The sequence below is a fragment of the Lentimonas sp. CC4 genome (assembly GCF_902728235.1).
GTDB lineage: Bacteria > Verrucomicrobiota > Verrucomicrobiia > Opitutales > Coraliomargaritaceae > Lentimonas.
Genome location: NZ_CACVBO010000001.1, coordinates 2,064,687 through 2,122,357 on the forward strand (window position 1 = coordinate 2,064,687; position 57,671 = coordinate 2,122,357).

The following is a 57,671-nucleotide window of genomic DNA, read 5'->3' on the forward strand; positions in this document are numbered from 1 at the left end:
AATCTTAACCTCCATTTCGACCCAGTCGTCGTTTAGGTTTTTAAATTTAATATTGTCGACTTGTGCTGGTGCATCTTGGCCGAACAGGCTGCCTGAGAGGCAGAGGGATAATGTCAGTAGAATGAGTCGTTTCATTTGAGTCTATGAGTTTGGGTGAGGTTGATTGATACGTGTTAGACGATGTGAACAGATGTGCGTGTAGACAATTCTTTTCACTAATGTTCACGCAATTACTTACTGCGTTTAATGTGACCCATCAATGCTCTTTTTGGGCATTGGACTGAGTGCTCATATATTTGATAACTAGGGTCGCAAAAATCGACAGACTTCTTTTACTAGTGTAAAAACCCTATTAGATACACATGCATCGTATATTAGCGCGTCAAATTAGAGAGCACCTTGAAGGAGTCTCTGATCTTAATGATTCTAAGATCAGAGGCTTCCTTGATGCGGTTCATGCGAGTTATGTAAAGTATGATGGTGCCATTGAATCTGTTCGAGAGGAGTTGGATGTCGTCACTCTGGAGCTCTCGGGGGCGAATGGCAGAATTCTGCAGGAGTCGCGTCGGGAGTTACAGCGAGTTAGGGACCGTTATGAGAAGACCCTAGAGCGCCAGAGTGGCATGACTTTAGTCTTTATCCGTGATGAAGATTCGTTTCGCTATACATTAGCACGTGGCACTTTACTTAAAGCACTGGGGTATCGCCCCAAAGATATAGAGCAGAAGCGACTCTGTGATTGTTTTGAGGACGATCATGTGCTCCAGCGCAAACGGCATCATTATTATACCCGAGCGTGGGGGGGGCAGGCTTGTAGTTTTGAAGTGTCGAGCCAAGGGAGTCCATATACCTACTCCGAGATGCTTCAGCCGATTATTAATGAGGGAGTGGTGGTCGAGGTGATTTCGACGTGCACCGATATTACGCAGCAGCGTGTGGCCAAGAATGCGATCATCCGGGCGAAGGAAGTCGCTGAACATGCGAATCAGGCAAAGAGTGATTTTTTGGCGAATATGAGCCATGAGATTCGCACGCCGATGAATGCGATCATGGGGATGACATCGCTCATGTTTGATACGCAACTCGACCCCGAGCAGCGCGATTATCTGAATACCATCGCAACGAGCAACGAGGGCTTACTCAATGTGATTAATGACATTCTTGATTTCTCAAAAATCGAGGCGAATCAAATTGATCTAGAAACTGTGCCGTTTGATTTATCGGAGTTGGTCCAGGGGACTTTGGAACTCTTCATTGCAGGGGCAGTGGAGAAGGAGTTGGAGTTGATTTTTGAAATTGCTCCTGAGGTGCCATTGGACGTGATTGGAGATCCGACTCGCGTGAGGCAGGTGTTGGTGAATTTAATGAGTAATGCCGTTAAGTTTACCGATGCTGGAGAGATCTTTATTCGGGTCGAGCGCTTGGAGTGCGCCCCCGGTGTGCCTTATTTAGATGGGTATTCCGACTTAGTTGGTTTGCAGTTTCAAGTTTCAGATACGGGCGTGGGTATTCCTGATGATCGAAAGGAGAAATTGTTTAAGGCATTTTCGCAGGCAGATAATTCGACCACGCGTCGATTTGGTGGCACCGGCCTCGGCTTAGTGATTTCAAGGAAATTGGCGCAATTGCTCGGTGGAGATGTGCAGTTTGAAAGTGTGGAGTGCATGGGCACCTCGTTTTACTTCAACATCCAAGTGGCTGCGGTGGCTCCTAAAAAGGATCGTCAGATTGATGGCTCTTCCATTAGTGGTAAGCACATTCTAGTGGTGGATGGATGTGAGGCGCATGCACAGTTGTTGGAGAAGTATTTGATACAGCATAATGCTGAAGTCACTCTGGTTGAGGACTGTCATGACGCGTTGGAGGTAATTGATACGTCCTTCGAGTCGATCGATCTCGTCCTTGTCGATAGTTTTGCCCCGGATCTGGATGGGTTGACTCTGGTGCAAGCCGTGCGTCGACACCACTACCGTAAAGTGCGTGATCTAAGTATGGTGTTGCTCTCGTTATTGCCTGATAGTGGCGTGCGCACGAAGGCGATGTCGTTGGGATGTTTACGCTATATTGCTAAGCCAGCAAGTGCTCCCGATGTGATGCGTGTGATCGCTGATATATTTAGCCCACAGCTTGATGATATTCCGATGCAGGTCGAGGCGAAGCAGGCGTCGAAGGCGCGTAGTCATATATCGTTGACTGACGAAGAGGCCGCGAAGCGTGCGAAGTTGCGTATTCTAGTTGCAGAAGATAATAAGGTAAATAGCCAGGTCGTGCGTATCTTGCTCACAAAGCTTGGCTTTAAGGGGATTGATTTCGTGGTGGATGGCATGGAGGCACTTGCCTTCCTGCATGCGAAGGATGTTGATGTGGTGCTGATGGATATCCATATGCCGCGGATGGATGGGTTGGAGGCAACGCGCTGCGTTCGTCGAGAATTACCGGAAGATCGACAGCCTTACATCTTGGCTTTGACTGCAGCGGCGCTTAAGTCCGACCGAGAGTCCTCGGTGGCTTCTGGCATGGATGGTTTCCTGACTAAGCCAATTCGCCCAAAGGAGCTGGAGGCGCGCTTGTTAGCTCGGCTCGATCAGCGTTTGAAAGCACTGGATGCAGAGGCGTAAGGTTCGACTATATTGCAATCGCACCAGTCGCCCAGAAGAGTGCGACTTGAACGCAGCCGATGACGAAGCCCAGCACAGCGCCTAAGCGTTCAATCGTGCGGAACTCGCGCTTGGCGACGGCGTTGACGATTGCCTCTAAACGTTCGAGGTCGAAGGCGGCGATGTTGTCTTCGATCATTTGTTTGAGGTCGACCGAGGCTTCAAATTCGGTGGCGACTTTTTCCATCAATGGGCCTGCTTCGTTTTTGATTTCTTCACAGGCGATGACTTCGAATTTCGCGAGTATACTGTCGTTCACAAAGCCCCCGAGTAGGGGAATCGCACGTAGCTGCGGGCCGATGCGTTCCCACACCAGGGTGTGGGCGGTTTTTTCTAGATACGGCTCTAGGTTGATCTTTTTGATCTCAGTAAGGATCATGTGTTGCTGGAGAATCTCGCGTTCGATGATTTCAGCGGACTCCTGCGCTAGCTGGAGCTGGCGGCGTGGGATGAGGCCCTGCCACTTCCAGAAGAAGATGCGGATGGGCACACGCGGGTGGAAGAGCATCTTGATGGCCACCCAATTGGTAAACCAACCGATGGCGGCCGTGATGAATGGAGTGAGGATTAATAGTATGTATGGAGGCATCGCTACGAAAGTATGTCGGTCGTTATTGTTTGGCTGTAGGCTCAGGTAAATTCATGAGCTCATAGAGTGCGTCCAAGCCAGCGGGGCCAGTATGTAGCACTGCGTTGAAGTCTTTGGAATCATTTGATTGATCAGCGAGTAAGATAAATTCGAAGGCCTCTGGGTTCTGTGCTAAGTAGTAGCGAAGTATATCGTCTGCGGCTAAGATCCAGCGTCCTTTCATTTTGACTAGCGAGAAGTCGATGCTGCTTTTGCCATTGATGGTGCGATACACGACTTCCGTGCAGCATTGGTAGCTGTCGTTTTGGAAGTCGAATTTGAAGTCGTAAGCGGTGCCCACGTATTGGAAGACTGCGATGAGTTGCTCCAAGCGCTCGGCTTCTGTGAGTTTGGGGCGGATCACGACGAGACGGTTGATGTGTGTTTCGAGTAGCTTGTCCAGAGAGTGCATGACTACGCCTTCTGCGACGGCTTCGATGATATCGACTTGGTAGTCACCTGTCATAGTGTCGACTTGCACGTGTCCGATGAGTGCTTGTGCTTGTGCTTCGGAAATAGCGGCCTGTTTGATCGCTTGATCCGTAAGGCCTACGGCGCGCCGTTGCTCGGGCGTGCCGATGTAAGTGATGCCATGCTTGAAGTTGCCAGGTAGGAAGACGTCGCTCATATAGCCAGCGGTATAGGTCAGTATGATGTCGCCGGGTTGTAGCAGCTGTTTGATTTCGGCGGCTTGTTTGTTTGAGAATTCGAGTAAATGCGTCTCTGGGTCTTTGATGCGTGCGACATTTTTAAATACGAAGCCGCGTGTTTTATACATGTCTTTGGTTATTTCTTGCTCGGCGGCCTCGACGATCTTTTCGATTTCGCTGTGGTGTAGGCGGTCTTCGAGATCGCTTAGGGTGTGCTGTGAGGAATGGAGTAAATATTCGGTATAGATTCGAGTGTTAGCGCATCGCTCGTCCATTTGATCGGCCAAGTGTGCAAATTGGGGATCATTGTTGATGAGTTGACTGATTGGCCTAGTTGGGTCGTTGAGCTCTGTCGAGTAAAGGCGCCAGCCTGCGTCGAGCAACTGGAGGTTATCTAGTGAGGTGACATCTGAATAGATACGGTCGTATGTGCCTGCGGGAATCGCGAAGCGAGGATGCGCGGTGTTGAGGACTTCAATGAGTGGCTTATTACCATCGAATAGGGCGCAGAAATAACTGCTGTAATAATCGCTGGTGAGGCCGGCGGCCATGGCGAGTAGGTTCCCTTTCGTCTGAGTGGTTGTATTGATTCCGCGTTGGCTACGATAGATGCGTGTGATGTTACTGAGGGTGTCACGTGCATTGATGAAGCGGAATAGTATCAATTCGATTGTCTTGTTCGAGCTGTCATCCAGGTAGGGGTGGTCTTGGAATGTAAGCGTGCGCTGCAGTGTGGTGATTTCACTATGGAGTGATTCGAGTTCTTGTTGCGCGAGCTCGAATTGTTTTAGGTCTTGAGCGACTTGCGACTGATCGTAGGTGGTTCCGTTGGTTGCCTGTGGTGCATTGGTCTCGAGCAGCGTCTCCCAGCTTTGCTCGTTTTGGGGAGTGGTGCTACAGCCTGTGGTGATCAGCATCGCTATGGCCATTAAATTCAGTAAGCGAAGAGGAGAGGCAGAGTTGAACATGATTGAACCGGTGAGTTAGGGACGTTCTTAAAAGCAAGAGCCCGATCTAGGCAAATTATGCCAAGATCGGGCTCGAAAACAAGTGCTGAGATGTGCGCTCAGCTAGATTGGTTATGTTATTTCCAACGATATACCATCTTGGTGTAGTAGGTGGTGTTCCAATTCTCGTCTGTCGCTGATTGGCTTTCGTATTCGTTCATGATGCCCATGTTGACCTTCCATTTCTCGCCGTTGCCGATTGGGATTTCGAGGCTACTGTCGTGGATGAAGTTATAATCACCAGTGTCTTCGAGCTGGGTGGCATAGGCTGCCATGTTCTTCATGCTCAGGAAGTCGTTGAACTTGTAAGCATGATGGAGGCTGGTGTTGGCTGTGACTGCTGAGTCGTCATCTTTATCCGAAGTGTAAGACGTGTAGAGATAACCAGGACCAATGTGCCACTTGAGTGATTGGTGGTCGTTGTCGATCAAACGAATCGCCAGACCAGCGCTGCTTCTTGAGCGAAAGTTGATGTCTTCCATCGTGTCGCGGCGAATCAGTGATGCGACATACCAACCCCAAACAGTGCCTGCTTTATAGCGATCATATGAGGACCCTAGGATCATTTCGTCATCGGTGCGCTCGTCGTTTGTCTCACCGTATAGGTAGCTGGCGAAGATCTTTAATTCATCATCGGGCCCCTTGAGTCCTAGGTTTAGGTTGGCTCCGTAATCACTTTCGTCGGTGTTGCCACGTTTGCCGGAGATGTTGAATGCACTTTCAATGCTCCATTTGCGGCGCAGGGCTTCTTCTTCGGCGCGCTCGCGGACGAGTGCTGGATCCTCGGCTTCAAGTGCCCATGAGTCGGAGATACTGGCTAGGTTCGCGGTGACGCTGTCTGACTGTGTTTGAATCTTGATGGAACCAGGTGTGTTCTGGATGTCAGCAATTGGGCCAGCGAGTGTGGTGCCATCTGCTAGGCGCACGTTGACTGGTGTGTCGGTCTCGAACGAGGCGACTTGCGCTTGTTGGATTTCCAAGTCACCTGCATAGGCGGTGGTGAGGTGGATGACGCCAGCTTCGATTTTTGTGATTTGCCCTGTCAGTTGTGCGCCATCGGTGGTGATGACGACGTCCGCGTGACTTGCGAAGCTAGCTGCAGTCAGGCTCAGTGCGAGCGATGTGAGTGTCTTTAAGTTCATACTTCTTTGGTTTTTTTGTAAGTGAGTTGCTTGCATAAAAAAGCGAACCCTCTGTTTGCAGAGGGTTCGCTGTAGCAAGTTTTAATCCTTATTCGGATTTGATCAAAATTTCCTTAGCGCCGAGGCCTTGCTTGATCATTGGCAACACGTGCTCTGTGTAAGGCACGATGACTTCCAGTAGGTAAGGACCGTCGTGGGCGATCATGTCTTGGATCGCTCCGCGTAGATCTTCGCGTTTGACGACACGCTTGCCGGCAACGCCGAAGCCCTTTGCGATCGTGACGAAGTCAGGATAGATCGCTTCGAGGTTGTCTGGGCCACCGATGTTGTCCTTGTCGCAAAGGATTGTTTGGCCGCGGACACTTTCGTAGAGCAAGTCTTCCCACTGAACCACCATACCGAGGTGCTGGTTATTTAGGATGATTGTCTTGGCGTTGATCTTTTCGATCGCTGCAGTGGCTAGCTCCTGCACGTTCATGAGGAAGCAACCGTCGCCGTCGATGTTGACAACCAATTTCTCTGGATAGGCAACTTTAGCGCCAATTGCCGCGGGTAGGCCGAAGCCCATGGTGCCAAGGCCGAGTGAACTAATATAAGTGCGTGGCTCACGGAACTTGAAAAATTGGGCGGCCCACATTTGGTGCTGTCCCACGCCAGTTGCGATGATGGCATCGCCCTTGGTTTCTTCGTAGAGCGTTTCGATCGCTTCCTGCTGAGTGATGTGGCCGCTTTTGTCGTAGCTAAACGGATATTTTTCTTTCCACTCGTTGATGGTTTTCATCCAAGCGCTGATTTCAGGCTTCTTGAGTTTACCAGCTTTGCTCAGTTCGACTAGGCGAGTGAGTGCATACTTCACGTCAGAGTGAATGGCATGCTGCACGCGCTTGTTCTTGTTGTGCTCAGAGACGTCGATGTCGATGTGGACGATCTCGGAGTCGGGCGCAAACTTGGAGACGAGGCCAGTGATACGGTCGTCGAATCGTGCACCTGCGCAAATAAGGAGGTCGCTGTCGCACACTGCCCAATTGCCAGCAACGGTGCCGTGCATGCCGAACCAGTAGAGTGATTGTGGGTGCTCTGCGTCGAATGCGCCAAGCCCCATGAGCGTCGAAGCGACAGGGATGCCTGTCAGTTCGGCGAATTCACGTAGTTCAAGGTGTGCCTCGGCAGATACGATGCCACCACCGATGTAGAGCACTGGGCGTTCTGCTTGACCGATCAGATCGAGGACGTTGATGAGTTCTTCATCGGTCGCCTGTGGCTTGATCATGTCGACTTGATAGCCTGGCAGATCGACCTTAGCCGGGAAAACTGGTTTGAAGATGGCTTGCTGCACATCCTTCGGGATGTCGATCACGACGGGCCCCGGGCGGCCTGTGGTGGCGATGTGGAAGGCTTCTTTAACGACGCGTGGCAGGTCCTCTTTCTTGAGGACGAGAAAACTGTGCTTTACGATTGGCAGAGTCATGCCGAAGAAGTCTGTCTCTTGGAATGCGGTCTTGCCGATGAATTGTTGGTAAACCTGTCCAGTGATCGCGATCAGAGGGATGCTATCCATGTAGGCATCGGCGATGCAGGTGACGAGATTCGTCGCACCCGGGCCACTGGTTGCCATGCAGACAGAGGCTTCGCCTTTGGCGCGAGCATAGCCGTGTGCCATGAATCCGCCGCCTTGCTCCATGCGAGGTAGGATGGTGCGGATCTTTTCACTCTTTGTCAGAGCTTGGTGTAGCTCCATCGATGCACCGCCAGGATAGGCAAACACCACATCCACACCCTCGCGCTCAAGAGAGGCGACCAAGACATCAGCACCCTTCATTTCGGGGCCAATTTCGTCCTGTTCAGGAGAGTCGATTGCTGTATCGGTTTTCATTATACTGTGGTGGTTGGTGTTGTGTTTTTGAGATGAGGGCAGAGTCGCCCCTTGGAAAAGTGAAGGAGAAAGACAGTAAAAAGCGCTCAAATCAAGCACGGAAGAGCCTTGCCGGGTGCGTTGTTTCATTTCAATTTGCCCGTCATGCCAAAAGTTTTGTTTTTAGGAGATATTGTAGGGCGTCCAGGGCGCACCTTTGTTGCTGAGCGTGTTGCGTCATTAAAAGCGGAACTAGGTGCTGATATCGTGATCGCGAATGCGGAAAACTCTGCGGGTGGTGCGGGGATTACCAAGAAAATCGCGAATCAACTCATCGCCGCGGGGATCGATGCGATTACGTTGGGCGATCACGTCTGGGATCAGAAGAACTTTGAAAATGAGATCGATGACCTCGAGCAGGTTTGCCGTCCAGCGAATTTACCGGAGCAAAACCCAGGGCGCACGCACCTGATCATTGAGAAAGATGGCTTTCGGCTCGGAATTTTGACCGTGCTAGGGCGCAATTATTTAACGCTCAAGTCGAGTTGCCCGTTTAAAATGGTGGCTGCCAAGCTCGACGAGCTGAAGGACGCTTGTGATGCGGTGTTTGTGGAGGCGCACATGGAGGCGACTTCGGAGAAGATAGCACTTGGCTGGTATTTAGATGGCAAAGCGGCAGCGGTCGTGGGCACGCATACGCACGCGCCGACAGCTGATGGGCGTGTGTTGCCGGGCGGCACTGCCTATTTAAGTGATGCCGGTATGTGCGGGCCGTATCATTCGGTGTTAGGGCGCGATGTCGGCTCGGTGGTTGCGAGCTTTCTCGACGGTATGAAGCGTCGCTTCCCGGTCGCAGAGGACGATATTCGCATCTGCGGTTGCTTGATCGATATCGATGCAGCGACTGGGTTGTCGAACAGCTTTGAGCGAATTGAAGTGGTGAAAGATTAGTGCCTAGCGGCACAAACGTTGAACGCTCAACGCCGAACGTCCAATTTTGAAAAAAGGCGAGGAGGTTGGTTGGAGCATGAAATTAATACTGCAGATTCTGAACTTAGTTTGCTGCGTTTTTCTTCCGTTTGTATTTGTTGGCTCGGCTTTTTTCGTAATCCCTGAATTTCTGACGATTTATCAGGATATGTATAAGAGCGGGTTGGTTTTGCCCAAGCTCACGCAACTGGTAATGGGAGCGCCTCGGTTTGTTTGGTTGGTGATTGCTGGCGCATTTGCAGCGTTAAACCTATTCAGTGTTTTGCGGTTGAAGTGTGATTGGCTGCTTTTGCTCTCTGTAGCGGTGATGTTTCTACTCTCTGGGACTATCGTGGTTGCGTCATTTCTGCCGGTTTCTGGGGGGATGATTAAGCAGTTGCCTCCGAGCGATTCTGTTCCTGTGGGCAAGTAGGATTCGTTGCGAGCCTGCTCGATAGTGATTATTGACTCATAATCCTGTTGGGCTACAGTTTATGCATGTTGCCTGATATTAAAACTTTAACGACTGAGGAGAAGTTGCTCACCATGAGGAATTTGTGGGAGGATATGCGCCAAGGGTTTGAGGAGTCGTCTGAGTCCGATGAAGTCTGTGATTTGTTGGATGCGCGAGTTGCTCGGGTGGAATTAGGCGAAGCGAAACTTTTGGATTGGGACGATGTGAAAGGAAGCATTGGGCATCGATGAAGGCTATCCGTATTTCGTCGGATGCGATAGTCGACCTCAATGAGGGGTATTATTTTTTACGAAAAGCAGGCGCCTGGTGTCGGGGATTACTTTTATTCCTGCCTCCGAGCAGATATCGAAGAGCTTAAGGTCACGGGTGGAGCGCACCGTATTGTCTATCGCCGGTTTTATAGGAGCCTGTCCCGAGTTTTTCCATATGGTATTTTCTATGCCTTGGATGGGGGTCTAGTGGTCATATATGCCGTAGTCGATTTGAGGCGGGATCCTGAGTTTATTCGTCGCCACATCGAAGGGGCGACGGAGTAGCCTGAGTTTGTGTCTCAGTTATTGATAATAACCGAGTCGGTCTCAAAGCCGAGCTCGCGCGCATGCGCTAAATACTGCTCGAGTGTTGAGGCTGGGATTTGAGGTTCACGAGCTAACAGCCAGAGCGTTTTGCGGTTGGGTGAGCCGACGAGGGCGACCGAGTAGTCGTCTGCGAGCTTGAGCACCCAATAGTTGCCATATTCGGGAGGGGATCCAAACAGCTTGGCGAAGAAGTTATCGATCGTGACCTTGAGCTTGGCATTATTCGAGTCTTCCACGGGCACGGCATTGCCAGTCACTGAGCGGGTGGAGCCGTCTGTGGCGATCGCGGTGTTAATTAGATCCACGCTGCCGGTGTCGTTCAGTGTATATTCGGCGGTCGCCGTCTCATCGGCTTTTTGAAAAAAGACGGGTAGGCGTGCAATTTCATGCCAGAGCCCGCTGTAGCGTTGTAGGTCGACTGACTCTACGGTTGCAGGCGGGTTCTCTGGGAGTGAGCTGCATGCGCTCAGGCACGCGATTGCGAATGTGCAAATCAGTAATGGTGCGCTTCGCATATAATTAAAGGCGTGATTACGCGTCGATGACCAGATCGGCCTCACCTCTAGGCGTGCAGCAGCAGAGGAGGGCGTAGCCTTCGTCGGGTTCGCCGCTATGTCCCATCGCATATTCGACTTCGCCGGAGACGATCTTCTGTTGGCACGCGGTGCAGTTGCCCATGCGGCAACCGTAGTCGAGGTCGAGGTCGTTGGCCTCAGCGAGTTCGAGGATGTTTTCTTCGTCGTTCCAGTCGAGTGTGAGTGCGGATTTTTGAAAAATAATTTTAGGCATGCGGGAAAGGCAAATGTGGAAATGTGCGAACGCAAACCGTTAATGCAGGTTAATGTGGATTCGGGATTGGAGTAAGGCTTGAAGTCGACGTATTGCTGGCTACTAACTTTCAGCTTCTCGATTATATACATGTCATGTCCAAAATCCGCCAAATTGATTATTCTACGCCACGCACCTTGCATTCTTATAGTGGGAAACGTGTGGTGCGCATGACGGGAGATGACTCTCGTTATAAGTTTACAGGCGAAATGATCGATGGCGTGGAGGACGAATTCGCGAAAATCGGAGAAATTCGTAAAGACTGGCAGAAGAGCGCCTTTCCGCTGCCATGGACGGATTCGCCGGATGAAGTGCACCCTGATTAAGTCGCATTATCGCGATTCCTTTGAATAAGGCAGTCTCCGCGCTTGACAGGTGCGGTTGGAACTCATTTCTTCCTCGCTTTTCACAACTTCCGGCCTCTGGCCCTGAAATCTCCCGAAACCAATAACAATTATGGCACTCAAAATCCGCCTCCAACGTCACGGCGCAAGCCACCGTCCTTTTTATCGTCTAGTCGTAACCGAAGCTCTTGCTCGTCGCGATGGACGTTTTGTCGAAGTTCTCGGCACTTATGAGCCACAAGCTAAGCGTGCAACTGATGAGTTGAACGTAAAACTTGAGCGCGTTGATTATTGGAAGTCTGTTGGTGCAAAGCCAACTGACACTGCTGCTAGCTTGATCCGTAAGGCGCGCCGCGAAGCTCCTGCAGAAGCACCTGCTGCTGAAGCAACCGAAGCGTAAGCTGGTCTTTTCCCTTATTAATAGGGACATCGACCGATTGCACCATGCACATCGAGTTTGATATTTTAACCCTCTTCCCAGAAATGGTGGAGGGTTTTTTATCGTCCAGTATGTTGGGGCGCGGGCAGCGTAATGGTTTGATTCGTGCCGATGCGCACCAATTGCGCGATTGGGCGACTGATAAACATCACAAGACCGACGAGCTGCCCTATGGTGGCGGAGCCGGAATGGTGATGAAGCCCGAGCCGATCTATGCGGCGGTGGAGTCGATGCGCCGTCCCGAAACGAAAGTGATTTATATGGCACCCGACGGGGAGCCACTTACCAGCCAGTTGGCGCGTGAATTGGTGCAAGAGAAGCACCTTATTATACTAAGTGGTCACTATGAAGGCGTCGATCAGCGCGTTCGCGACGATTTAATTGATCGAGAAGTGAGCATTGGGGATTATGTCCTGACAAATGGCACCTTGGCGGCCGCAGTGGTGATCGACTGTGTGAGCCGATTTGTGCCTGAATTTTTAGGTGATGAAAAATCCTTGACGGAGGAATCCTTTATGACCAACTTCCTCGCCTTTCCTCAATACACACGTCCTGCGGAGTTTCGCGGTATGGGTGTGCCAGACGTCTTATTGTCTGGAGATCATGGTGCTATTGCAAAATGGCGACATGAACAGCAGATAGAAAAGACCCAGCAACTAAGACCAGACATTTTAAAAAACGGAGAATTCCAGCAATGAGCCAAGCAATCCTAGAAGACATCACTAAAGATCAACTCACGAGCGACCGCGCAGACTTTAAAGTCGGTGATGGCGTTCGCGTTCACCTTAAGGTTAAAGAAGGTGATAAGACACGTATCCAGATTTTCGCTGGTATCGTAATCGCTCGCAAGGGTGGTAGCCTCCAGGAGACTTTCACAGTGCGTCGTATCGCATCGGGTGTGGGTGTTGAGAAGGTTTTCCCAGTTCACAGCCCATCCATCGAGAAGATCGAGATCGACCGTGAGTCCATCACCATGCGTGCACGTATGTATTACATGCGCGACCGTATCGGTAAGGCTGCGAACCAAGTTAAGGAAAAGCGCCTGGTCGAAGCTAAGCGCAAATAAGCGTTTCGCAGATATTTTTTTAAAAGGTCGTCCCAATTCGGGGCGGCCTTTTTTTGTGTGTTGCGTAGAGAACTCGTGCGAACGAGGTCCGTGTTTCGATAGCTGCGCCATTACGCGTGTCGACGTGACTGGCGTCACATCGCTACCGCCCTTCGCGCTGTGTAGAGAACTCGTGCGAGCGAGGTCTGCGTTTCGATCGCTGCGGCCATGGCACGCGTCGACGTGACTAGCGTCACATCGCTACAGCCCTTCACACTGCGTAGAGAACTCGTGCGAACGAGGTCTGTGTTTCGATCGCTGCGCCATTGCACGCGTCGACGTGACTGGCGTCACATCGCTACAGCCCTTCACGCTGTGTCGAGAACTCGTGCGAACGGTCTGCTTATGCCTCTGCACGATAGCATGCCTCATGTGAAATTTGCGCTGAGGAACCTTGCTTGCGAACGGTTTACTCATAGCTTACTCAAATTCCTTCCCTTTTTGTATATGAAAACCTTATTTCGAATCGTTGCTGTCCTGTTTGTTCTCCTCTTGGTCGCCCTTGTTGGTGGGTATTTTACGCTGACAAATGCGGGCTTCCAGAAAAGCTTGGTTGAAGGAAAGTTGCCTGCAGGCAGTTCGATCGAGGCCATCCACGTGACGACGAGCAAGGTGACGCTCTCTGGCCTCGTGCTGATGCTGGAAGATGGCACGCGCGTGCAGGTTGGTGCCGTGGATACCGCATTTGAGCCACTGGCTGCGGTGTTTGATCAGACGATCAAGATGGGCGTGCTGACCGTCGAGGGCTTGCGTGTGGATTTGCCCACCGTGACTGCGCCGACACCTTCTGGTGGTGTCGCGACATCGACCGGTTCGCATGAACCGAAGGTAGATTCCGCACCAGCGCCACCTGCGCCTGCAGCCGAGGAAGCTGCGATGAATCCGATGGACGCGTTAGCAGCGATGGGTGATTTTGAATGGTTGCTCGATATCGATGGGATCGCCTTGGAGGGCGTGATTCATGATGGAAAGGGATCGAAGTATATTGTGCGTGTCGATGCGCCAGCAATTCGACCTGGGGAAGCTTCACAGATCGATGCGTCGCTGCAATTGTTGGCAGATCAGCCGCTGGCGTCGGGATTAAAGGTGTTCGATTCGACTGCAGCACTTAGTTTTAAGCAGAAAATCGGCGGAGGGTTCGAGTCGCTGCGCTTCGAGTCGAATACGTCAGGCAAAGATGCGAGCGGTAGTCAGTTGGTCTCAGTGAAACAAGAACTGGATCTAGAGGTGGATGATGCAGCGGGCGTCGCGACTGCTTCAGTGACTTTTGATGCCGACCTGCCGAAGCCGCAGGTGTTGATGCCCGAGTTGGCAACGCTGGGCGCACTGAAAGTGACTGGCCATACGGTGGCATCGACTAATGGTGAGACGATGACGGTGAGTGCCGCTGATCTCATCGCTTCGGCTGCGGGCGCAGAGCTGGTCTCTTTGGATTTGAAGCATCCTATGACTTTTGGTGGCAAATCACAGGAGTTTTCCGGTGACTTGCTGGGTGTGACAATTACCGCGCTACAATTGGAGTGGCTGAACCCATGGCTGGATGGCTTGCAGATTCAGTCGCAGGCGCCAGTATCGCTTTCCCTCTCAGTTGCGGGGGCGGCCGATGGCGCGTTTTCTGTGACCTTTGCGGAGCCGATTACCTTGGGGCCGCTGACGGTGACGGATTCTGGTGCGCCCTTGGTGCAGAATCTGGTGGTGATCGTAGCACCGAAGTTTGAGTTGAGTGCCGATCAAATGCTTACATATTCGTTGAACTCGTTGAGTGTGGCGGATCAATACGGTTCGTTTATTCAAGGCAGCTCCAGCGGGGTGATTCAGTTGGATGCACCGCGTGACGCGGCGAATCCATTTGCGGGCGTGCAATCGCAGACTGCGTTGCAAATTGGCCTGCAGGAACTCTTTCAACTGCCAGTGCTGGCCAGCAGTGCTTCGATCGTGAGCGGTCGTATGGGGCTTGATTTGGACGTTGATGCGTCCTCTGATGAGCCGTTGTATCTGAAGGCGAACATTAGCCAGCTACGTGCACGCAGTATGCCCGCAATGACACGGGATTATGCGATTTCGTTGGCGTTGGTGCCGACATCGAACGTTGGAGAGTGGCGCGTCGGTGCGAATCTGATGGCAGGCTCTGTGAGTCGGCCATCAACAGACCTCCAGCTCAAGTCTGTGGTGAACCCGAGTCGCGAGCCGATCACTTTTGATGCCGAAGTCTCGAGTGAGCGCGTGACGCAGGAAGATCTTACAATTTTGGCCGCGGCCTTTACGCCGAGAGAGCAAACCGTGGCGCTTGACCCGCCAAGCCGTCCGGGGGATGTGCGAACAGTGCAACAGAAGCCACAAGCGCCTCGTGGTGTTACAGTCGTGGACACGGCGCCTGTGCCTCCGGCGTGGGCGATGTTGGATGGGCGTGCGTCCGTCAGCATCAATGAGTTCCGCTTAGAGGCAGGTCAGATTATTGAAGCGATTGTATTAAAGGCGGTGGTTTCTGAGCCGAAGCTGTCGGTCGATCCGATCTCGGCGAAGATTGGTGATGGCGAATTGAAAGGGAGTAGCAGCGTGCTGTATGCGTCCTCGCAGTTGAAGCCATACACGCTCACCTCAGATATTCGTTTTGAAGCGGTTGATCCTGCATTTTTTGTGGAGAAGCATCATAAGGCTCCGCCGGTTCAGGGGGAATTTGACGGTGCGTTTGAGTTGAGTGGTGTTGGAGAATCGCTGGACGCTGCAGTGGAAGGGTCCGTGGCAAAGCTGAAGATTACTGGAAAGAAGGGCGTCTTGACCGCTTTTGAGATGGATGACCGGCAGCAGCTCGGCCTAGGGCTTGCGGGTCTATTGGGGCAGAGCTTTGATCGTCCAGGCATCGCGGCACTTTCGAATACGATTCCGTATTTTAAGGATATTCCTTTTGATCACTTCGTATTCGAGCTCACGCGTGGGGCAGACAAACAGGTATTGATTCCACAGCTGCGTTTGACTGGAGAGAGTGTCCTGATTGATGCGACTGGTTCGGTCGGGCCGAGTGAACTCGGCGAGGTGATGGATCAGCCGTTGGATTTAACTTTAGTGCTCGGAGCGAAAGGGCGTCTGACAGAATATTTGGAGACCTTGGATTTATTGCAGCCCACCACGGCTGAAGACGGTTTTCGACGTTGGAACGAACCGGTTCACATCACCGGTAGTTTGGCTGACCCCGACACGGGTGAGTTGATGGATATTTTAAATGAAGCGGGGAAGGGCGCATTCTCAAATTCTAGTAAAGATCGGGAGAAAGCGAAGGCAAAGGCTGCAGCTGAGAGTGATCCTACAAATTCACTGCCAGCAGAGCTCGCACCTAAGACCGACGGAACGACTGAAGAGCCGCAGAAGAAATCGGAAAAAGAGCAGCGCCGTGATGATTTAGAGAATCTGGGGAAGGATCTATTGAAGTCCTTCTTCTGAGGCCGCTTACCGGTATCGGCGGTCTTTAGTCCAATCGTGCTTGCAGGGCCGCAACTTGCTTCTGTAACTCGCGCAGTTGTAGTTGTATATCTGGCAAGCGCTGGACGCCGACCCATTGGCGCTTGGCTTGCGTGTGTTTTACTGCGGGAAAGCCGAGCACGGTTTCTTTGTCGGCAATGTCACGCATCACCCCGGACTTGCTGCCGATGGTGACTTGATTGCCGATATTTAAATGACCTGCCACGCCGGACTGTGAGGCGATGACGCAGTAGTCGCCAAAAGTGGTGCTGCCGGCGAAGCCTGTTTGCCCGAGGATTAGACAGTTGTCACCAAAGGTGACATTGTGTGCGATGTGCACCAAGTTGTCGATTTTTGTGCCCGATCCGATGGTCGTGGAGCCGAGCGCGGCACGGTCGATCGAGGTGTTAGAGCCGATTTCGACATCGTTGCCGATCACCACGTTGCCGATCTGCGGCATCTTGACGTGGCGGCCTTGATCAAAGACATAGCCGTAACCGTCTGCGCCGATCACGGTGCTGGCGTGGATGGTGGTGCGGTCGCCAATCACGGTGTGTGAGTAAAGGACGACGTTCGGGTGCAAGCGCACATTGCTGCCGAGTTGGCAGTCGTGGGCGATGTGGTTGCCGCCGAGTAGGACTGTTCCGGCACCGATGCTGACATTCTCGCCGATGACACAGCCCGGGCCGATGTGGGCGCTTGGATCAATTGTGGCGCTGTCGGCGACTGTCGCGCTCGCATCGATGCCTGCGCTAAATGTCTCGGGTGGATAGAGCAGTTGCAGCGCATACGCCGCGGCAATACGTGGGTTGGCCACTCGGATCAGGACTTTCGAGGTCGAGGAGCAATCGCCTGCGACCAGCACGGCCGAAGCATTACTGGCATCAGCTGCGGCGAAATAGCTGTCTTTTTCCGCGAAAGTCAGGTCACCAGCGACGGCGCGATCGGCTGTAGCGAAGCCCGTGAGCTCAAGAGAACCGTCGCCGATAACTTCACCGTTTAAATATTTTGCGAGTGCTGCGGCTGTAATTGTCATACTTAACCTTCTAGTTGAGAAATGGTCAGTGCTTACCAGAACGGGTGCGCCAGCCTGATGCACCTACATGCAGAGTTGTAGGGTCTGTCAATGTTTCTAGGCATTACAGGCCTTCGAGCCCGTAGGGCATTCTGGTGTAAACGCTGCGCGGATCATTGAGACCGCGTAGTTGACTGGTCAGTTCGTCGGCTTGTGCGGCGATTTTACTGAGTGGGCTGGATACTTTCGCGACGGGAGGGGCGCCTGCTTCTTCGAGCATCATTGCTAGGGTCTCTCCAAAGTTCGAAGGTGCGGGCACTTGCTCGATCATGTAGGATTCTAAGTTGCTCTTGGCAGCGGCGTCGTTGATGGCGGCATTTAATCCGCCCATGCTATCGACCAGTGCGAGATTCTGCGCGCTGACGCCACTCCAGACCCGGCCTTGTGCGAGTTCACGCACTTTGGCGATTTCGAGCTCACGGCCTTCAGCGACTTTATCAATAAAGGCATCGTATATCTCGTCGGTGAATTGTTGGATCAGCGCCATTTCGTCCTCAGTGCGCGGGCGACTTGCCGTATAAATATCGGCGAATGGGGATGTTTTGACGCCGTCGAAGCTGACGGCGAAGTTGGCTGCAGCCTCTTCGATGTTAAACACCATGCCAAAGACCCCGATTGATCCTGTGATCGTATAGGGCTGTGCGTAGATGCTGTCGGCATAGGCGGAAATCCAGTAACCACCGCTGGCGGCATAGCTGCCCATCGATACGATCAGCGGTTTTTGCTCCGCAAGTAAGCGGGTTTCACGTTGAATGATTTCGGAGGCCACAGCGCTGCCGCCAGGGCTATTGACGCGCAGCACGACTGCTTTGACATCCTTGTCTTTACGTAGGCGGCGCAACTCCTCGGCGAGCCAATCTCCGCCTATGAAGCCAGGGAATTTGCCTCCGTCGATGATCTGGCCTTCCGCATAAACGATTGCGATGCGCTCACCGTCTTTCGCTGTTGTATCCGACTCCAAGGTTCTTGCCGCTGAGTAGTCGATCAATCCGATCTGTTGGAAAGTTTCGTCCGAGGCTGCGTAGTGATAGGTGCTGCCGAGGTGGTCGATCAACTCATCTAAATAGCCGACACGATCCACTAAGTTGGCTGCCTGCGCATCGCTTGCGGTGAAAAAGGCGTCGTTGGAGCTGAGCTTTACGATGTCTTGCTTGGTAATGGCTCGCGAGGTGCTGATCTCGGTGAGTAGGGTGCCCCATAGGTCGTTGAGTAGCACGGTCTTTTGCTCGCGGTCGGCATCGCTCATTTTGGTGCGGGTAAACATTTCAACCGCGGATTTGTAAGCGCCAACGCGAGTGGTTTGCACGCCGATGCCATATTTTTCGAGGGCGCTTCCCAGAAAGGCTCCGTTGGCGGCTAAGCCGTTGAGCGAGATCATGCCGAAGGGGTTGACCCAGACCTCATCCGCCACGGAGGCTAAATAGTAGTCCTTTTGAGAGGGGGCGACGACATAGGCATACACTGGTTTGCCAGAAGTTTTAAAAAACTCGATCGCTTGGCGTATTTCAGAGATCGCAGCGAGGCCGGAACCATAGCCGTTCTGTAGTAGGTTGCCGTGTATTAGTAGAGCGGATACGTCGTCATCTGTCTGTGCATATTCGATGGCGTCGATGACTTTTAGTAGATAGGTGACTGGTTGAGGCTGGCCACTCATGGCCTCTTGCACCACAGCTCCGATGTCAGCGATTGGAGGCGCATCCATAATCGTTGTGTTCAGGTCTAGCACTAGCACACTGCCGGACTCGACTTGGACTAATGGTTGTTCGCTGAGCGAAGCAAGTGCGCCAATCAATACGATGAACGCGACGATACTACCGACTGCTAAAATGATGAATGCTGTTAACGAGCCCAGTAGGCTTTGAAAAAATCCCTTCATTATGTATGTATGACGACGCGCGCGGGGCTTAGGCAACATTTGTCTTTGGGAGTTGCGCCGTTGGGGAACAGGCAGGAATGCCTGTATCACTTCGGACATTGCCTCGTTCGTTTGTGCTATTGCTGTTCTGTGTGTATGCTAGAGCTTCTCTAGCCTTTTAACCCACATATCACTATGAAAACAAATCTATCACTGATCGCCCTAATCACGCTCGCTACGATGCTGACCGCATGTGGCAAAAAAGAGCCTGAAGCGCCAGCTCCTATGCCGGCCAAAGAAACTGCCGCGACTGATGCAGTCGTCGCCGAAGCGATGGAAGAAGTCGATGCCATTGTCGAAGCTGCTCAAATTGAAGTGGCCGAAGCGATTGTAGAAGTGACCGAAGAGGTCGAAGAAATGACAGAGGAAGCGGTCGCGATGGCTGAAACTGAGGTGGCCGAAATTCAAGCTGAAGCTGCTGAAGAAATCAGCGAAGTGGTTGAAGAAATGACCGCTGAATTGGGTGAAGGCAACGAAGAGGTCGAAGCGCTGAAAGCAGAAGCGACTAAAGCATTGGGTGATTCGCTCATGCCAAAGGTTCAATTTCCGTAGGTAAACCTGTTCGTTTTAGATCAGTTACAAAAAAAAGGTTCATCGTCGATTACCGGGGAATGCATGCTTAATCTTCAGGAAGAAGTATTTGTGATCTCTGAAGCCATATGCTGTTCGCTTGATGACTTTAATTTTATTGTTAATGCCCTCAAGCACACTGGTATTGAGCGGGTAAAGCGCTGAGGCCAAGATGCCGCGAAGGTAAGGTTTTAACCTTCTAGCAAAGATGAACAATGGCTTCAGGTTCGCTTCTTGGCAGACACGCCACCATTGCCTCCACTGGGCAAAGGCCTCCCAGATCGTGTTGCACCTCCACAGCTCTTTGAGTTGTTCTTTGAGCACATACACTTGAGCCAATGGTGCATTGGTCGACATGAGTTCGCTGAGTTTTATTTGCTGATCATCAGTCAGGTTATTTCGATTCTTCAGCAACAGCCAACGACTGCGCTTCACCGCTCTGCGAGCAGGCTTGTCCTCTCGCAGTTCATTTGCCTGATCTACGCGCACACGATCAATGACCTCTCGACCATATTTAGCGACAACATGAAAGAGGTCATACACAACTTCGGCGTTCGGGCAGTGCTGCTTTACCTCCAGATCGTAGGCTGTGTTCTGATCCATCGCGACCGCTTTGATATTTACGCAATACTCACCGAGTTGCTCAAAGAAGGGTCTGATCGCCGCTCGGGTTCGGCCCACGCCAATCCAAAGGACTTGTCGCGTATCTGCGTCTGCGATGACCGAAGCGTAATTATGTCCTTTGCGCAGGGCGAACTCGTCCATAACTAGGCGCTTCACATTGCTCCAGTCCACAGGCGGGACTTCGCGGCGCAAGCGCTTGTAATCAATGCGCTTTACCGTGTGCCACGCTAAACCATGACGGTTGGCTACGTGCTTGATCGGCTGATCTCGGCAGAGCTCTTCCACATGAGCAACCAGGCGATCCGTTAAACGACTATGCCTTGAGAGCCAGTCTATCTGCTCAGTCCTGGTTCCGCAGGCCTTACAGCGCACTCGCCGCACTGAAACCTCGAGACTCAGGCGATAATCCAGTAAGTCACGATCTCGCAAACGACGATTTGATTGATCGTGGATCTGCGTGCAACGCTCTCCACAGCCTCCACAACGTGGATCATCCAGCGCTTCCAAAGTGAAGAGCAAATGTTTAGCTGAGAGATGGCGAATCTCGCCGAGAGTATAGCCTTTCCAAAATAAGGAACAGAGAACAGATTCCATGATGAAGCGGGGTTGGGGTGAATTGATGCTGTGTCGAAACTACATCTATAAACCTTGGCTCCGCTTCTTTGCACTCCTTTCCCGGTAATCGACGATGAACCAAAAAAAAGGGTGACCTCCGTTTGGAAGTCACCCTTTTTGCTGAAGGTCGTAGGTGGCTTTCTTTAGGTGGCCACCCGCTTGGAGGAAATGTGATCAATACCCTTGTCGGTCGATCACTACTACTTGACTGGCAGTAGGTTCGACTGGATCTTCTGCAGGAGCGACTTCTGGCCGCTGGTGAGGCTTGCTGCTTCCTTCAGTTGGCTTAGATAATTATTGGCACCTTTAGTGTCGTTGTTTTTCAGAGAATTGGTGGCTTTGCTGACTAGGTCTGATAAGCCAGAGTCTTTAAAGTCAAAGTTGCGCTCGAGCACCACCGCAGAGAGTGGATTTTTCACGTCGTTCCAAGTTTGCAGCTGTGCAGGCGTCAGACCCGCGTCTTTGATTTGATCGTAATAATCAAAGGCTCCCAAATAATCTTCGGCGTTGAAGCTCTTGAGTAGTCCCTTTGCTGCGCTGGTTGCTTGCTCGTTGCCACTGAACGATTTGAGCATATCTGAGCTCATTTTCAGCAGATCGGTGCTGCTAGTGTCGCTACCACTGATCGCATCGGTGGCTTTGTCGGTGAATTTACTCAGATCGAGCGCGTGTGTGGCAGTTACGGTCAATGCGCTGAGTGCGCAGAATGAGAGGGTGCGTAGTATGTTTTTCATCGTTTTAGGTTGAGTGAGTATGGATCGAGGCGTCTATTTTTTCTTAGAGGCTTTCGGTTTCTTTGAAGACTTTGATTTCTGTTTTGATTTTTTTGAAGAGGTCTTTGCAGCTTTCGCCTTTTTTTGCGACTGTTTCGTTGGCTTTGGACTTCTCCCTGGAAAGGTCAGTTCGGCGACCGCGGACTTATCGAGTTCACCTAATCCGGCAGCTTTGAGCAGTTCGTATTGTGCCTTGGTCGCTTTGGCGAGCGGGAGCTTCAGCTTTTTTGTTTTGGCTAGTTCGAGGGCAATTCCGGAATCTTTGGCGGCATGTGCTGCGGAGAAATAACATTCGTGGTCGCGGTTCAGCATGTCGGCGGCATCGGTTTCGAGCACTCGGCTGTTCGCGCCCGTTTGAGCAAACACTTTACAGAGCATCTTTAAGTCGAGCCCCAGTGCTTCACCCAGCCCAAGGCCTTCGGCTAAGGCTGCGGTATTGATGTTCATCACCATGTTGACCAGTGCTTTGACCTTGGAGGCACTGCCGCTTTCACCGACGTAGGTGAGGTCTTGGCTTAGAGCATTCAGGAGTGGTTTGGCCTTGTTAAAGACGACGGCTTGTCCGCCGATCATAAGGTAGAGTGTGCCAGAGCGTGCCTGTGGGATGGAGGAGGCCATGCAACCTTCGAGTGTGCTGGCACCGACTGCCGCGGCTTTTGCCTCGATGTCGACATGCACCTGCGGGCTGAGCGTCGCGCAGTTGATAAACAGTGTGCCAGCGGCTCCTTGTAGTAGGCTGTCTTTCTTGCTGCGGTAAATTCGTTGCATCGCGGCATCATCGGTTACGACGGTGATGACGATGTCGGACGCGGCAGTGACGGCACTGAGCTTTTTGACTGCATTGGAACTGAGCTCGTCGGCAAGTGTTGCAGCGGCATCTGAATTGATGTCGTAGAGGGCGCTAATCGTGTAGCCGCACGCGTGTAGGTGGCGCGCCATGTTCGCGCCCATGCGGCCTACGCCGACGAAGCCGACTGTCGGTTTCGGGGCTGCGACCTTCCGTTTGACTGCGACTTTCTTCACCGCGCGCTTGATGGTGACTTTCTTAGTAGGCACTTTTTTCGCTGCCGTTTTCTTCACCGCGCGCTTGGTGGTGGCCTTCTTGGTAGGCGTCTTCTTCGCTGCGGTTTTTTTGACGGCACGCTTTGTCGTCGCTTTTTGGGTGACACGTTTAGTGATTACTTTCTTCGCTGCACGTTTGGTAGTGGCTTTCTTTGCTGGGGCTTTGGTGGCAGTGCGTTTGATTTGCATGATGGTCTATTCGTGGTGGTTCACCCGTATTATGGGGGCAAGGTATTATAGTGGGAAAAACCGTATCGGCTTTTAGCACTTTTTCAAGGCGTTGGGCATAGATTTAGTGGAGAGGCTTTGCTTTAGAATATTACAGCCGCGAATCAAGAATTGTGAATTTTCACTCACCCCATTCGGGAGGGACGAGCTCCGCCTCGTCTTGCGTCGTGCTAGTGCAGAGGATCTGTGCTTTGGCTCGGTGCTGAGGCTCGGCGGACGGCGCGGAGGCCATCCCTCCCACTGTGTGTTGTGATTTCGGGAGGGACGAGCTCCGCCTCGTCTTGCGGTGAGCTGGTGCAGAGGATCTGTGCTTTGGCTCGGTGCTTAGGTTCGGCGGACGGCGCGGAGGCCATCCCTCCCAAAGTAACCCGCACATCTAGCAGATTCGCAGCGCTTTCTACTAATTAGGCTTCCCTTGAGATATTACAGCCAAGGATGGAATTCGAAGGTCTCGCCAATCGCGTAGGTCTTGGTTTCGGACGGCGGGAGCTCGATGTAGCCGTCGCTTTGTAGGATACGGACGAGGTCGCCAGAGTTTTGTGCGGGAGTGCTGTGGGCGGTATTATTGGTGCCTAGTTTGATTGGTAGAAAGACGGTGATGTCGTCGCGGGCTTTGACGGGCTCAGCGAGTTGCACCGTGCGTCTGGTGGCATCAGTAGGTGCACCCATTGCCTGCTTGATCGCTGGTATTACGTAGTGGTGTAGTGCGACGAGTGTGGAGAGCGGATTGCCTGGTAGGGTGAATACGGCGCAGTGGCCGTTGCTCCAATAGCCAAAGGGCTTGCCTGGTTTTTGCAGCACGCCGTGGAAATGGTTTTGTAGTCCTAATTCGTCCAGAGTTGATGGGATGTAATCCTTTTTGCCCATTGAGATGCCGCCGCTAACAATGAGAAAGGTGTTTTGCTCAATCAATTCGGCCAGCTTGGTTTTAGAGATCGCGGCATCGTCGGGCAGGTGCGTGCGGTTTTGCGCGCTGAGTTGTGCGTTGGTCAATGCGGTCTCGATGGAGAGGTCGTTGGAGCGGCGGATTTGATGCGCCTGCGGTGTATTTGCGACATCGACGAGCTCGTCGCCTGTGCTGACGATGGCGATCGTTGGCATTTTCGTGACTAGTAGCTGCGCGCTACCACAGGTTGCGGCGATGGCGATTTCACGGCTGCCGATCACTGTGTTGGGTGAGAGTAGCACTTTGCCCACCGGGTGGTCGCTGCCGAGTGGATGAATGCAGTTGCCCGATACGTGGTCGGATGCGTTCAGCAGGCGAATCGTTTGCTCGTCGATTCGTTCGGTGACTTCGTAGGGCACCACGCAGTCCGCGTCGGCGGGCACGACGGCGCCGGTCATTATTTCAGCGCAGACGTTTTGTGTTGTGCCCAGTTCGACCGGAGGCGCTCCAGCTGGGGCTTGAGCGACGATGGTAAAGGTATCGCTCTGTGTGGCGTCGGCTGCACGGATGGCATAACCGTCCATCATGGAGCGATCAAACGGGGGGAGCGGGCGGTCGGCGGTGACTGCTTCACGTAAAATACGCCCAGCGCATTTATCCAATGGGCAGCTGATGGCGGGGATGGAGGGTAGGTGCGCGTCGATGTGTTGGCGCGCAGCGGATGGGCTGATCAGTGCTTTCATAGATGGGTGTCGGGGTGTGACTAGAGAGGCTCTTGGCAGCCGAATCAAGCTTGGCATTCGTAAGAGACTGAATTGGGGGCTGAATGCCGAAAACTACTCACGCGCCTCATCATGTGTGAAAAGTGCCGTGGCTCATGCGGATCTGTTTAATGTGCTGGTTGCCTGGGGAGGGACGGCCTCTGCGCCGTCTGCCGAGCCTTAGCACAGAACGAAAGCACTCAATGTATGCGCCAGCACAACGCAAGACGAGGCGGAGACATCAGCGCTCCCGAATGTCTTATGATTTAGCAATGGATATATACTCTGTAGGCACCCGTGAGGGGCGGAAGCGTTATAGAACGATGTGTGCTTGTGGCCTTTGCGCGGTCTTCGCGAGCAAAGCCCCTACGCTGGAGTCGCGACATACCTCGAAGGCACCTTTTACAAATTAGAATGCACCAAAATATATATTAATGAAGTGCGTATATTTAGCTTTCATTCTTAAAAATAAAGGATGCTATTAGCACGATGAATCTATCTATTCTCTCTTGTGCCCCGAAATGTTATTCCACTCTAAGACTGATCGAGGCTGCTAAGCAGCGAGGTCACAAAGTGAAGGTGCTGGATACCACGCGTCTGTCTCTGGAGTTGGCGCATGGTGAGCCAGATTTATATTATAAGGGGGCGCCGATTGATACACCAGATGCGATCTTGCCACGTATTGGCACTTCGTTGACACGCTACGGCACGGCTGTGGTGCGCCAATTCGAGCAGATGGACGTTTATACGCCAAATACTTCGGCGGGCATTAGTAATTCGCGCGATAAGTTGCGCAGTCTCCAAATTCTTTCGCGCCACGATGTCGGCATCCCATTGACGGGTTACGTTAATGATAAGCGTGATGTGTCAGATGCGTTGGAACGTGTCGGCGGTGCGCCAGTGATCATTAAACTACTTGAAGGCACGCAAGGTGTCGGGGTGATTCTCGCCGATAAGCCAGAGATTGCGAAGGCGATTATTGAGACCTTGCACAGCACCGATCAGCAAGTGTTGCTACAGAAATTCGTGGCCGAAAGTAAAGGTAAGGATGTGCGTGCCTTTGTGATTGGTGATCGTGTAGTGGCTGCGATTCGTCGCACTGCGCAGGGGCAAGAATTTCGTAGTAATGTGCACCGCGGCGGCAAGGCCGAGGCGATTGATCTCGATCCGGCATATGCAGAAGCGGCAGTGCGTGCTGCGCAGATCATGGGGCTGCATGTGTGTGGGGTCGATATGCTGGAAGGCGCAACGGGGCCGCAGATCATGGAAGTGAATTCATCACCGGGATTCGAAGGGATCGAGGGCGCGACTGGCCTAGATATCGCAGGCGCCGTAGTGGACTACATTGCGGATCAAGTGAAATTTCCAGACATTGATATTCGTCAACGTTTGACGGTGAGCCGTGGTTACGGTGTGGCTGATATTCTGATTCCAGAGGGTAGTTCTTTGGTCGGTAAGACGATTGAAGAGACTGGATTACGTGAGCAAGATGTGGTCGTGCTGACGCTGCGTCGTGGTAGTTCTGTGATTTCGAATCCGAAAGGGAGCCGTGTGCTCGAAGCGGATGATTCGTTGCTCTGTTATGGGCGCTCTGCGCATATGAAGGGCTTGATTCCCGATCAGCCGAAGAAGCGTCGTAAGCTCAAACCATTGCCGACAACATCAGTGACCGAAGGTAATACCATATGAGCCGCGATGTAAGCGTTTGGGGGACTAAAACAATCGCTCTCGGTGAGCGGAAGCGATTGCAGATCCAGGTCGGTAAGAGTTTTAGTGGCTCTAATATCAATTTGCCGTTGATGGTGTGGCGTGCGCCTGAGCCTGGTCCCGTATTGGGGATTACGGCTGCGTTGCATGGCGACGAGATCAATGGCACAGGTGCGATTCGCGGGCTGATTCAAGAGCCGCCGTTTGAATTAAAACGGGGGACGTTGATTTTGGTGCCTGTGCTGAACATTATGGGCTTTGAGCGGCATAGTCGCTACATGCCGGATCGTCGCGATTTGAATCGCTGCTTCCCTGGGAGTGCCAAGGGGAGTTTAAGTGGGCGCTTAGGTCGCTTGATTTTTGACGAAGTGGTGAGCCGCTGCGACTATTTGGTCGATTTACATACAGCAGCGGTGCGTCGCACGAATTTTCCCAATGTGCGCGCGGATTGTAATAATCCAGATTGCGAGCGCTTGGCGAAGTCGTTTGGCTGCGAGGTGGTGGTGAATGGAACTGGACCTGATGGTTCATTGCGTAAGACTTCGGTCGAAGCAGGGGTTCCCACCATTGTGGTCGAGGCGGGTGAAGTGTGGAAAGTGGAGCCTGCGGTGCAGGATCTAACGATGCGCGGAATTTTGAATGTATTGACAGAGCTAAAGATGATCGAAAGTGCCGCCTATGAGGCACCGCCGCATCAGATCGTGGTCGAAGAGACGCGTTGGGTGCGTTCGGAGACTGGAGGCTTTCTCCATTTTCACGTAGCTCCAGGCGAGGCGGTTGTTAAGGATCAAGCTGTGGCGAGTAGCACGAGTTTGTTAGGCAAAGAGAATGAGGTGATTCGTAGTCCGCATGATGGAATCGTGATGGGCATGACGACCATGCCTGCCGTTGGTCCGGGAGATCCTGTGGTGCATATCGCATTGCATGCGACGAAACGATCGCAGCGTAATATTGAAGCGAGTATTGATGGCCTAGAAGAAGGCACCATTGAGACTGATATTCGGTCACAATTGGCGACGAATATTACCGTCAGTGATTTGGAGGAAGATGTATGAAGGACTTAACAATTATTGGTTGGCGCGAGTGGGTCGAGTTACCTGAGTGGGGCATGCGTATCCGCGCAAAGGCTGATACTGGCGCAAAAAGCAGTGCAATCGATTGCGCTGAGATCGTTGAACTCCCGGACGAGCGCGTTCGGTTCACCGTGCGTCTGTCTCGAAACAAAGATCGTCTTGTCACCTTGGAAGCTCCGATCAAATTACGTAAGCGTGTGCGCAGTAGCACAGGACAGGGGCATGACCGTATTTTTGTGGAGACGACGCTTCGTCTCGGTGAGTCTGAGCAAACGATTCTGGTAAACCTGGTGTGCCGCAAGAATATGATCCATCGCATGTTGCTCGGTCGTGAGACATTGGGCGGTGCGTTTCTTGTTGATTCTTCAGTCGACCACTGGGCGACACCGAAGAAACCGGGTGCCTCTCGTATTAAGTGACATGTAACTGAAATTAACATGACCGACAACAATTCCTGCATCCTACATGCCTGTCAGATCGAGGCGAATACTAGCACTGATTTGACTGTTGAGGGGGTGTCTGCCAGTCTTGCTGATGAGAATTCGCTGACGTGGGTGCACCTCGATGTGACTGCTGAGGGGTGTCGCGACTGGTTGGAGCGAGAAGTCAGTTATCTGGATCCTATTTTGATCAACGCGCTGACTGCTGATGAGACACGTCCACGTCTTTTGGAAATGGAGAAGGGCGTGCTGTTGATCCTGCGTGGCATTAACCTAAATGATAATGCTGAACCTGAGGATATGATCTCGATTCGTCTGTGGATTGATGGCTCTCGAATCATCAGCCTGAGGAGGCGTCGGTTAAAGGCGGTTCTAGACATTCGAGAGCGTTTGTCTGTTGGTCGCGGTCCGAATAGTTCAGGGGAATTTGTCACGATGCTGACCGGTCGACTCTTTGAACGCATGGAGCAGACTTTTTCTGACTTGGATGATCGCTTGGATCTTCTAGAGGAAGAGGTGATCGATTCGCCGACGAGCGATAAACGGCAGTGCATTGCTGAAATTCGCAAGGAGGCCATCTTGTTTCGTCGCTACATCGCCCCGCAAAAGGATGTGATTACGCATCTACGTGGCTGCGAACAGACGTGGTTGAAGCTCATTGATAAGCGCCGCCTACAAGAGTCGCTGGATCATGTGACTCGTTATATTGAAGATTTGGATGTGATTCGAGAGCGTGCGCAAGTCGTTAAGGATGAACTCGTCAATGCGTTGTCGGATCGAATGAATCGGAACATGTATATGTTGTCCGTGATTGCTGCGATATTTATGCCGCTGGGGTTCTTGACCGGATTGCTTGGGATTAATGTCGGTGGTATTCCAGGCTCAGAGAACGGCAGTGCCTTTTACATCTTCTGCGGAATCTTAGGACTGATCATTGGGCTACAGGTCGTATTTTTTAAGAAGCTCAAGTGGTTTTAACCTGAGTTCTGTCTCTCCGTTGGTTGACGGGAATTGTAACCGCGGTGAGCCGGTATCGCTGAATTTACGGACAAAAACGTTGAACAAAACTGTCAGGGCGGTTTCGTAGGCTAAAACTTCATGGCATTCTCAATTCTCCGTCACACTGCGATACTTCGAGCCCTCTTTTGCGGAGGGCTGGCAGCGTTTGTCACATCAGGTTGCGATCCTGTGGTGGAGCGACCGGTTGCGGAAGTGGCTCCGATTCCTAAGGATGCGGAGGTGGTTGAGTTTCCAGTTGGTGAATATGGTGCGAATGTGGTCGAGACCATCCCTGGAGATTTGGCGACGCTGAATCCTTTGGTGAATGAGTCGGTTGCGGGATCGGCTGCGATTAATCGTATTTTAGATAGTCTGATCACGCTGGATGCGGAAAGCGGCGAAGTGATCCCGAATCTGGCCAAGTCTTGGGAGATCTCGGAGGATAATTTACAGTATACCTTTCACTTGCGTGAGGGCGTGCATTGGAGTGATGGGAATCCGTTTACGGCCGCTGATGTCGTGTTTACCTGGGGCACCTTTTTTGCGAAGGAGATCGACCCTGAAACGGGCGAGCCTGCTGAGGGTGAGGACGGCAAGGTGAAGTATCGCTATAATTCGCGTTCGACCTTTGGCCAAATGATTAACGGCAAGGAGCCGCAGGTGGAGCAGTTGGATGACTATACGGTGCGCTTTACCACGCCGGAAGTGTATGCGCCGTTTCTATTGTTTGGTGGTGGTGAGGAGATTTTGCCGAAGCACATTTTGCACGAAGCGTTTGAAGATGGCACTTTGATGGATCAATGGAGTGTCGAGACGGCGATCAACGAGCCATGGAAGATTGTGGGGCTGAACATGTTCGTGCTGGAGTCGTATCGTCCCGGGGAGCGCATCGTCTTTGCGCGCAATCCGAACTATTGGAAGGTGAATCCTGATGGCCAGCGTTTGCCCTATGTGGAGCGGATCATCACCAAGATCGTGCAGGACGTGAATAGTAGTAATGTGGCATTTGCGCAGGGCTTAACTGATTTCGAAACGATTGCGCCTGATAACGTGGCCTGGGTGAAGCGCGGTGAGGAACGCTTTGATTATACGATTCTGGATATGGGGCCGTCGAGCACGACGAATTTTATATGGTTTAATTTGAACCCGGGGAAAACCGAAGAGGGTAAGCCGTATGTGGAGCCGTATAAATTCGAGTGGTTTTCGGATAAGCGTTTTCGACAGGCGATTTCGTATGGCATCAATCGTGAGGGAATTATTCGCGGTGTCTATTTCAACCGTGCTGATATTCTGAATGGCTACGTGTCTCCTAAGCGTAAGTTTTGGTATAATGATGGGATTCGGAAGTATGGCTATTTGCCTGGCGAATCTCGGGCCTTGTTTGAGGAGTTGGGGTTCGAGTATCGCGGTAAGGATCTGTATGACGCGAAAGGGAACCGTGTGGCGTTTTCGATTATGACGAATTCCAACAATGGATTGCGCGTTGAGATGGCGACGGTGTTTAAGGAAAATATGGCTGAGCTAGGGATTGATGTGGAGCTGCAGTTTCTTGATTTTAACACCATCATTAATAAAACCTCCGACTCGTTTGATTATGAGGCCTGCATGCTTGGTCTTGGTGGCGGGGCGCCCGATCCGTATGCGGGCAAAGATATCCTGATGAGTGGTGGCCGTATGCATTTTACGAATCCACAGCAATCGAAGCCGGGCACGGAGTGGGAAACTCGTATTGATGAATTGATGCGCGAAATCGGTCGCCATACCGATGTTGAAACACGCAAGGCTTACTTCTTTGAAGTCCAAGAAATTATGGCAGAAGAGCAACCGATGATCTTCTTAGTCAGTGCCAAGGATTTTGTAGGCTACCGCAATCGTTGGCAAAATATCGAGCCGACATCTTTGGGCGGACTGACCTGGAATATGGAATCTTTGTGGGCGGAGGTGGACGAATGATCGGTTTTATTATTAGACGTCTGTTGACGCTGATTCCGTTACTGCTCGGCATCACGATGCTGGTGTTCATCTTGATGAGCCTAGCGCCAGGTGATTTCTTAACGCCGGTCAAAGCGCAACGCGATGTGCCGATCGAATTGATCCAGGCGATCGAGATCGAATTCGGCTTGGATCAGCCGTGGTATGTGCAGTATGTGAAATGGCTGGGCAATGTGTTTGAAGGGAATCTTGGGCATTCGTGGGCATACAAATTGCCGGTGAGCGATTTGATCGGTCAGCGACTCTTTGCCACGTTTTTACTATCTGTCTGTGCCTTCGTCTTTTCGTGGGGTATCGCAATTCCGCTGGGTGTGTTGGCCGCGATTTATAAGGACTCCATCTTTGACCGAATCTCTGCCGGCTTGGCATATGCGGCGCTCTCAGTGCCAGAGTTTTTCTTGGCCTTACTGTTGGTCTTCTTTGCTGCGCAGACCGGGTGGTTCCCGATGGGAGGGGCGACCTCGATCGAATACGAGTATATGGGATTCTTTGAGAAGATCGCCGATCGTGGGCATCATTTGATCTTACCGACGCTGGCGCTCGGGATCGGTTCGATTGCGAGTATCATGCGTATCATGCGTGCTAACTTTTTGGATACAATTCGCGCTGGGTTTGTTACCACTGCCCGCGCAAAGGGACTGAGTGAATTCGTAGTGATGTTTAAACATGCGCTACGCAATGCGATTAACCCGTTGGTGAGTGCCTTTGGTTTTGCGTTCTCCGGCTTGCTGAGTGGTGCGTTGATGGTTGAGATCGTGCTGCAGTATCCTGGCCTGGGGCAGTTGATGTATCAGTCGATTTTACGCGAAGATCAATTCGTGGTGCTGGCTTCGGTGATGATGGGGTGCACGATGTTGGTGTTAGGGAATTTGCTAGCGGATATTTTACTGGCTTGGTCGGATCCGCGTATCCGTTTGGAGAAGAAGAAATAGCATGATCATTTGGGGAATTATAAAAGAAGTGATGCGTCGTCCGCTGGGGATCTTATCCGGTGGGGTGCTTGTGTTGCTTTATTTGAGTGCCTTATTTGCTGACTTTCTCGCGCCGTATTCGACCAACTTACAAGACTTGGAGCGCACCTATCATCCGCCGACAGGATTCTTCTATGCGGACGGAAGCTTACAGGCGCAGGCTTATGAGTTGGTGGATCCGACCGAGGCGCGCTATGAGGCTATTGAAGGCAAGGGGTATCCGATTCAGTTTTTCGGGCGTGGGTTCGAGTATCGCTTACTGGGGCTGTTCAAAACGGATCGGCATTTATTTACGATCGAGGACGAGGGCGGGCGTGTTTATTTATTGGGCAGCGACTCGACGGGACGTGATGTGTTTTCGCGGCTGATTTTTGGCTCTCGGGTGTCCTTGTTTATTGGTCTGCTCGGGATCACGATTACGACGACGTTGGGGTTCTTAGTCGGTGGATTTAGTGGCTACTTTGGCGGGCGCTTTGATTTCTTCGCGATGCGCTTTGTGGAGTTTATGATGGCGATGCCTGGGCTGTATTTGTTGTTGGCCTTGCGCTCTGCGCTGGCACCGCACTTCGCCTCGGATCAGATGTTTTTTGTCATCGTGATCATACTGGCGTTGATCGGTTGGGCAGGGACAGCGCGTGTCTTGCGTGGTATGACGCTCTCGATTCGACAGAATCAATATGTGATGGCGGCCGAGGCGATGGGGCAGAATCCGTTTGTGATTTTACGGAAGCATGTGCTGCCGAATCTGGTCAGTTATTTGTTGGTGGCAGCAACGCTTTCGATTCCTGGTTATGTCTTAGGTGAGGCGGCGTTGTCCTTTCTCGGCTTAGGCATTCAAGAGCCGTCTGCGTCGTGGGGCTTAATGCTCTCGCAGGCGCAGGATGTGAAAGTGTTTTATCTGAATTTCTGGTGGTTGCTCACGCCCGGCGCTGCGATTTTTGTAACGGTGATCGCGTATAACGTGCTCGGTGATGTGCTGCGTGATATTGTGGATCCGAACATGAAAACGCGGTAGAGTTGAAACCGCGAATGGACACGAATACACACGAATCTCTAAATACGAAAATTGATGTCTGAATTACTAAAAGTCTCTGATCTGCGGATCGCGTTTCACTCGCGTGGTCAATCCAACGAAGTGGTGCATGGTATTAACTTTTCGGTGGATGCTGGTGGTAAGACCGTGGCGATTCTCGGTGAGAGTGGCAGTGGTAAGAGTGTGACGTGTATGTCGCTGACTCGTCTGTTGCCGGACGCGCCGACTTGCACGGTAAGCGGTGAAATTTTGTTCGAAGGGAAGAATACTTTAGAGATGGATCGCGATGCGATTCGTGGGGTGCGTGGCAATGGCATCGCTTATATTTTTCAAGAGGCATCGGCCTCGTTGAATCCAGTCTTCACGGTCGGGCATCAAATCGCAGAGGCGGTGAAGTTACACCGACCTGATATTACGGATGTCACTGCGCGTGTCGTGGAGTTATTGGAGTTGGTTGGGATTCGCGATGCCGCGCAGCGCTACAAAGCCTATCCGCACGAGATGAGTGGCGGTATGCAGCAGCGTGTGATGATTGCAATGGCCTTGGCCTGTGAGCCGAAGCTGCTCGTTGCGGATGAGCCGACCACCGCTTTGGATGTGACGATACAGGCACAGATCATGGATTTGCTGCGTGAACTTCGCGCAAAGCTTGGCATGAGCGTTGTGCTGATTACGCACAATTTCGGCATCGTCAAAGGTTTCGCCGACGAGGTGATCGTGATGTATCGTGGCGACATCGTGGAGCAAGGGCCAGTGGATGAGGTGCTGAACAACCCGCAGCATGCGTATACTAAAGCACTGATTGCCTGTATCCCGAAGCTCGGAGCGAAGCAACGCCGTTTGACGACGATTGAAAAGGAAATGGCACTGGATTAAGGAGTCGGTTGTAGGGGCTTTGCTTGCGAAGCCCGTTCGTATGTTTGGCTACCACTGCAGCGGCTGAAGTTGGAGAGATTCTTATGCCCCGTATCTGCCTTTGTCTTCAGCTACCGCACTATTCTCAATTGGCTCAATGCGTTGTCGCATGGCCGCCTCTTTTTCGATGCGGACTAGCCGCAGGTCATATTGTGTTTGCAGGTTGATCCAAAAGTGGGCGTCCATATTGAAGACGATACCTAAGGCGAGCGCGGTCTCGGCCGTTATGGCACGGCGGCCTTTGACGATTTCAGTGATGCGGGAGGCGGGGATGCCTGTGCGTCGGGCGAGTTCGGCCTGCGAGATGTCCAAGGGGGCGAGAAACTCGCGCAGGAGAATACCGCCTGGGGTGGCTTGTTGCCATGCTTTTTGTTCGGGAGTCATCGCGGTTTAATGATAATCGGTGATTTCGACGTCGTAGGCGTTGCCGTTTTCCCATCGGAAGCAGATCCGCCATTGGCTATTGATACGTATGCTGTGCTGGCCTTTGCGGTCACCGCTGAGAGTTTCTAGGTGATTGCTTGGTGGTATACGAAGTGAGTCGATTGAAGTGGCGGCGTGTAGGATTGAGAGCTTGTCGACTGCACGCTGTAAAATAGTGGAAGGGAGCTTTGAGCGCTTGCCTTCCCAAAGCGCTTTAGCGGATTTACCTTTAAAGCACTGAATCATTGCTGTTTAAAATTACGCAGAGCGTAATTTTTGTCAAGTTTGAAGGCTTACGTATCGCGTAACTTTATTTGCTTTCTGGTTCGCGTCGCCGGGAATCGGTTACGAATGCAAGACCTGAGGCGGTTATTACGATTCGACTGTAGTCCATTCACACATTTCGTAATGTCTTCCCCATCCCGCTACGAAGTTTGAGTGTTTAGGAACCCGGTTCCGACTAATCCTCGCCAGTGGCTGCTTTGCGCAATTCCTGTGCAACGGTGAGGTAGTAGTTGCGCCCAGTGGCAGTGAGTAGGTTCTCGGCGAGGCCTTCGAGGGCCTCGGCTTTCATTCGCTTTGGACTCGCGGCTTCAGGATGGAGTGCGATGAGATGATCGGCTAACTGTGCGGCCCATTGGTAGTCCTTTGCCTGCAATGCTTGAACAGCGGCTTGTTCCAGTTTGTCTGTGCCGCCGGCAAGCGTGGCCATGCGCTCGGCCTCTCCTTTAATAGGCAGAGAAAAGAGCGTAGTGGGGTTGCCGTCGAACCAACCGAGTGTGCCGGCGAAGATGGAGCGCACAGACCATTCGATGTTACCGTAGTATTCTTTGAGATAATCTTTGTCGGTATACTTAGCGGGAAGTGTTACATATTCTACCAACTCGTCGGGTGTCATACCTTGGTTCATGCCTTCGATGGTTTTGTCAAAGACGAAGCGAATGGCGTCGCGATAGTTGGTGAGCATTTCGATGACGAGTGCCTGGTCGAGAATTGGGCGTGTGTGGCCAGGCACTAGCTTGGCGGGATGCTCCTGTAGCATCTGATCGACGCTGTTCGCCCATGCTTGCACATCGCGATAGGCCGAGCCGCGGATTGCGTAGAGATTCGGCCACGACTTGTAGAAGTTGTCTCCGGAGAATAGCACGCGCTGCTCAGCATACCAGATGTAGAGAGCGTCTGCGGTTTCGCCGTTGATGGAGACGAGGTCTAGTGAGAGGCCAGCAACTTCGATAGTTTGACGTGCTTCTGTTAAGTAGTGGGTTGGCTCTAGGGACTCATCTGCGCTAAACACTGCTCCGCCACGCTTTGGGTAGTAGGCCTGCGCGATCCCGTTGTTGATTCGTTTCTCTGGCGGTAGGAGGAAGCCGCCTTGGCGGGCGCCGCGCTTTTTATTAATATCTAGGCCTGCCGCTAGGAAGGCATGGTTCTCGTCGCCGAGGTTGTCGCAGGCCCAAATCTCGGGTGATCCTTCGGCGGCAAAGACGGGGAGCCCGCCTGTGTGGTCTCCGTGACCATGAGTGAGGATGATCGCTTTGACGGGCAGTTGGGTGATGGTGCGGAATTCGGTCAGCACACCTTGCGCAGATGGCACGTCTAGGCCGGTGTCGACAATGATGATGCCATCGTCGCCGATGATCATTGAAACTGGCTGCACGGAATAACCTGTTGCGGTGTAGACGTTGTCGGCTACTTGGATGAGGTCTTTGCGGAATTCGGCGCGGCGCTCGGTGAGGAGCTTGGTGGCTTCGGATTCAGCATGGGAGATCGCAGGCAGTGTCAGCAGTGCAACGAGAACGGATGTCAGTTTGATGAAAGGCGGTGTTTTCATGTCGGTGGGTGTAGTTTTATTACCGGAACTGCCGCTGTTCGGGCATGTAGTCGTAGCCTGCTTCGGCGAGGCGCGTGGTGAGGATCTCGGCGTCGAGATCGTGTGTCTTGCACAGGTCATCCAGCGATTCGCAGTGGTTGCGGATTGTAGTATTAACGACGCCGACCAACAGGTGCGGATCCATTGTTTGGTAAGTGCTTAAATCCATGCGAATAAGGCTAGTTTCAATGCTCGGCGGTTCAAGTGTAAGTTGCAATTTGAAGCAATGCTTGCGCATCCATGAATGACGGCTAATTTGCTGGCATTCTTATCTATGAGCGAATCATCACCAGACCAATCACCACTTCTTTCTGTTCGCGATCTGCAGGTGCATTTCCCGATTAAAGGCGGCGTGTTGCAGCGCACTGTGGATTATGTGAAAGCGGTGGACGGTGTGTCGTTTGATGTGCCGCGTGGTAAGACCGTCGGCCTCGTTGGCGAGAGTGGCAGTGGTAAGACGACCACGGGGCGTGCGATCGCACGGCTCGTGCCGATTACGGCGGGCACGATTACTTATGAGGGACAAGACCTCGCGCACTTATCGCGGGCTGCATTTTTTGATTATCGGAAAAAGATTCAGGTCATCTTTCAAGATCCGTTCGGTTCGCTCAATCCGCGTATGACGATTTACAGCATCATTGCGGAGCCGCTGGATATACACTTTAAGGATTGGTCGAAGGCGCAAAAAACTGCTCGTGTGGCAGACTTACTCGAAAAGGTCGGCTTGAGTGCGGACTTTATGCAGCGCTACCCGCACCAGTTTAGTGGTGGCCAACGGCAGCGTATCGGCATCGCCCGCGCTTTGGCTGTGGAGCCAGAATTCATTATTTGCGATGAGCCGGTGAGCGCCTTGGATGTCTCGGTGCAGGCACAGATTGTGAATCTGTTGCAAGACCTTCAAGAAGAGCTCGGGTTGACGTATTTGTTTATCGCGCACGATCTCGCGGTCGTGGAGCACATTAGCGATGAGGTGCTGGTCATGACTGAAGGTAAGATTGTCGAGCAAGCGACGGCGGATGAGATTTATAATAACCCGCAGCATGAGTATACGAAAAAGCTCTTGAATGCCGTGCCGAGCCTGTAAGGGCTCGACACGGTTCAAGAGCTTTGTGTCGTCGTTTTTTTTGCGCTTAGCTAGTCAGTGTCTTCGCAAACACTTCCGAACTCTCGCCGACGATGAGTTGCAATTCACCGTTGTCGAGTTCGACCACACCTTGCACGCCGTAGCTCGGGTTGAGCAGCTGCTTGGTGTCGATCGTCTTTTTGAGGATCACATGTAGTCGAGTGTGTGCGTATGCAAAGACGTCGTTGAGATTCTCAGTGCCTCCCAGTGCTTCGAGCAGAGCGTTCGCATGTTCGAGCACCTTGGGGTCTGACTCCGTGCTTTTGACTGTTTCGGTCGGAGTGGACGGTGAGTGGCTTGCGACAGTATTCTCACCGAGATCTGCTTCCGAACCAGCGGTTTTCAGGTATTGCTGCATGTCGGTCATTAAGTTCCCGGAGCGCGTGCCGAAGATCGCTTGCACGCCATCACCAGCAGTCACGACACCAGCAGCGCCGAGTTCTTTGAGGCGAGCGATGTTGGCTTTACTTGGATCGTTGACGCTAATGCGTAGTCGAGTGATGCAGGAATCGAGCGACTTGATATTATTACGGCCACCGAAAGCGAGGATCAGTTCTAGAGCAAATTCACTCTCGTCGGTGACTTCAACTGCACCGGATGTGGAATCGTCATCATCTTCACGTCCAGGTGTTTTGAGGTTGAACTTAACAATCACGAAACGGAACAGTGTGTAATAGATCGCAGCCCAGATTGGCCCGAGGATTAAGAAGGCTAGGCCGTTGGTCGATTTGCTGAACAACACGACATAGTCGATCAGTCCGTGTGAGAACGTCGTGCCGTGTTTTACATCGAGCAAGATGCAAACCAAGTAAGCACAGCCAGCGAGCACAGCATGTATTAAATACAGCAGCGGAGCGACGAACATGAATGCGAACTCGAGTGGCTCGGTGATACCTGTGAGGAACGAAGTCAACGCAGCCGAGATCATGATACTACCAATCATTGCCTTCTTTTCAGGCTTAGCGGTATGCCAGATAGCGAACGCAGCAGCGGGAAGACCCCACATCTTGAAGAGGTAGCCACCAGCCAAGTTACCCGCTGTCGGGTCACCTGCGATGAAGCGATGAATCTCGCCATTGATGGTCTCGCCGTTGGCGTTGACGAATTGACCGACTTCAAAGAAAAACGGCACATTCCAAATATGGTGTAGGCCAAATGGGATGAGCAGGCGCTCAACAAAACCGTAGACCGTAAAGGCAACTTCGGGGCTACTGTGGGCAGCCCACTCTGAGAAGTTGTGGATTTGTGCACCAACCGGAGGCCATGCGAAGCTCAGTGTAATGCCGAGGAAAATCGCAGCGAATGCGGTGATGATCGGCACGAAGCGCTTGCCGGAGAAGAAACCTAGGTAGCTCGGTAATTGTATTCGGAAATACTTGTTAAATAAGAACCCCGCCAGGCTACCAACGAGTATCCCCCCGAATACTCCAGTATCGATACTCTCAACTCCCATGATTGTTTTGGTTTCGACGCCCAGAGTCGTCGCCATTTGTCCCATCGAGGCGAGCATCACGAAGAAGCCTACGGTAGCGGCGAGTGCTGCCACACCGTCATTCTCAGTGTAGCCGAGTGCGACACCGAGTGCGAAGATCAGCGGCAGAATGCCAAAGATCGCGCCGCCAGCAGTTTCCATAAACGCAGAGATGTCTGAGGGGATAAATGATAAGCCTGCGGCGCCGAGTCCGAGCAAGATACCCGCTGCTGGTAGCACGGAGACGGGCAACATCAGTGCCTTTCCGAGTTTTTGCAGGTTTGCGAACGCACCTTGTGCGAACGACTTGAGTGTATTGTTATTCGTATTCATCGAATGATCCTTTGTTAAAATTAAAGACTGGAGACTAACTCGCGCACTTCAGTGGCATCTTTTAGAGACAACGCTTTTTTAGCGAGGAGACGGCACTCATCCATTGAGAGCGTCCGGATTTGGGCTTTGATGTCTGGTATTGAAAGTGCGGATACACTGAGCTTATGCACGCCTAGGCCAACGAGTAGGGCGACGGCTTGCGGGTCGGCAGCAATGCCACCGCAGACGCTGATGCGCTTGTCGGCATGATTCATCGCATCGGCAGCCATGCCGATGAGTCGCAGGACTGCGGGGCTTAGGCCATCGGCTTGCGCCGCAAGTTTTGGATGCCCTCGATCAATCGCCAATGTGTATTGAGCCAGATCGTTGGTGCCGACTGAGAAGAAGTCGGCGACTTCGGCAAAGGACTCGGCCATGAGTGCGGTCGAGGGCACTTCGATCATCAAGCCAACTTTGACTTCCGGTAGCTCCAGTGCCTTGCGCTCTTCTTCGACGATCGCTTTGGCGCGAGTGAAGTCGGAGAGCGTCGTGACCATCGGAAACATGATTTCCAGTGGGCCTGCTTCAGCAGCACGTAGGATCGCGCGAATCTGTGTGCGGAAGATGGCCGGGCGATTCAGGCTAACACGAATACCGCGCTCACCGAGGAACGGATTGTCTTCTTTCGGGATCGGTAGGTAGGTCAGTGGCTTATCGCCGCCCACATCCAAGGTTCGAATCACTAGCGTTTGCGTGTCGCCGTGCACCTTCAGCATTTTGCGATAGACTTGCTCTTGCTCATCTTCGGTCGGTGCTTGGTTGCGGCTTTGGAAGAGCAGCTCCGTGCGGAGCAGGCCGACGCCTTCGCCGCCAAATTGCACGCCGTGTTTCACGTCCTGAAGGTTCGCGGCATTGGCTACCACATTGATGGTGTGCCCATCTTTAGTGATTGCCGGTTCCATGCAATGCTCACGATTTTCAGCGCGTTGCTTGGCAAGCGTCTCAATCATTTGGCGCGCTTGGCTGAGCTTTGCTTCGGATACATTGAGCTCAGCGGTGCCAGTGTTACCGTCCAAGATAATCGAAGTGCCGTTCTCTAGGCTCAGTGCGCGACGTTCGATGCCAGCAATCGCAGGCAAGCCCATGGCACGAGCCAAGATGGCTACGTGTGAGGTGCTGCCGCCTTGCACCGTCGCAAATCCACAAACCTTCGTGCGATCTAGTGTGGCCGTTTGTGAAGGTGTGAGATCTTCGGCGATCACGATGCTGCCTGTTGGGATTTCCAGTGCTTCAGCTTCGTGGCCAAGAATACATTTCAGCGTGCGCTCGCCAACATCGCGCAAGTCGTTGGCACGTTGTGCGAGTAGGGTGCTTTCGAGTGCTGCCAGGCTGTCGACCTCGTTCTTGTAGGTCTTTTGCCATGCGTAAGCAGCGCTCTTGCCACGGTTGATTTCGACCATCGCGGCGTCGAGTAGTTCAGGGTCGTCCAGTAACTCTTGATGTGCCAAAAAGATTTCAGCTTCAGCTGATTCAGCACCTTCGAAGAGTCCCTGCAACTGCCCGATGGCGGTTTTAACGCCTTGTTCGATTCGCTGCTTCTCGATGGATGGCTCCTCGCCATACTCTTCGACGTGTAGCACGACCTTACGTAGCTGATAGACTTTGCCAACGGCGATGCCTGTCGATGCGCTGACACCGGTGAGCTTATTCACGTCGCCGGACTCTGGCTCGGGTGAGCTCTCGGGGGTATCGATTTTTGATTCAGTGTCGACGGTCGTGCTTGTGACATCTTCGCCTAGGCCAGACATGATCTCAGCGGTTAGGGCTTCGATCGCTTCAGCGGCATCCGAACCGGATGCACGAATCAGCACCGTTGCCTGTGAGCCAATCTCCATTTTCATGATGGCGGTCGTGCTCTTGGCATTGGCGCGTTTCTCTCCGCATACGATCTCAATTGCGGAGTCGAACGACTTTGCTTTTTTCGCCAACACCGCAGCCGGTCGTGCATGTAAGCCCGCCGGATTCGCCAGTTGGATTGGGCTGGAGTTGATTGCGGATGCCGTGTCGAGCTCCTTGCTGTTCGTATCAGCGGTCGCTCCGATGACAGTGAAGAGCCTGTCCTTGCCTGCATTCACAAATCCAGAATTTGTATCGAGCGTGAGGTTCTCGCTGTTGGTGATGACGATTTGTGTGAGTAAGCTTTTTGAGTTGCGAGCGACATAGTCCATGTCGAATTCGATCAGTAAGTCGCCGCTAACTATACTTTGGCCTTCTTTGACTAAAGGTTTAAAGCCTTTCCCTTTGAGGGCGACGGTATCGATGCCGATGTGCATCATGATCTCCAGTCCTGCACTGGTCGTGAAAGTGACCGCATGGTGTGATGGGTGGACCTGCGTGATTGTGCCATCGCATGGGGCGAGTAGTTGGTTGGTTGTCGGGTCGATGGAGACGCCGTCGCCGACCATACGTTGGGCAAATACAGGGTCGGGGACGTTCTCGATCGGCACCATTGGCCCTGACAAGGGAGCAAGGAGTTCTAGTTTGTTTGGGGTGTCTGACTTCATTGTTCTTTGATCATTACGGGTTCGAATGATTGAAGCATCGTTAGGGGTAGGATCGTGGGGATACTTTTCCTAATGATGATTCGCGATGTTTAGAAGTATATCTAGTTTGGTCGAATGTGAACATAGACAAAACGCGCATCTTGCATGACTGTTTTCGATATGATGGGGGTAATCTTGCTTTAGATTAGCTATTTAGAAAATCGCGTGGGGTGTTGCCTATGAGTGTTTTAAAGCGCCGGCTGAAGTGAAATGGATCGGCATAGCCTAGTAGATCGGATACCACATTTACGCTGAATCCGTTCTGAAGTAGCTCTTTTGCCTTCTGCGCACGCACGGTGTCTTGGAATGTTTTGGGACTGAGCCCCGTCTCTTGTTTAAACACACGGCGCAGCTGCGCTTCACTTAAATGGCAGAACTCGGCCATTTCGTGACTGTCACGCCAGATCTCGGGGTGTTGCCGGATGGCATCGATCAAGGCTGCGATACGTGAGGGTGCTTCAGTGCTGCTTAAGCGTTCGACTTCGAGTTCAGTAAATAAGTGAAACAACGCACTATGTGCTCTGAGCGCACCTGCTGGAGTGCCTTCTTTGGCATGTCGTATGATGCTGAGCAAACGCCTGGATGCGCCGATCGAGCGCACCCCTTCGTTTAATAGATTCGTCTGTTTTAAGTGTTCAGCTAAGCCACCGTTGAAGCAGATGCAGTCCACCGTTGCATCGCCTGTTGCAGCTGCAAAGTCGAATGCCGTGTCTGGATAAAACAGCAGGCAATCACCAGCCGAGACTGCGGTGCGCGCATCGGATTGCGTCCAAAGCCATGCACTACCTTGGGTCACATGCACGATGCTATAAAAGTCTAGGCCGCGTGGTTGCACATCGCTGCGTGCTTTCAACGTATACGACGTCAGCAAACCGAACAGATCCATTTCGATCGCATCGGAGGCCACATCTTCCCTGAAGTAGCGTATCAGATTGTCTTGAAGATTAAAATTGGGGGTAAACTGCATGCTGTAAGCTACCAAGCATATGAAAACTAATCATGAGTATCAATGCTTCAGAGCAATAAAAACTTGGTTTTTATTAGAGCTCGGTATCGATCGCTTGAGTCAATCGGTCGCGGGCGCGCAGCACTTCAGCAAAGGCCACTTCACTGTAGCTACCGAACAGCGGATTGCCGCGCAGGCCCCGCGTGGCGGAGACCGCAGGGGAATTGAGGCCGCAGAGAAAGCGGGCTTGCTGGCGTGGACGGCTAAGTGCTTTGGCGTTCTTTGCTACGAGGGCAGTGAAGTTGCTCAGATCGGTGTTCTCAATGCTGGCATGGTGGCGCTCCGTTAGCTTCGCGGGCGCATCGCCGAGGCAGATTCCGCAATGGCCGCAGGGCTCAATCGGTTCGCCGAAATAGTGGAGCAATTTACCTGTCAGGCAGCTGTCGCTTTGCGCATAGGCGAGCATGGATTCGATGCGGCTGATTTCCATCGTTTCGTGTTGCAGGAAGGTTTCCTGTAACTGTTGGCACAGCGCCGGGATGTCGACGTCTTGCTCTAGTCGGCGAAAGCGTTGCCGGTAGCCCGCGAGTTGTAGTTGAGCGAGGCCTTTGTGTTGTAGGCTGTCGAGTGCGCGTAGGATCACGTTGCGCTGCTGACCGGTGTGTGCCATCGCTTTGTCGATGTCTAAAGTGATCCACTTGCGTGCCTTTGTGCAGCAGGTGAAGATCTTACGGATAAAGGCGGCTTGGTTGTCGGGATACTGCGCGAGGATTTCGGCACTGCTGCCTGATGGTGCAAATCGAATGTCGCCGTAGTAGTGGCCCTCGGAGCGGATGATGCCTTTGAGCTCCAAGCGCGTGAGCAAGGTATTGACCACCAGCTGACGAATGTCGTGGCGACGTGAAAGGTCGGTGATCGCAATGTCGATTTCGTCATCGGAGCCGAGCAACTCCGTGACGATTGAGGTGATGCTCGATGGATCAGGCGTGTCACCATAGACGAAGTTTTCCAGGGCAGTGCAATCATCCGCGCAGGCGAATAGCTCGCAAACCGAAGGCGCGCCATCTCGACCCGCGCGGCCGATCTCTTGCATGTAACTTTCGTAGCCTTTGGCCATCTGATAGTGATACACGTAGCGGATGTCGGACTTATCGACGCCCATGCCGAACGCAATCGTCGCGCAAATGATGGGCACGTCGCCGTTCATGAAGGCCTCTTGAGTGGCAACGCGGTCTTCGGATTTCATGCCCGCGTGGTAGGCCTTGGCGTCGAAGCCTTCTTTGACTAAATGCTCGGCGACTTCTTCGGCATGACGTTGGAGGCTGACGTAAATAATCGTAGCGCCCGCGGGGCGTTCCTTCATGCGCTGAACCAGAAGCGCCGGTCGCTCTGAGTCGCTGCAACTGGTAACGCGCAGCTCTAGGTTGGGGCGATGAAACCCTGTATTGACGATGTCGCCCTCCGCGATGTCGAAGGCGCGTGCCATATCGTCGGACACTTGCGGCGTGGCCGTCGCGGTGAGTGCCAGCACACGCTCGACCTTTAGTTCTTTCGCGGCGCTGGCGAGTTTCAGGTAGTCGGGGCGGAAGTTGTGACCCCACGAGGAGATGCAGTGTGCCTCGTCGACAGCGAGCAGGCTGATGCGTTGATCGTGGATGAGATTCAGGAATCGCTCGTTGCCAAGGCGCTCGGGTGCGACGAAGAGTAGTTTGAGTTGTCCACCGCGAATGTCTTGTGTGACGCGGCGATAGGTTTCTTCGTCGAGGCTGGAGTCTAGGCGTTCCGCCGCGACGCCGCGTGCCTGCAGGCTGTCGATCTGATCTTTCATCAGTGCCAGCAGGGGCGAGACGACCAAGGTCAATCCCGGCAGTAGAAGGGCGGGGAGTTGGTAGCACAGACTCTTGCCCGAACCCGTGGGGAAAATGGCGCTGGCACTGCGTCCTTCTAAGAGCGTCTGGATGACCTGCTCCTGTCCGGGGCGAAACGCGTCGAAGCCAAAAGTCGTCTTGAGGATAGAAAGTGGGTCGGTCTGTTCGGTCATGGGTAGGGGAGAAGAACTGAGATCTGTCCTTGTGTCATGTTTAAACCATGCGAACGGCGCAGTTGTGTCTGCGCAGAGATTGGGCGTAGCAATGTGACGCGAGTCACGTCTTGCAGAGTGTTGGCGGCGTGCTGCGTCGACCTCGCTAGCGCGAGTTCGCTAGGTGGTTGTGCGGAGGATCGGTTGTAGCATTGCTACGCCATCTTCGGCAGACCTACGTCCTGCCTTATACCGAGCCTAGGTCCACTTTTTTATCTGACTTCTTAGTCTTGGGTGGATTCCAGTGATACTACAGCTCCCTTGTCGTGTTACTCGATCGCACTGATCCGCATGCGGTAGAATACGGATTCTGTTCCATCCACCGGTAAATCTACGGTTGGCTCACTAGGATCTGCCGAGAAGGTTAAGCTTTCATCAACCTGCCAACTTTCGGGGTCGCTTAGGTCTGTTGTTGATTCGATGGCAAATTGGCAGTGTTCATTGGGCGGGCTATAGTGCATTCGCATGCTTTCATTTCCGTGGCTGTGCCAACTTTTGAAGTTGGAATCCTTATGTAATGGGTTCGTTCCGAGCACACGTTCCAGTTTATTGGGAACTTGATCACCGTCACTGTCCTCATTGAGGGCGAGCGTTTCACTTGCGTATCCTTTCCAAGTCGGCGTGGTAAGCCACGATGCATCCTCATAAAAATACACTTTGAAAGCAGTTGCGTTATTTGAGAAGACTGATGAGGGCAGGCTGACCGAAGCATCTCCGTCGAAGATGACACTTGTCAGGTTGCTGCAATGGCTGAAAGCACTATAGCTAATACTGGTGACACTGGCAGGTATCGTCACGCTGATCAGGCTGGTGCAGTAGCGGAAAGCCGAGCCGCCGATACTAGTGACGCTGCTGCCGATTGTCACGTTTGTCAGGCTGCTACAGTTGTTGAAAGCAGAACCTCTTATAATGGTGACGCCGCTGCCGATTATTACGTTAGTCAGATTGCTGCAAAAACTGAAAGCTGAACCGTCGAGACTAGTGACACTGTCCGGTATCGTCACGCTAATCAGGCTCGTGCAGCCCGCGAATGGTGCCCAGCCGAGACTAATGACACCGTCAGGGATTGTAATGCTGCTCAGGTAGCTGCAGTGATAGAAAGCATAATCGGCGATATCAGTGACGCTGGTAGGAATTGTGAACGCCCCAGTCTTTCTAGCTGGATAATGAATCAGTGTTGTTTGGCGCTTGTTAAATAAAACACCTGCGATACTGGAGTAGTATCGATTGTCCAGATCTACATCGATACTTATTAGGTTGTCGCAGTTGGTGAAAACCGAAGAACCAATCCTGGTAATACTGTCAGAGATTGTGATGCTGTTCAGGTAGCTGCAGCGATAGAACGCCCGATCATTGATCCTGGTGACGCTGTTAGGGACTGTGAACGCGCCAGTCTTCTTACTTGGGTATTTAATTAATGTTCTCTGAGACTTGTCCAATAGGGCACCGTCTATACTGGAATAGTATTGGTTGGAGGAATGCACATCGATACTCGTTAGGTTACTGCAATCCTGGAAAGCGCTGTCGCCGATATTGTTGACGTTGACGGGGATTGTCACGCTCGTCAGATTTTCGCAATTATCGAAAGCCGAATCGCCAATACTAATGACACTCTCGGGGATTGTCACGCTGGTCAACCTTCTACAATACTCGAAAGCCGAATCGCCGATACTGGTTACGGGCATGCTCTCAATGGTTTCAGGGATTACCAACTCACCCGAAGCATAGGCGTAACAGTCGGTGATGGTAATGCTATCTTCATCTATCACATAGGTTAAATCACTAACGTCAGCTGCATTTGAGCTAACCTGTAGGCTGCAGATGATAAAGATGCTTAAGAGTAGGTGTTTCATATGAATTTACGTGCTGTTGGGAGTAGTATTCTGATCCAGAAGTGGAGTCAGGCAGGCTGATGTCAAACTAACTGTATGTTGAATTTGGATTTTTTGATTTAGATGGCAGTTCCTCTCGCTCGACACTGGCGTGTGATCTGCAATCGCGGGGTAAACCCGCTCTCTGCAAGCTTCGCGTTTCTTGGCGTAACTTCGCGGGCAAAATATGTTGATTCGTGTGGAAGGGATGCCTGTGTCGAAAGTGGCATTTGTCGACGAGTCGAATTCATACATATCATTTTATCCTGATATGTTGATAAGTTGCTTGATTAATTTGGAGTATTGGGATTACTTACCGGTCTTATGAGCAAAAATTTCATCTTTTCTTCCGAGTCTGTGGGCGAAGGTCATCCGGATAAAGTCGCTGATTATATCTCAGACAGCATATTAGATGCGTGTCTTGAGCAGGATCCCAATAGCCGTGTGGCGTGTGAGACATTGGTTAAGAGCAACTGCGTGTTCCTTGCTGGGGAGATCTCCACGAATGCGAAACTCAACTACGAGGAGATCGTTCGCCAAGCGATTCGTGAGATCGGTTACACCAACGACGACGATATCTTCCATGCGGATCAGGTCTTCGTCTCGAATATTTTAACGGCACAGTCCTCCGATATCGCACAGGGCGTGGATGCTGCTGAAGCTGCTGGCAAAAAAACTGCCGAGCAGGGTGCGGGTGACCAAGGCATTATGTTTGGTTACGCTTGTAATCAAACTCCTGAATTGATGCCTGCTGCGATCATGTATGCACACCGTCTCCTCCGTGAGATGGCACGTCAGCGCAAGGAGCTTAAAGTTGATTGGCTTCGCCCGGACGTGAAGAGCCAAGTCGCACTCGAGTATGTGGACGGTCAGCCAGTCGCCATTAAGAACGTGGTGATCTCAACGCAGCACGCGGAAGGTAAAGCGCACGCCGAGATTGAGGCATTTTGTATCGAAGTGATCCGTAAGGTGCTGCCAGCTGAGATGCTGACCGATCAGACCGAGTATTTGATCAACCCAACGGGTAACTTCGTAATTGGCGGCCCGCAAGGTGACGCTGGTTTAACTGGACGTAAGATCATCGTGGACACCTACGGTGGTTGGGCGCGTCACGGTGGTGGTGCTTTCTCTGGTAAAGACCCATCCAAGGTGGACCGTTCTGCAGCCTACTTTACGCGTTGGGTGGCTAAGAACATTGTCGCCGCTGGTCTCGCGGATGAGTGTGAACTACAAGTCGCTTACGCGATCGGTCACCCATACCCGACCAGCGTGCACGTTGATACATTTGGCACTGGCACCGTGAGCGATGCCGAAATAGCGGCTGCAGCACAGAAGGTTTTTAGCTTCAAGCCGGCCGACATCGTCAGCCAGCTCGATCTGCTGCGCCCGATTTACCGCGAGTCCACACACTACGGTCACTTCGCCAAGGACAACCTTCCATGGGAGTCCACTCACAAAGCCGACGAATTGAAGGCTGCACTGTAAGGAATACGACTAAGAGAACGATTAGGATTCGAAATTAAACTATTATGAGCACAGACACACTTACCAAAACAGATTATAAGGTCAAAGACATCACACTTGCGGACTTCGGTCGCAAGGAAGTCGAGATCGCACAATTCGAAATGCCAGGTCTTATGGCGACCTGCGAAAAATACGCGGATGAGCAACCGCTCAAAGGCGTGCGCATCATGGGCTCGTTGCACATGACCATTCAGACCGCGGTCTTGATCGAAACGCTTCAGAAGCTCGGTGCGGATGTGCGCTGGTGCTCTTGCAATATTTTCTCCACACAAGATCATGCTGCGGCCTACGTGGCGAAGAATCTCGGTGTGCCGGTCTTCGCTTGGAAGGGTGAGACACTCGAGGAATACTGGTGGTGCACTGAACAAGCGCTCACATGGCCAGACGGTTCTGGTCCAGAGCTCATCGTCGACGACGGTGGCGATGCGACGCTACTGATTCACAAGGGCTATGAACTTGAAGATGGTAGCGACTGGGTGAATTCCGAGTCCGGCAGCCATGAGGAGTCTGTGATCAAAGCACTGCTCAAAAAGATTCATGCTGAAGATTCTTCGAAGGATCACTTTCACAAGGTCGTCAAAGACTGGAAGGGTGTTTCGGAAGAAACGACTACAGGTGTGCACCGTCTCTACGAAATGCACAACGCGGGCAAGCTCCTCGTGCCTGCGATCAACGTGAACGACTCCGTGACCAAGTCGAAGTTCGATAACCTCTATGGCTGCCGCGAGTCGCTACTCGATGGTATCAAGCGTGCAACCGATGTAATGATCGCGGGTAAAGTCGGCGTCGTCTGTGGCTATGGCGATGTGGGCAAGGGCTGTGCGGCGGCACTGAAGGGCATGGGCGCGCAAGTCGTCGTGACCGAAGTCGATCCGATCTGCGCACTTCAAGCTGCAATGGAAGGCTACCGCGTCTTAACGGTCGAAGATACACTTGGCTGGGGTGACATCTACGTCACCACTACAGGTAACTACGGCATCATCACTGCAGACCACATGTCGAAGATGAAGGATCAAGCGATCGTTTGTAATATCGGTCACTTCGATAACGAAATCGGCGTGGATGCACTCGACAAGATGCCTGGCGTTGAAGTTGAAATGATCAAGCCTGACAACGAAGGTGCCGTGGACAAATATACCTTCCCAGACGGTCACAGCATCTACTTGCTCGCCAAGGGACGCCTTGTGAACCTTGGTTGTGCAACAGGTCACCCGTCCTTTGTGATGTCCAACAGCTTCACCAACCAAGCGCTCGCTCAAATCGAGCTTTGGAGGCAAGTTGAGAAATACACTCCAGGAGTTTACATCTTGCCGAAGCACATCGACGAAGAAGTGGCACGTCTGCACCTCGAAAAGATTGGCTGCAAGCTCACTACACTCAGCGAAGAGCAGGCCTCTTACATCGGCGTGAAGCCATCTGGCCCATACAAGCCAGAGCACTACCGCTACTAGGTCGGAGGGATGCGCTTTGTCGCGTCTACAGTAGATCCTATTTTCGAAAGCGTCCTCCTCGGAGGGCGCTTTTTTTGTTATGCTGCCGCGAATCCAGTGTTGTGAGTTTCGTTGGGAGGGATGGCCTACGCGCCGTCTGCACTGCCTAAGCGCCGAGCCTCAGCACAGAACCAAAGCACCAGCACGCCGCAAGACGAGCCGGAGCTCGTCCCTCTCGCTACATCCTCTCGCTGCAGGCACAAAAAAACCGAGCCCTGAGGCTCGGTTTTAAAAGTGGTGGTCGAAGGGGGACTTGAACCCCCACGCCTTTCGGCACATGTCCCTTAAACATGCGTGTCTGCCAATTCCACCATTCGACCAAATTTACTGCGCTTTAACGCGGTGAAGTTCGAAGGTGATAGGTGAGATTTTGGAGAGATCAACATAAATTTTCAAAAAATGAAAAATAGTTAAAAAAAGGCAGCTAGATGACTTGAATGTTGGAGTTCTTTCCCTTAGCACAATAACCTTACTTAACCACTCAATTCACGTGGCCGACTCTTTTCGGCTCGTTTCCCGAATAACGCTATGGCTGAAAAACCAGCAGATAAACCTAAAGAGTCCTCTAAAAAGGCACTCGATCTTAATACACTTTCCGGTCTCGACTTCGGCCCTTCATGGGCAGACGAGAACGCTAAACGTCCATCTTTAAAGAAGTTTGAGTCTCGTGGAGATTCACGCGGTAAGGGGAAACGCTCTGGTGGCGGTGGTTCACGTGATCGTCGTGGGCCTGGAGGTGGCGCACGTCCTAGCGGCGCTGGCCGTCCTCAAGGTGGACCCGGTGGAGGTCGTCCGCAAGGTGGTAGCGAAGGTCGTCCTCAGGGCGGAGGTCGTCCTCAAGGTCGTGGTGGTGATCGCCGTGGTGGAGGTCGTCCAGATCAGCGGGCTATTTTCGAGCCGACCATTAAAGTGGACATTTATCCGCAGGACGAAGCGTTCGAAGCATTGGTCAAGCGCCTACGTTCTACCGTTCGCACTTATCAACTGTTTGAGATCGCGCACCTGATCCTAGAAAAGCCCGAGCGTTATGTCGTAGTGGTAGAGAACAAAGCGAAAGCTGGCGAGAAGCCTGCGCCGTTGTTCTTTGCAGTTCCAGGGCATCTGCCATTCGATTCTGAAGAGGCCGCGATCAACCATGTGTTGAGCAATCACCTCGACCTATTCTTCGATGTCGAAGAAATTGAGGTCGAAGCACCAAAGGGGAATTTCCAGATGGTCAACCGTTGCTCGGTCACGGGTGACTTACTCGGGCCGCCAAACTACCACCGTTACCAAGAATTCTTGCAGCGCCACTATGCTGCGAAGATCACAGGCATGTCCTTTGATCGCTTTGTATCAAAGGTTGAAACGGTGAAAGAGCAGGAGTCGATCGATGCATGGGTGGAGTCGATGAAGAAGGGCGCGCGCTACACCGTGAAGGATCGCCAGGAGGGTGAGGCTGAATCGTTTGAGTCCCTAGAGGCTGTGCGTTTCTTCCTATTGCAGCATCGCAAAGATAAGATCGTCAGCTCCGGTGAGACGATTCGCTTTGCAGGTCGCGATATCGAGCGTCTGCCAAAGGGCGATATTCGCCGTTCGGTAGAATCCTACGTTGAGCAGCAACTACACTTCCCACTTGATTCTGCGAACAACATTCGCGGTCGTCTGCGTCGTCAAAAATTTGCCGTTTATAAAAAGGGCTCCAAGGGCGTATCCTTCGTCTGTGCCGTTAAACGTAAATTCCGCGACAGTAAGACTGTCTTTACGCCATCCATCCAGGGGTTGATCGAGTTCATCGAGAAGCATCCGAATACATCGGCGTCGAAATTGCCTAAACTCTATATCGATATCGATACCGAGCGTCAGCAGCCCGCTAAGCTTGAAATGACTGAGGCCGAAGTTGCCGCAGCCGCAGCCGCAGCCGAAGCAGCGAAGGCCGCTGCCGCAGAAGTAGCTGCCGCAGCCGCTGAAGCAGGCGAAGCAGTTGCCGAAGCTCCTGAGACTCCAGCCGTGGTTGAAGCGCCTGCTCCAGCAGCGGATGCCGCTGCTTCGACTGAAGCGATGCCGAAGGTCGAGCTAAGTGAGGACGAGCAGAAGCGCCTGAATCAACTCATGCTTGATTTGCGTTGGTTGATCGTTGAAGGCTACGTCACCGAGTATGGCGATGGCCGTCTCTTTGCAGCTCCGCCGATGCCTGAAGCAAAGCCGAAGGAAGCGAAGAAGCCAGCACCGAAGAAGGCGAAAGCTGAAGCAGTTGCTGAGCCGAAGGCTGCCGTTGCAGAAGCGCCAGTTGCTGTTGAGAAAGCGAAGGCTGAAGAGCCGGTTGCTGAGGTTGCACCTGAAGCGCCAGTGGTCGAAGAAGCGAAGGCTGAAGCGCCAGTTGCTGAAGTCGCACCTGAAGTTGCTGAGGTTGAAACAACAGAAGCTCCCGAAGCACCTGCTACAGAGACTACTGACGAAGCTGAGCCTAAAGCATAGCGATTCTTAAATTTGCGGGCATTCGGTGAGCATTAACGCTCGGCCGGATGCCCGTTTTTTGTGCCTATATACTGGCGCGCATCATAATTTGTGAAAAGTGCCTTCATTATACTTCTCTGTCTAAGGTCGGGGCTTTGCTTTGCGACGTGTCAGTCCGTAGCCTTGGCGAAGGCTGAAGACCGCGCAAAGGCCTAAATATCACTGAGTTTCGCAACGCCTCCTGCCTTCGCGGTTCGCGCGAGCACGACCCCTACGAAGATTTCTGAACCATGAAGAACCACAATACATAATGCGGGTCAGTATAGTTGTGAGGGGAGGGGTGCTGTTTGTAGTGCTCTGGGGCACTGTCTCGATCCGTGTGATTTGATTTGTAGCCTCGAAACTCTGTTGCGAGAACTTGCTGCGGCCTGTGTATCTCATACTTTGCTGCATTCTTTTGTAGCGGAGCCGTGAAGCGGTTTCGTGCAGAGTGTTCGCGCTTAGGTTTGGTGGTCGAAATGACTTCGTCAGTCCGCTACGAATCGAGTCACCATTCAGATTAAAAATATATTGATGTGGTATAAGACTGCGCAGCTGATCTAAACAAAAAGAGCCTTGTCGCTGGTGCGACAAGGCTCTGATTCATTCAATGGAAAGGTGTTTACCAGCGGTAAGTCGCACCGACGGAGACTTGGTCGCCGCGTCCGGGTGTGCCGGGGACTTCTTCGAAGTCGTCGTCCCATGCATTGTCGACTGAGGCGAAGAGCTCGAGGCCATCGACTTGTGGCGGGAAGATACTGAGTCCGACTACGGTGAAGAAGGCGTTATTACTGCCGTTGCGAAGGTCGTTGTCTTCTTGGCTGCGCCATTCGTTGTCGATACGGAACTCGAGCATCTCGATGGGGCGCCAGATCGCGCCGAGGGTTGCACGATGATCGGGGTAGTTGAGCGCGTAGTAACTACCGTCAATATTGTCATCTCCGTAGTCTTCGTCTTTGTGTAGGTAAGCGTAGCTGATGATGCCTTCGACCTTACCCCAGCGGCGTGTGCCGATCAGCTCGATGCCGAATGTTTCGATGTCGACTGAGTTGGCTGAGCGGGCTGACGTGTTTGAATTTGAGTAAGTCCAGTCGACTAGGTCATCGTCCCAACGGTAGAAGACAGCACTTTGGAAGCTCCATTCGGTGCGATCCAGGGCAAAGCCTAATTCAAGGTTTTGGCTGGTTTCACGATCCAGGTCGTAATTACTACGGAAAAGCCCGCCAGTTTCACTACCTCCGATGGCAGTGTAACCTGCGACTTGTGTGGCTTGTGCGTAGGATAGGTAGACCTTGTCGAATTGGCCATTGGCGTGGGTGCGTTTCCAAGTGATGTCCGAAATGGGCGAGACTTTAGAGCTATCGCGGTTGGTATCGTCATAAGTGGCGCCTGCGCGAACGCTCAGCTTTTCGTTTTCGGCAAGCTGCATGCGATATTCTGGCAGGATGCTCACCTTGTAGTAGCTGCGCGATGTGAAGTTGTTCTCCAGTGATGTAGAGTCGATGTTGTCTGCAGTGAATTGCGAGGAGTGATTGATGGCGAAGGCCTCGTTGATTTCATGTTTGCCAGCAAAGGCCAGTGCGCCGGACTTTGTTTCATGGGTGGCATTGTAGATCGCAGGGTTTTCTCTATCGTAAACATAGTAGTCGCTGTGGCGGCGGTAGTAGGTGCTTAACTCCCAGTTGCTGTCTGTGCCATAGTTTTGCTGGTGGTTGATTGAGAAGAGTCGGGTTTTCAGGTTTTCAGTCTCGTTCACGCCGAAAGGTGTGTAGAGGTTTGTCCAACCGAAGAATTTCTCCTGATAACCTGCGAAGAAGTCGGTCTGCGACTCTGGCCCGAGGAGTTGCACGCGGCCTGTGGTGCGGTTAAAGTCGTGATCGCCATGTTTGATGGTGCCGTCACTTTCGGAGCGGGAATATTCTGCTTCGACGCCCCAGCTCCATTCATCGGTATTGGCGAAGTCGCCAGTGAATGCTTGGTGGATGCGTTGGAAGTTGAGGTCGTGATCGCCGCCGCCGACGGTGGCGCTGCCGCCGTCTTGGATCTGGCTCCAGTCGTATTTGATGGTGCCCACGCTGCTATTAAATCCGTAGAGCGCATTATCTGCACCAGTCAATACCTGTGCATTCCCCATCATTTCCGGTGCGATGGGTAGTTCGGCCGAGTAGTGACCTGTCTGTGGGTCGATTATAGTCGCTGCGCCGACTTGGAAGCCGGTGTTCTCGAAGATGCCACCACGAATGCTGACGTCGCCCTGTGCTTCAGCCATATTACGAGCCTGTAAATCGACGCGGGGATTGAATTGTAGATCCGAGACGAGCGAATCGTAAGTGGTGACTGGCAATAAGTTCGCAGTCTCTTGTCCGTTGATTACTAAGGTCGGTAGCGCGAAGCCGCCGCTTTCTCCTTCGATGGTCGTCGGCACGTCTTCGGCAAAGGCAGTGCCGGAGAGTGAGAGCATTAAAATTGCAAGTGATGTGGATGCTGTTTGGTGCATGCATGCATCCAAAACGGGTTTTTAGGTGAAATTCAATTGTTAATTAATATTAATATGAACTTAACAATGGACTGGTTGCTGGTGTTAGTGGCTCTAATGGTTCTGCGTAGATCGTGCAGAGTGGTTCGTGCTGACCTCGAATGTCACGACTTGAGAGGCCTTTCACGCGTGTCTTAGCTTGATTGACGCGGTGCTGCATGCTTAGTTGTGGGGATATATGAGCAATAAACCAGATGGTTATGAGTGGATTTTTGTGCTGGGTTTTCCGATCCCGCGATCGGAGTTCTACAAGATCCTGTTTTTTTGCATATCTGCTTTATCAGTCGTTGTCGGGCTGGTCGTTTATTTCTGCTGGGGCTTGTTTTTTCCTGAAGCAGCGCGCGATACGAAGGTTGTTGAGGCAGAAAAAGTGGTCGCGACTGAGGTGATTACGGTTGAGAAAAAAGATGATGTAGAAGTGTTTTTTGAGAATCATTTTGCAGCGACCCGCTATAATGAAGTGGAGAGTATTCGAGCTGTCGGCACTTATACCTCTGGTAAAGTTGAAATGGAGTTCACCTTATTGGCTAAGAATCCTCATTTTTATAAGCAAAGTTTGAGGTATAATGATAAGCTGATTGAGGCGGGGTATGATGGTTCAGCCTTATGGTATCATCAGTCGCATCCTATAATCGACGAGACTGACGAGGCGCTGCTGGCGTTTAACCGCTCTTTGGCGATGTTAGAGTGCTCGATCCCTGCGCTGACATGGGAGTATGAGAAGGGCGAGGACTCGACTGTTGAGTTTCAACTCATGCCAAATGAGACATGGAATCAGCGTGAGTGTCTCGTGGTCAGGCAGATCGGTTTGTTGGATAGTCCGGTGTATCATTACTTGGATAAGGAGACTGGCCTAGAGTTGTATCGCCGTAGTTCGGTGAAGATCGATGCGCGTCGTCGCAAAGACGTGGAGCTAATCTATGCCGATCCTCTAGAAGGGGCGGACTATCCGATCCCTGGAGGTTTTGAGCTTTGGGTGGATGGCGTGCTGTATTGCACCGCAGTCTTCGAGAAAATTGATGTGAATCCCGGGTTGCCGAATTTCTTGTTCGAGCCACATGAGTAAAGGGTGGTGTTGCCGATTCTTTAGGATGGATCAGTGGGTGTTTCCGTTCTCGATGTAACCATTGCTTCCTCCTTTGGCGTAGGAGGAAGAGGGCGCGTTTGCGTCGGTTTTTGCTGCTAGGAGCGAACTGGCCTCATTTAACTTCTGTGATTTGCTGCTTGGGCTCTGCTGACGGCGCGGAGGCCGTCCCTCCCGCTATAAATCCCGTTGCGAGTCGCTGACTCCGCACAAAAAAAACGATGGCCGGTGTGGTCATCGTTTTTTGATTTAAAGGTCTGAATTAACCTAGGTTTAGGAGTTAGAAGTTAGGAGCCAGAAGTTAGTCTTTGATTCTGAAGCCTTTGTAGATTCTCCTATAGCCGCCTACCGAGCGCAGCGACACTTTATTATGCCCTTGGGTGCAACCGAAGGGCGAAGCCATTTGGCGAACGTCTAAGACGCCATAAAACACTGATGCTCAGCTTCTAACTCCTTCCTCCTGACTTCTAACTACTCTTTTAAGAATTAACTTATACGGAGGCCACTTCGGCGGCTTCCTTTTCGGCTTTTTGAGCTGCAAGCATTTCTGCACGGCGGGCACGGACGTCAAACATCGCGGACTGCTCGTCGGCATGGTAGGAGGAGCGCACGAGTGGCCCGGACTCACAGGCGCCGAAGCCGATGCTGAGTGCGTATTCTTTCCACTCGGCAAATTCTTCAGGTGTGACCCAGCGGTCAATCGGCTGGTGCTTCTTCGTCGGTTGTAGGTATTGGCCAATCGTCAAAATATCAACGCCGACTTTTTGCATGTCTTGCAGCACTTCCTTGATCTCGTCTTCGGTCTCACCGATGCCGAGCATGATGCCGGACTTCGTGGTGAAGCCGCGCGACTTGGCGTGTTCGAGCACCCAGAGCGAGCGGTCGTAGCGGGCGGTCTTACGGATTGGGCGCTGCAGGCGTTTGACCGTTTCGAGGTTGTGATTGAAAATGTCGGGGCAGGCGTCCAGCACGACGTCCAAATATTCCTGCTGTCCGCGGAAGTCTGCGGTGAGCACTTCGACGGCGCATTCTGGTTTGCGGTGGTGGATCGCGCGGATCGTCGCGGCCCAGACCGCGGCACCGCCGTCTTTCAGGTCGTCGCGTGCGACGGACGTGATGACTGCATGCTTGAGATCCATCTTGGCGATAGACTCTGCGACGCGTGCAGGCTCGCCGAGGTCGAGCTCAGTGGGGCGACCTGTTTGAATCGCGCAAAAGGTGCAGGAACGTGTGCAAATATTGCCGAGGATCATGACGGTCGCCGTGCCGCGCGACCAGCATTCGCCCATATTCGGGCACTGTGCACTTTTGCAAACTGTGTGGAGATCGTGGGTGTCGACGATTTCGCGCACTTCCTTGTATTCGACGCTAGTGGGTAGCTTCGCTCGGAGCCATTCTGGTTTACGGTTGTTCATGAGGGGCGGCAGTGTTCCGAAAAACTTTCTGGAATTCAACTGCTAAACGCGCTTTTACGATGGCGAGGTCAATTGGTTCGCCTAGCTCAGCTTGCATTGAGGTGACGGTGCCATCGGTAATGCCACAAGGCACGATCCCTTTGAAGTGGTTCATGTCGGGATTCACATTGAGGGCAAATCCGTGGTAGGTGACCCAGGTGCGCACGGCCACTCCGATTGCGCAGATCTTACGCTCACCGAGCCAGATGCCGGTCTTGCCTTCGCGGCGGGCGGACTGCAGGCCGAAGGTCGCGAGTGTGCGGATCACGACTTCTTCGAGATCGCGTAAATAGGCATGCAGGTCGCGGCGTTCTTGCAGTGAAATGATCGGGTAGCCCACAATTTGGCCAGGGCCGTGGTAGGTGATGTCGCCGCCGCGGTTACTGCGGATGACGCTGACACCTTGGGCTGTGAGTTGTGCTTCATTCCAGATCAGGTGCTGATCGGCACCTTTGCGCATGCCGATGGTATAGACGGGGGCGTGCTCGGTAAATACGAGTGTGTCGGGCGCTTGATTGGCTCGTCTGAGATCGACGAGCGTTTTTTGCCGCTCAAAGGCGTCCTCATATTCGGTGCGTCCCCAGTCGATGGTGTCGAGTGGGGGGATGTCACAGTTCTTAATCATACTCTTATTCGTAAT

Annotated in this window: 48 protein-coding genes and 1 tRNA gene (1 of these 49 only partly in view); 23 read left to right on the forward strand and 26 right to left on the reverse strand. The window is 52.4% G+C overall.

The window, feature by feature from the left end; genetic code table 11:
• Positions 1-135, reverse strand: partial view of a hypothetical protein gene (locus GZZ87_RS09025; protein WP_162026949.1) — the beginning only. 462 nt of this gene lie to the left of the window's left edge; the window shows 135 of its 597 coding nt (coding positions 1-135); the start codon lies at positions 133-135; its stop codon lies beyond the left edge, outside the window.
• Between the two features lie 227 nt (positions 136-362).
• Between GZZ87_RS09025 and GZZ87_RS09030 the strand changes: the two genes are divergently transcribed.
• On the forward strand, positions 363-2,618 hold the full coding sequence (locus GZZ87_RS09030; protein WP_162026948.1) for a response regulator: 2,256 nt from the start codon (positions 363-365) through the stop codon (positions 2,616-2,618).
• 7 nt (positions 2,619-2,625) lie between these two features.
• On the opposite strand, the gene GZZ87_RS09035 is transcribed toward GZZ87_RS09030, so the two are convergent.
• The 4 genes from GZZ87_RS09035 to ilvB form a co-directional block, all read right to left on the reverse strand.
• A complete protein-coding gene (locus tag GZZ87_RS09035) occupies positions 2,626-3,246 on the reverse strand; it encodes a DUF445 family protein (protein ID WP_162026947.1) in 621 nt (206 codons plus the stop codon).
• 22 nt (positions 3,247-3,268) lie between these two features.
• Positions 3,269-4,864: a YiiX/YebB-like N1pC/P60 family cysteine hydrolase gene (locus tag GZZ87_RS09040; RefSeq protein ID WP_162026946.1), complete on the reverse strand. Its 1,596-nt coding sequence runs from the start codon at positions 4,862-4,864 to the stop codon at positions 3,269-3,271.
• A gap of 155 nt (positions 4,865-5,019) precedes the next feature.
• Positions 5,020-6,084, reverse strand: a complete 1,065-nt coding sequence (locus tag GZZ87_RS09045) for a DUF481 domain-containing protein (RefSeq protein ID WP_162026945.1) — start codon at positions 6,082-6,084, stop codon at positions 5,020-5,022.
• 88 nt (positions 6,085-6,172) lie between these two features.
• Positions 6,173-7,957 carry a biosynthetic-type acetolactate synthase large subunit gene (gene ilvB / locus GZZ87_RS09050; protein ID WP_162026944.1) on the reverse strand — a complete coding sequence of 595 codons (1,785 nt, stop codon included), beginning with the start codon at positions 7,955-7,957 and terminating at the stop codon, positions 6,173-6,175.
• A gap of 144 nt (positions 7,958-8,101) precedes the next feature.
• Between ilvB and GZZ87_RS09055 the strand changes: the two genes are divergently transcribed.
• The 3 genes from GZZ87_RS09055 (at position 8,102) to GZZ87_RS09065 (ending at position 9,610) form a co-directional block, all read left to right on the forward strand.
• Positions 8,102-8,887 (forward strand): TIGR00282 family metallophosphoesterase, encoded by a 786-nt coding sequence (locus GZZ87_RS09055; RefSeq protein ID WP_162026943.1) that lies wholly within the window; start codon positions 8,102-8,104, stop codon positions 8,885-8,887.
• A gap of 76 nt (positions 8,888-8,963) precedes the next feature.
• A complete protein-coding gene (locus tag GZZ87_RS09060; RefSeq protein ID WP_162026942.1) occupies positions 8,964-9,338 on the forward strand; it encodes a hypothetical protein in 375 nt (124 codons plus the stop codon).
• Between the two features lie 65 nt (positions 9,339-9,403).
• Positions 9,404-9,610, forward strand: coding sequence for an addiction module protein (locus GZZ87_RS09065; protein ID WP_162051063.1), 207 nt, complete (start codon positions 9,404-9,406; stop codon positions 9,608-9,610).
• A 320-nt stretch (positions 9,611-9,930) separates the two neighbouring features.
• Here the strand turns inward: GZZ87_RS09065 and GZZ87_RS09070 are convergent, their stop codons facing one another.
• Positions 9,931-10,473: a lipocalin family protein gene (locus GZZ87_RS09070; RefSeq protein WP_162026940.1), complete on the reverse strand. Its 543-nt coding sequence runs from the start codon at positions 10,471-10,473 to the stop codon at positions 9,931-9,933.
• 16 nt (positions 10,474-10,489) lie between these two features.
• Positions 10,490-10,747 carry a 2Fe-2S iron-sulfur cluster-binding protein gene (locus GZZ87_RS09075; protein ID WP_162026939.1) on the reverse strand — a complete coding sequence of 86 codons (258 nt, stop codon included), beginning with the start codon at positions 10,745-10,747 and terminating at the stop codon, positions 10,490-10,492.
• A gap of 134 nt (positions 10,748-10,881) precedes the next feature.
• Between GZZ87_RS09075 and GZZ87_RS09080 the strand changes: the two genes are divergently transcribed.
• The 5 genes from GZZ87_RS09080 (at position 10,882) to GZZ87_RS09100 (ending at position 16,112) form a co-directional block, all read left to right on the forward strand.
• Positions 10,882-11,112 carry a hypothetical protein gene (locus GZZ87_RS09080; protein WP_162026938.1) on the forward strand — a complete coding sequence of 77 codons (231 nt, stop codon included), beginning with the start codon at positions 10,882-10,884 and terminating at the stop codon, positions 11,110-11,112.
• A 130-nt stretch (positions 11,113-11,242) separates the two neighbouring features.
• The gene (gene rpsP, locus GZZ87_RS09085; RefSeq protein WP_162026937.1) at positions 11,243-11,530 is read left to right on the forward strand and encodes a 30S ribosomal protein S16; all 288 of its coding nucleotides are present in this window, start codon (positions 11,243-11,245) and stop codon (positions 11,528-11,530) included.
• A gap of 44 nt (positions 11,531-11,574) precedes the next feature.
• Entirely contained in the window at positions 11,575-12,267 is a 693-nt protein-coding gene (gene trmD / locus GZZ87_RS09090) for a tRNA (guanosine(37)-N1)-methyltransferase TrmD (protein WP_162026936.1), read from the forward strand.
• A complete protein-coding gene (gene rplS / locus GZZ87_RS09095; protein ID WP_162026935.1) occupies positions 12,264-12,635 on the forward strand; it encodes a 50S ribosomal protein L19 in 372 nt (123 codons plus the stop codon). The genes trmD and rplS overlap by 4 nt, the downstream gene beginning before the upstream one ends.
• 486 nt (positions 12,636-13,121) lie before the next feature.
• A complete protein-coding gene (locus GZZ87_RS09100) occupies positions 13,122-16,112 on the forward strand; it encodes a hypothetical protein (protein ID WP_162026934.1) in 2,991 nt (996 codons plus the stop codon).
• A 25-nt stretch (positions 16,113-16,137) separates the two neighbouring features.
• On the opposite strand, the gene lpxD is transcribed toward GZZ87_RS09100, so the two are convergent.
• Together lpxD and sppA are read right to left on the reverse strand one after the other, a co-directional pair.
• A complete protein-coding gene (lpxD, locus tag GZZ87_RS09105) occupies positions 16,138-17,166 on the reverse strand; it encodes a UDP-3-O-(3-hydroxymyristoyl)glucosamine N-acyltransferase (RefSeq protein WP_162026933.1) in 1,029 nt (342 codons plus the stop codon).
• 103 nt (positions 17,167-17,269) lie between these two features.
• Positions 17,270-19,081 carry a signal peptide peptidase SppA gene (gene sppA / locus GZZ87_RS09110; RefSeq protein WP_162026932.1) on the reverse strand — a complete coding sequence of 604 codons (1,812 nt, stop codon included), beginning with the start codon at positions 19,079-19,081 and terminating at the stop codon, positions 17,270-17,272.
• A 174-nt stretch (positions 19,082-19,255) separates the two neighbouring features.
• Here sppA and GZZ87_RS09115 point away from each other — a divergent pair, with 174 nt between their 5' ends.
• Entirely contained in the window at positions 19,256-19,672 is a 417-nt protein-coding gene (locus GZZ87_RS09115; RefSeq protein ID WP_162026931.1) for a hypothetical protein, read from the forward strand.
• A gap of 39 nt (positions 19,673-19,711) precedes the next feature.
• Here GZZ87_RS09115 and GZZ87_RS09120 read toward each other — a convergent pair whose 3' ends face one another.
• The 4 genes from GZZ87_RS09120 to GZZ87_RS09140 form a co-directional block, all read right to left on the reverse strand.
• Entirely contained in the window at positions 19,712-20,908 is a 1,197-nt protein-coding gene (locus GZZ87_RS09120) for an ISL3 family transposase (protein WP_162026930.1), read from the reverse strand.
• 221 nt (positions 20,909-21,129) lie between these two features.
• Positions 21,130-21,663: a hypothetical protein gene (locus tag GZZ87_RS09125; protein ID WP_162026929.1), complete on the reverse strand. Its 534-nt coding sequence runs from the start codon at positions 21,661-21,663 to the stop codon at positions 21,130-21,132.
• A gap of 33 nt (positions 21,664-21,696) precedes the next feature.
• On the reverse strand, positions 21,697-22,953 hold the full coding sequence (locus GZZ87_RS09130) for an NAD(P)-dependent oxidoreductase (protein WP_348534042.1): 1,257 nt from the start codon (positions 22,951-22,953) through the stop codon (positions 21,697-21,699).
• Between the two features lie 462 nt (positions 22,954-23,415).
• The gene (locus GZZ87_RS09140) at positions 23,416-24,621 is read right to left on the reverse strand and encodes a molybdopterin molybdotransferase MoeA (RefSeq protein WP_162026928.1); all 1,206 of its coding nucleotides are present in this window, start codon (positions 24,619-24,621) and stop codon (positions 23,416-23,418) included.
• 507 nt (positions 24,622-25,128) lie between these two features.
• On the opposite strand from GZZ87_RS09140, the gene GZZ87_RS09145 reads away from it, so the two are divergent.
• From GZZ87_RS09145 to GZZ87_RS09180, 8 genes are all read left to right on the forward strand, one after another.
• Complete coding sequence (locus GZZ87_RS09145; RefSeq protein ID WP_162026927.1) at positions 25,129-26,328, forward strand: RimK family alpha-L-glutamate ligase; 1,200 nt, start codon at positions 25,129-25,131, stop codon at positions 26,326-26,328.
• Positions 26,325-27,401: a succinylglutamate desuccinylase/aspartoacylase family protein gene (locus GZZ87_RS09150; protein WP_162026926.1), complete on the forward strand. Its 1,077-nt coding sequence runs from the start codon at positions 26,325-26,327 to the stop codon at positions 27,399-27,401. The genes GZZ87_RS09145 and GZZ87_RS09150 overlap by 4 nt, the downstream gene beginning before the upstream one ends.
• The gene (locus GZZ87_RS09155; RefSeq protein WP_162026925.1) at positions 27,398-27,838 is read left to right on the forward strand and encodes a RimK/LysX family protein; all 441 of its coding nucleotides are present in this window, start codon (positions 27,398-27,400) and stop codon (positions 27,836-27,838) included. The genes GZZ87_RS09150 and GZZ87_RS09155 overlap by 4 nt, the downstream gene beginning before the upstream one ends.
• An 18-nt stretch (positions 27,839-27,856) precedes the next feature.
• Entirely contained in the window at positions 27,857-28,837 is a 981-nt protein-coding gene (locus tag GZZ87_RS09160) for a zinc transporter ZntB (RefSeq protein ID WP_162026924.1), read from the forward strand.
• Between the two features lie 120 nt (positions 28,838-28,957).
• The gene (locus GZZ87_RS09165; protein WP_162026923.1) at positions 28,958-30,811 is read left to right on the forward strand and encodes an ABC transporter substrate-binding protein; all 1,854 of its coding nucleotides are present in this window, start codon (positions 28,958-28,960) and stop codon (positions 30,809-30,811) included.
• Positions 30,808-31,782, forward strand: a complete 975-nt coding sequence (locus tag GZZ87_RS09170) for an ABC transporter permease (protein WP_162026922.1) — start codon at positions 30,808-30,810, stop codon at positions 31,780-31,782. The genes GZZ87_RS09165 and GZZ87_RS09170 overlap by 4 nt, the downstream gene beginning before the upstream one ends.
• Position 31,783: 1 nt before the next feature.
• Positions 31,784-32,836: an ABC transporter permease gene (locus tag GZZ87_RS09175; RefSeq protein ID WP_162026921.1), complete on the forward strand. Its 1,053-nt coding sequence runs from the start codon at positions 31,784-31,786 to the stop codon at positions 32,834-32,836.
• A gap of 54 nt (positions 32,837-32,890) precedes the next feature.
• Positions 32,891-33,730 (forward strand): ABC transporter ATP-binding protein, encoded by an 840-nt coding sequence (locus GZZ87_RS09180; RefSeq protein WP_162026920.1) that lies wholly within the window; start codon positions 32,891-32,893, stop codon positions 33,728-33,730.
• A gap of 81 nt (positions 33,731-33,811) precedes the next feature.
• Here the strand turns inward: GZZ87_RS09180 and GZZ87_RS09185 are convergent, their stop codons facing one another.
• The 4 genes from GZZ87_RS09185 to GZZ87_RS09200 all read right to left on the reverse strand — a co-directional run bounded on the left by GZZ87_RS09185 (position 33,812) and on the right by GZZ87_RS09200 (position 36,231).
• Entirely contained in the window at positions 33,812-34,153 is a 342-nt protein-coding gene (locus GZZ87_RS09185; RefSeq protein ID WP_162026919.1) for a HigA family addiction module antitoxin, read from the reverse strand.
• A 6-nt stretch (positions 34,154-34,159) separates the two neighbouring features.
• Complete coding sequence (locus tag GZZ87_RS09190) at positions 34,160-34,438, reverse strand: type II toxin-antitoxin system RelE/ParE family toxin (RefSeq protein ID WP_162026918.1); 279 nt, start codon at positions 34,436-34,438, stop codon at positions 34,160-34,162.
• A gap of 214 nt (positions 34,439-34,652) precedes the next feature.
• On the reverse strand, positions 34,653-36,023 hold the full coding sequence (locus GZZ87_RS09195) for an alkyl/aryl-sulfatase (RefSeq protein WP_162026917.1): 1,371 nt from the start codon (positions 36,021-36,023) through the stop codon (positions 34,653-34,655).
• Positions 36,024-36,042: 19 nt separating this feature from the next.
• A complete protein-coding gene (locus GZZ87_RS09200; RefSeq protein WP_162026916.1) occupies positions 36,043-36,231 on the reverse strand; it encodes a DUF4250 domain-containing protein in 189 nt (62 codons plus the stop codon).
• 105 nt (positions 36,232-36,336) lie between these two features.
• On the opposite strand from GZZ87_RS09200, the gene GZZ87_RS09205 reads away from it, so the two are divergent.
• On the forward strand, positions 36,337-37,146 hold the full coding sequence (locus GZZ87_RS09205) for an ATP-binding cassette domain-containing protein (protein ID WP_162026915.1): 810 nt from the start codon (positions 36,337-36,339) through the stop codon (positions 37,144-37,146).
• Positions 37,147-37,192: 46 nt separating this feature from the next.
• On the opposite strand, the gene ptsG is transcribed toward GZZ87_RS09205, so the two are convergent.
• The 5 genes from ptsG to GZZ87_RS09230 all read right to left on the reverse strand — a co-directional run bounded on the left by ptsG (position 37,193) and on the right by GZZ87_RS09230 (position 46,450).
• Positions 37,193-38,989, reverse strand: coding sequence for a PTS glucose transporter subunit IIBC (gene ptsG, locus GZZ87_RS09210; protein WP_162026914.1), 1,797 nt, complete (start codon positions 38,987-38,989; stop codon positions 37,193-37,195).
• Positions 38,990-39,009: 20 nt separating this feature from the next.
• Positions 39,010-41,532: a phosphoenolpyruvate--protein phosphotransferase gene (gene ptsP, locus GZZ87_RS09215; protein WP_162026913.1), complete on the reverse strand. Its 2,523-nt coding sequence runs from the start codon at positions 41,530-41,532 to the stop codon at positions 39,010-39,012.
• A gap of 184 nt (positions 41,533-41,716) precedes the next feature.
• Complete coding sequence (locus GZZ87_RS09220; protein WP_162026912.1) at positions 41,717-42,538, reverse strand: AraC family transcriptional regulator; 822 nt, start codon at positions 42,536-42,538, stop codon at positions 41,717-41,719.
• Between the two features lie 73 nt (positions 42,539-42,611).
• Complete coding sequence (locus GZZ87_RS09225; protein ID WP_162026911.1) at positions 42,612-44,558, reverse strand: ATP-dependent DNA helicase RecQ; 1,947 nt, start codon at positions 44,556-44,558, stop codon at positions 42,612-42,614.
• A 308-nt stretch (positions 44,559-44,866) separates the two neighbouring features.
• Positions 44,867-46,450 (reverse strand): leucine-rich repeat domain-containing protein, encoded by a 1,584-nt coding sequence (locus GZZ87_RS09230; protein WP_162026910.1) that lies wholly within the window; start codon positions 46,448-46,450, stop codon positions 44,867-44,869.
• 342 nt (positions 46,451-46,792) lie between these two features.
• On the opposite strand from GZZ87_RS09230, the gene metK reads away from it, so the two are divergent.
• Positions 46,793-47,953, forward strand: a complete 1,161-nt coding sequence (gene metK, locus GZZ87_RS09235; protein WP_162026909.1) for a methionine adenosyltransferase — start codon at positions 46,793-46,795, stop codon at positions 47,951-47,953.
• A gap of 44 nt (positions 47,954-47,997) precedes the next feature.
• The gene (gene ahcY / locus GZZ87_RS09240; RefSeq protein ID WP_162026908.1) at positions 47,998-49,443 is read left to right on the forward strand and encodes an adenosylhomocysteinase; all 1,446 of its coding nucleotides are present in this window, start codon (positions 47,998-48,000) and stop codon (positions 49,441-49,443) included.
• A gap of 274 nt (positions 49,444-49,717) precedes the next feature.
• Here the strand turns inward: ahcY and GZZ87_RS09245 are convergent.
• Positions 49,718-49,802 (reverse strand) — tRNA-Leu (locus tag GZZ87_RS09245).
• A gap of 208 nt (positions 49,803-50,010) precedes the next feature.
• Here GZZ87_RS09245 and GZZ87_RS09250 point away from each other — a divergent pair.
• Positions 50,011-51,939: a hypothetical protein gene (locus GZZ87_RS09250; protein ID WP_162026907.1), complete on the forward strand. Its 1,929-nt coding sequence runs from the start codon at positions 50,011-50,013 to the stop codon at positions 51,937-51,939.
• A 640-nt stretch (positions 51,940-52,579) separates the two neighbouring features.
• Here the strand turns inward: GZZ87_RS09250 and GZZ87_RS09255 are convergent.
• Positions 52,580-54,418 carry a TonB-dependent receptor gene (locus tag GZZ87_RS09255; RefSeq protein WP_244652108.1) on the reverse strand — a complete coding sequence of 613 codons (1,839 nt, stop codon included), beginning with the start codon at positions 54,416-54,418 and terminating at the stop codon, positions 52,580-52,582.
• 253 nt (positions 54,419-54,671) lie between these two features.
• On the opposite strand from GZZ87_RS09255, the gene GZZ87_RS09260 reads away from it, so the two are divergent.
• Positions 54,672-55,559 (forward strand): hypothetical protein, encoded by an 888-nt coding sequence (locus GZZ87_RS09260; RefSeq protein WP_162026905.1) that lies wholly within the window; start codon positions 54,672-54,674, stop codon positions 55,557-55,559.
• A 509-nt stretch (positions 55,560-56,068) separates the two neighbouring features.
• Here the strand turns inward: GZZ87_RS09260 and lipA are convergent.
• Entirely contained in the window at positions 56,069-56,992 is a 924-nt protein-coding gene (lipA, locus tag GZZ87_RS09265) for a lipoyl synthase (RefSeq protein ID WP_162026904.1), read from the reverse strand.
• The gene (lipB, locus tag GZZ87_RS09270) at positions 56,979-57,656 is read right to left on the reverse strand and encodes a lipoyl(octanoyl) transferase LipB (RefSeq protein WP_162026903.1); all 678 of its coding nucleotides are present in this window, start codon (positions 57,654-57,656) and stop codon (positions 56,979-56,981) included. Before lipB ends, lipA begins: the two co-directional genes overlap by 14 nt.
• Between the last annotated feature and the right edge of the window lie 15 nt (positions 57,657-57,671).

Coding starts and splice junctions, on each gene's coding strand:
- GZZ87_RS09195 (WP_162026917.1), bottom strand. CDS start 36,023: ATGAAAACACCGCCTTTCATCAAACTGACATCCGTTCTCGTTGCACTG.
- lpxD (WP_162026933.1), bottom strand. CDS start 17,166: ATGACAATTACAGCCGCAGCACTCGCAAAATATTTAAACGGTGAAGTT.
- GZZ87_RS09065 (WP_162051063.1), top strand. CDS start 9,404: ATGTTGCCTGATATTAAAACTTTAACGACTGAGGAGAAGTTGCTCACC.
- GZZ87_RS09180 (WP_162026920.1), top strand. CDS start 32,891: ATGTCTGAATTACTAAAAGTCTCTGATCTGCGGATCGCGTTTCACTCG.
- ilvB (WP_162026944.1), bottom strand. CDS start 7,957: ATGAAAACCGATACAGCAATCGACTCTCCTGAACAGGACGAAATTGGC.
- GZZ87_RS09175 (WP_162026921.1), top strand. CDS start 31,784: ATGATCATTTGGGGAATTATAAAAGAAGTGATGCGTCGTCCGCTGGGG.
- GZZ87_RS09140 (WP_162026928.1), bottom strand. CDS start 24,621: ATGAAAGCACTGATCAGCCCATCCGCTGCGCGCCAACACATCGACGCG.
- GZZ87_RS09145 (WP_162026927.1), top strand. CDS start 25,129: ATGAATCTATCTATTCTCTCTTGTGCCCCGAAATGTTATTCCACTCTA.
- GZZ87_RS09055 (WP_162026943.1), top strand. CDS start 8,102: ATGCCAAAAGTTTTGTTTTTAGGAGATATTGTAGGGCGTCCAGGGCGC.
- GZZ87_RS09185 (WP_162026919.1), bottom strand. CDS start 34,153: ATGACTCCCGAACAAAAAGCATGGCAACAAGCCACCCCAGGCGGTATT.
- GZZ87_RS09125 (WP_162026929.1), bottom strand. CDS start 21,663: ATGAAAAACATACTACGCACCCTCTCATTCTGCGCACTCAGCGCATTG.
- GZZ87_RS09200 (WP_162026916.1), bottom strand. CDS start 36,231: ATGGATTTAAGCACTTACCAAACAATGGATCCGCACCTGTTGGTCGGC.
- ptsP (WP_162026913.1), bottom strand. CDS start 41,532: ATGAAGTCAGACACCCCAAACAAACTAGAACTCCTTGCTCCCTTGTCA.
- rpsP (WP_162026937.1), top strand. CDS start 11,243: ATGGCACTCAAAATCCGCCTCCAACGTCACGGCGCAAGCCACCGTCCT.
- GZZ87_RS09220 (WP_162026912.1), bottom strand. CDS start 42,538: ATGCAGTTTACCCCCAATTTTAATCTTCAAGACAATCTGATACGCTAC.
- GZZ87_RS09205 (WP_162026915.1), top strand. CDS start 36,337: ATGAGCGAATCATCACCAGACCAATCACCACTTCTTTCTGTTCGCGAT.
- GZZ87_RS09130 (WP_348534042.1), bottom strand. CDS start 22,953: ATGCAAATCAAACGCACTGCCACCAAAGCCCCAGCAAAGAAAGCCACT.
- GZZ87_RS09035 (WP_162026947.1), bottom strand. CDS start 3,246: ATGCCTCCATACATACTATTAATCCTCACTCCATTCATCACGGCCGCC.
- GZZ87_RS09045 (WP_162026945.1), bottom strand. CDS start 6,084: ATGAACTTAAAGACACTCACATCGCTCGCACTGAGCCTGACTGCAGCT.
- ptsG (WP_162026914.1), bottom strand. CDS start 38,989: ATGAATACGAATAACAATACACTCAAGTCGTTCGCACAAGGTGCGTTC.
- GZZ87_RS09170 (WP_162026922.1), top strand. CDS start 30,808: ATGATCGGTTTTATTATTAGACGTCTGTTGACGCTGATTCCGTTACTG.
- GZZ87_RS09060 (WP_162026942.1), top strand. CDS start 8,964: ATGAAATTAATACTGCAGATTCTGAACTTAGTTTGCTGCGTTTTTCTT.
- metK (WP_162026909.1), top strand. CDS start 46,793: ATGAGCAAAAATTTCATCTTTTCTTCCGAGTCTGTGGGCGAAGGTCAT.
- GZZ87_RS09150 (WP_162026926.1), top strand. CDS start 26,325: ATGAGCCGCGATGTAAGCGTTTGGGGGACTAAAACAATCGCTCTCGGT.
- GZZ87_RS09100 (WP_162026934.1), top strand. CDS start 13,122: ATGAAAACCTTATTTCGAATCGTTGCTGTCCTGTTTGTTCTCCTCTTG.
- GZZ87_RS09080 (WP_162026938.1), top strand. CDS start 10,882: ATGTCCAAAATCCGCCAAATTGATTATTCTACGCCACGCACCTTGCAT.
- GZZ87_RS09165 (WP_162026923.1), top strand. CDS start 28,958: ATGGCATTCTCAATTCTCCGTCACACTGCGATACTTCGAGCCCTCTTT.
- rplS (WP_162026935.1), top strand. CDS start 12,264: ATGAGCCAAGCAATCCTAGAAGACATCACTAAAGATCAACTCACGAGC.
- GZZ87_RS09255 (WP_244652108.1), bottom strand. CDS start 54,418: ATGCTCTCACTCTCCGGCACTGCCTTTGCCGAAGACGTGCCGACGACC.
- ahcY (WP_162026908.1), top strand. CDS start 47,998: ATGAGCACAGACACACTTACCAAAACAGATTATAAGGTCAAAGACATC.
- lipB (WP_162026903.1), bottom strand. CDS start 57,656: ATGATTAAGAACTGTGACATCCCCCCACTCGACACCATCGACTGGGGA.
- GZZ87_RS09155 (WP_162026925.1), top strand. CDS start 27,398: ATGAAGGACTTAACAATTATTGGTTGGCGCGAGTGGGTCGAGTTACCT.
- GZZ87_RS09120 (WP_162026930.1), bottom strand. CDS start 20,908: ATGGAATCTGTTCTCTGTTCCTTATTTTGGAAAGGCTATACTCTCGGC.
- GZZ87_RS09250 (WP_162026907.1), top strand. CDS start 50,011: ATGGCTGAAAAACCAGCAGATAAACCTAAAGAGTCCTCTAAAAAGGCA.
- GZZ87_RS09190 (WP_162026918.1), bottom strand. CDS start 34,438: ATGATTCAGTGCTTTAAAGGTAAATCCGCTAAAGCGCTTTGGGAAGGC.
- GZZ87_RS09070 (WP_162026940.1), bottom strand. CDS start 10,473: ATGCGAAGCGCACCATTACTGATTTGCACATTCGCAATCGCGTGCCTG.
- GZZ87_RS09040 (WP_162026946.1), bottom strand. CDS start 4,864: ATGGCCATAGCGATGCTGATCACCACAGGCTGTAGCACCACTCCCCAA.
- GZZ87_RS09230 (WP_162026910.1), bottom strand. CDS start 46,450: ATGAAACACCTACTCTTAAGCATCTTTATCATCTGCAGCCTACAGGTT.
- GZZ87_RS09225 (WP_162026911.1), bottom strand. CDS start 44,558: ATGACCGAACAGACCGACCCACTTTCTATCCTCAAGACGACTTTTGGC.
- lipA (WP_162026904.1), bottom strand. CDS start 56,992: ATGAACAACCGTAAACCAGAATGGCTCCGAGCGAAGCTACCCACTAGC.
- GZZ87_RS09030 (WP_162026948.1), top strand. CDS start 363: ATGCATCGTATATTAGCGCGTCAAATTAGAGAGCACCTTGAAGGAGTC.
- GZZ87_RS09260 (WP_162026905.1), top strand. CDS start 54,672: ATGAGCAATAAACCAGATGGTTATGAGTGGATTTTTGTGCTGGGTTTT.
- trmD (WP_162026936.1), top strand. CDS start 11,575: ATGCACATCGAGTTTGATATTTTAACCCTCTTCCCAGAAATGGTGGAG.
- GZZ87_RS09075 (WP_162026939.1), bottom strand. CDS start 10,747: ATGCCTAAAATTATTTTTCAAAAATCCGCACTCACACTCGACTGGAAC.
- GZZ87_RS09160 (WP_162026924.1), top strand. CDS start 27,857: ATGACCGACAACAATTCCTGCATCCTACATGCCTGTCAGATCGAGGCG.
- sppA (WP_162026932.1), bottom strand. CDS start 19,081: ATGAAGGGATTTTTTCAAAGCCTACTGGGCTCGTTAACAGCATTCATC.
- GZZ87_RS09115 (WP_162026931.1), top strand. CDS start 19,256: ATGAAAACAAATCTATCACTGATCGCCCTAATCACGCTCGCTACGATG.